Genomic DNA, 56,560 nt, shown 5'->3' on the forward strand with positions numbered 1-56,560 from the left:
GTACGTGTCATGTGGTGTTCCCTTATAAGATAGTTGGATGATCCGAGACAGAAAGGTAGGCCTTTCTAAGGGTATACACGTAAATGTGGACAAGTATTAAATAAAATTAATGTCTCGCAAGACCCAATGCCAGTGCGGGATTGAGTAGAAGAACGGTTGAATTTTACCGGAGTGTTTGATATATGTCAAATGGTTAAATTACTCTCTTTTACGTAGGTGAAGGATGTTCTTCCCGCCGGTTACCGGCATATTGGCTTCTACATAGTTGGAATAGCTGTCGGTGATCTTCCAGATACCGTTTACCTTGTTGAGGGGATCACCAGCTTGGGCAAACTGAGCATCGATGGTTTTGCTCAGCAAATCGCCCTTCCAGGTTCCTGTTTCGGTGGGCTGACCCGTGCGAATGCCTTCCACCTTTCCATCTTCATAAAAACGGAAACTGTAGTCACTGAAGGAGGCAGTAATGTCTGTGTTTTTCTCTTTGAACTGCTCTATGAACCATACACCATCGGTGATGGCAGCCATGAGTTGTCTTTCTTTTTCTTTTTCAATGGCTTTTTTGCAGCCGGAGGTAAAAATGAAGGTTAAAAGGATAAGGGATAATAGTGGTTTCATGCAGATGAAGGGTATTGGTTATTCGTAAATACCACGGTACTTACGTTGCAGGTATTGCAGAAAGTAGCTGATATTCAGCGTTTCTCCCGTTACCTTTTTGCATAACTCTTCACTGGTGTACATCCTGCCATAACGGTGAACCTGATTGCGCAGCCATTGCAATAACGAATCCGGCGTACCTTTTTGTATCTGCTGATCCAAACCGGGGATATTTTTCTCTGCTGTGGCAAATATCTGTGCGGCATAGAAGCTGCCGAGGCTGTACGTAGGGAAGTATCCGAAACTGCCATGGCTCCAGTGAACATCCTGCAGGCAACCCTGGCGATGATCGGGCACTTTTACGTTCATGTATCTGAGGTAGCTTTCATTCCAGAAGTCAGGAATGTCGGCGGTGGTGATCTTGTCTTCCATCAGCGCTTTCTCCAGTTCGTAGCGGATCATCACATGAAAATGATAGGTCAGCTCATCTGCTTCGGTGCGGATGAGCGATGGATTCACCTGATTGATGCCGCGATAAAAATCCATCGAAGTCAGATGCCCCAGCTGCTCAGGAAAATACTGCTGAAACACGGGCAGGTAATGCTGGCACCAGGCCAGACTTCTTCCCACATGGTTTTCCCAAAGTCTCGATTGCGATTCGTGAATGGTGTAAGAAGCGGGCTCTCCCAATGGCAATCCGTATTGCGTTTCGGGAAGTCCCTGTTCGTAGAGCGCATGTCCTGCTTCGTGAATGCAGCTCCATACCATATTGCCGAGATCGTTCTCGTCGATGCGGGTGGTAACGCGCACATCCTTGCAGTTGAAATTGGTGGTGAAAGGATGTTCTGAAATATCCTGTCTTCCTGCTTCGAGGTCGTAGCCCATATCGCGGATCAGCTGCATGCCGAGATCCCATTGTTTGCCTTTGGGGAAATGCTGTTGCAGAAAGCTGTTGTTCACCTGCGGCATCGATTGTATTTCTGTGAGCAGTGCACGAAGTGGCTCGCGGATGGTGTCGAAGACTTTATCGAGCAGTTGAACGCTGGCGCCTTTATCGTGATCGTTCAGCAATGCATCGTAGGGATGATGCCGGTAGCCGAGTATCTGTGCTTCTTCTTTTTTCATTTTCACCAGTTCGGCAAGATCGCCGGCAAAGAGGCTGAAGTCATTGGCTTTGCGGGCCTCGATCCAGCTATGGTAACTTTTGTTGATCACTTCAGTGAGCTTTCGCACGAATGCAGCACTGAATTTTTTGTTGCGCTGATAGTCTTCGGTGGTGAGTGCTATATTCCGCACCTGTTGGTCGGTGAGATTGTTGCTGTAAGAGAGATCATTCAACAACACGCCGAGTCTATCACTGGTGAATTCATTATGGGCGAGCTCAGAGAGGGTGGCCAGTTGCTGGCCGCGGAAGCCGGCACCTTTCGCAGGTAGATAGGTTTCCTGATCCCACTGCAATACAGCTGCAGCATAACGGATATCGGCAATGCGGCGCATGGTGCTCTCATATTGGCTGTACAGCCCGGCGGATGTAGATGTGCTCATAGGCATCAAATATCCAAATTATTCGTCATTGGGTGAACGTTAACAGTTGGGATGCAAAAAAAATCATCGGTTTACGTGATAAACGCAGTAATTTGTCAACCAGAAGTGATACTCATGAAACGATTTACGCTCCCTTTCCTTTCGATTGTTTTTCTGATGGCGGCATCCATTTCTGCCCATGCCCAGAAGGTCGATTCCATGATCAATGTTTATGGCGAACAGTTCCCCCAGGAAAAAGTGCATGTGCATTTTGACAAAGCCGTGTATAATCCGGGTGAAACCATCTGGTTCAAAGCTTATATCCAGGCGGGCTTTATGCCTTCGCAGATCAGCAAGAACTTTTATGCAGAACTGATCGATCCTTCTACCGGCAGAATGCTGCAGAGAAAAGTGATGCCGGTATTTGAGTCGTCAACAGCCGGTCATTTTGATCTGCCCGTGAACCTCAATATTCCTGAAGTGGTGTTCCGTGCGTACACCAACTGGATGATGAACTTCGATACCACCATGCTGTATACGAAAACGCTTCGCATCGTTACCAAAAACGATGCAGGTGCAGCAGTGCAGGCAGCGCCTCCCACACTGAAGTTCTTCCCTGAAGGAGGCGATCTCATTGCAGGCCTGGCAACCAGTGTTGCATTCAAAGCCACCGACAGCCGCGGTTTCCCTGTGAAAGCAAAAGGTATTGTGCGCGACGCGAAAGGCGCTACCGTAGCCAGTTTCAGCAGCGCACATGATGGTATGGGCAAGTTTGAATTTGAGCCCGCCGCAGGCGCCACTTACAATGCAGAATGGAAAGATGAAAAAGGAACCGCTTACAAAGCAGAGTTTCCTGCAGTGAAATCTTCGGGAGCCGTGCTGCAGATTGCAGGTACGGGCCCTCGCCGCAGCTTCATCGTAAAGCGCTCTATGGATGCCGGACCAGAAATGAAAAAAGTATACATTGTTGGTCATATCTATCAGCAGGTAGTGTACAAGGCAACCATCGATCTCAGCGGCAATTTCATGACCAGCGGATTGATACCTACCGATAATCTTCCCAGCGGCATACTTCAGGTTACCCTCTTCGACGCAAACTGGAAAGCTCTGGCAGAACGTATCACCTTTGTAAATAACAACGATTATCTCTTCCTTCCCGATATCGTCGATTTAGGCAAGAACCTCAGCAAGCGCGGAAAAAATATTATCAGCATTGAAGTGCCCGATACGCTTCGTTCCAATCTCTCCATTTCTGTAACGGATCTTGCAGTAAGCGACGATGGTAAAGAAGATATCTTCAGCCGCTTTTTGTTGTCGGACGAACTGAAAGGATTTGTCTATCAACCTGCATACTATTTTTCTTCCACTGCCGATTCGGTGCAGCAGCACCTCGATCTGGTGATGCTTACCAACGGATGGCGCAGATTCAAATGGGAAGATCTTGCGCAGGGAAAACTGCCGCAGATCAAATATCCACTCGAAAATTATCTGGCGCTCAAGGGAGAATTGACAGGCCTGCAACCCAGCCAGATTCCACAGGGCACATTGCTGAATGTGTTCATGGAAACAAAAGATTCCTCCAGACAGCTATTTTTGCTGCCGGTTGATAATAAAGGAAAATTCAAAGAAGAAGGACTCGTATTCTTCGACACCGTAAAACTCTATTACTCTTTCAATAAAAACGAAAAGCTCACTACATCGGCAGTGGTGAATTTCAATAACGGATCGCTGAGATCTCCTTCACTGGTAACATTCAATCCGGGATGGAGAATTTACAATCCGATCGATTCGAATGCGATCAGACGCAGTCAGTTCATAGCTGCGGAAGCAGATCGTCTGAGACCCGAAATTGCAAAACGTGTAAGAACACTTGAAACAGTAACAGTAACTGCCAAACAGAAATCCAAAACGCAGTTGCTCGATCAGAAGTATGCGAGTGGATTATTCTCCGGAGGTGATGCTTATTCGTTCGATATGATGGACGATCCTTTTGCGATGGGTGCAAGAGATATCTTCACCTTCCTGCAGGGGCGTGTACCTGGTCTGATGATCAACGGTGCCGGCGGTCCAGACGGACCAACATTGCAGTGGAGAGGTCAGAAGCCAACCTTGTTTCTGAACGAGATGCAGATAGATGCGAGTGCAATCGCCAATACGCCGGTGGCAGATGTAGCATACGTGAAAGTGTTTCGTCCGCCATTCTTCGGCGCATTCGGAGGCGGCGCAGGCGGGGCAATCGCAGTGTATACGAAGAAGGGAGGAGATATGAGAAATACCTCCAATGTGCCTGGTGGCATGGAAAAGAACAGAATGGTAGGCTATTCTGCTGCAAAGGAGTTCTATTCACCAGATTACTCGAAAGAGAATGCGTTGTATGATGTGCTGGATGTTCGTACAACTTTATACTGGGCTCCTTATCTCTTAACAGACAAGAATAGCCGCAAAGCAACGATAACATTCTACAATAATGATATCTCCAAAAAGCTGAAAGTGATAGTGGAAGGCATGAATGAAGCGGGCATGATGACGAGAGTGGAGAAAGTGCTGGAGTAGTTCTTAGAATAAATATTGGTGATCCCGGTTCAATGCGAACCGGGATTTTTTATTGGCGTTATTTGAATCGGGAGTGTAACGAAGGATCAATAAGAATTCTTCAGAGTTATTGTTTATTCAGGCAGCAGATATGATTGCCTATACATTAAAGGAACAGGAATTCCCCATTGCAGCGAGAAAGAAGCATAATGCTGATAGAATATTCAGAAATATGTTATTGGAGAGTTGTTTCAACTCCTGCAGATCAGGAGCAGATAACATCATACGTCTGTAGGAAATAAAAAACCCCGGTTACAAACCGAGGATTTGGTCCGAACCATCCGAGGCACTACTGCCTCATGAGCCCGGAAGACTACAAAGTAAATAATAAATCTTTTCTAATTCCAAATTTATTTTTCGTCAAACGCTTGCCAGATCAGTGTTTGAGAGCTTTCACTTCTCAATAATCGTTATCACTTTCTCAGCTTTCATCAATGTGCTGTCTGCACTCTTCAACGAATCCGGCAGTTTTGCATTATAGGCAATTGAAAACTTCCTGTACATCTGCATCATCGGGCCGCTGAAATCGAATTTGCCATTCTGACTATTAATGGCTCCATTAATCATAATGCCATCATCTGCTGGTTTCAGTTGCAGGTGCATGCCGAATGGCTGCCCTGTTGCTGGTTTGCTGATCTCTATATCATAAAAATACTGATGGTCGTAATCAATCAGAAAGGTTGCTGAGCTATGTTGCTGATCGAAAGCATTGAGTGCAGAATCGGGATTGATGGATTTAAGCGGCAGAGAGTCCTGCGTAAACCAGGCGCTGTCGCGATAATACAGCTGAGCCGGGTCGTAAGCTGCATAGAGCTGTGTTTTCTTCTTAACCGAGTCTGGGGTATCGCCGAATGAGATGATGTTATCGATCACGGGGTGATCGTTTTTTTGAGCGATAAAGTACATGATGCCGCCAACCAGCAGCATCGATATGATAATGATCCAGGTTGTACGCATGTGGGAGCTGATTGATGTGAAGAATTTACCACATTTATTGCAATTAACGTGCCCTGCATATAACTACAGGTTCAGGTAGCGATCCATCTTTACCGGGATGGGAAAGCAAACGGGGTAGAGGCAAGAAATAATGCAAGCGTAACACTGTGAACGCGAGGCTGCAATACAAAGAATGGTTACAACCGACAGCTATAATTTAGCTTTTTCATGGTTAGGATTTACTCTCCCAATGCGTCAACTTTATGCGGAAATCCTATTTCATTTCTTAAAAAGAATGTTATGAAAAACATGAATCAATTCACTCCATTGACAGAGAAAGAAGCTCTGGAAATTAATGGTGGCGGTCCTCTGGACGGCATCCTCGGTACAATCACAGCAATCGTTAGCGGTTTGCCAATCGTAGGGCCAATCCTGGGCACTGTAATTAATCTGGTGAAAGGGCTGTTGGGTAACCTTCCTCTCCCTATTTAACCGGGTAGGTCAACTGCAGAAACGGGCAAACGCCTGTTTCTGCAACTGACCAGCAAGTCACGGGTTTTGTATGTTACCTGGAAAGTATAGCCATCGAACGTACAGGCAGAGGACCCGTACCATCTACGGGTCTTATTGCCACCCATCTACTCCGTAAATTTTTTACCATGAACAATAACTTTCAACCACTTTCCGAGCAACAATGCAAGGAAATCAATGGCGGTGGAACTATCGGCCTCGGCGGTATAGTTGTAATCACCGGCCTCACCAATCTCGGTGTATTTGTTGGTAATACACTTGTAGCAACTTCCACTACAGTAGCGGCACTGGCCGTAGGCGTTGCCCGTTCTGTAGGCAGTCTGCTTGGTAATATCAGGCTCTATTAAACTGATCCGGTGCTATGGCCGGTCCGGGGCTGAGGAAAGGCCGAAATCCTGCTTCCGGAATAGCACTAACTGCAATAAATAACCGCAATGTCCCCGCATGCGGTTGTGCTTACCTCTGAAAGATTTTGGACGGGGAATACAGTGTCTGGCCATGGTTTTCAGATACTGTAAAAAGGGCTCCAGCATTGATGGAGCCTTTTTCTTTTTACTACAACAATCAGCTATAATTTAAACTATTGATGGTTAGGTAAATCAGCCAATTACAGTCAACTTTAATCAGCTAAATCTTCCTTCACCATTAAAAAAGTAATCATGAAAAGCTTAGAACAATTCAGCGCGCTTTCTACTCAGGAAGCAATGGACATCAATGGCGGTGCCGGCCTCGACAGCCTGATCGCTGCTGGTCTGATCATCCTCAGCCCAATTGCTGCTTCTGCAAGTGCAAGCCTGCTCATTCTGTCTACAGGAGCTTCTACTGCCGTTAACACCGTTGCAGTTGGTTTAGCTGCTTTCCTCTCAAGAGTCACTTTACCAACTGTGTAAGAGATTCAACTAACCGGCCGTGTATGTATCGCATGCACGGCCTTAAAAGACCATCCCGGACATTGGATGGGGTTGTAGTGGGAACACTATAACTGTCAGGCATACGTGTAAAAAAGGGCTGGGATTTGTCCCGGCCCTTTTCTTGTTTGTTTACATAGGTAATCAGTTTGATCTGATGCCTCCATGCTGCTCCCCCGAAAAAAGTATGTTGTTATGGGTATTGATCAATATCTGCTTCGCTGCCACTCGGCCTGCGCAGCTGGTTCTTCATGCTCCAGCAATAAGGCCGGGCTCGTCTGCAGTATCGAACTGATCTGATACAGCCGGTCGATTGTAATAGGCGTTTTACCATTCTCCAGCCTGCTGTAGGCATTCTGCGAAATGTTCAGCAGCAATGCCATATACTCCTGAGAGTACTCCCGGTTCCTGCGTAACGTCCTGATCTTTCCTGCCACACGGGCGGTATGGGATATGGTTTTCTGTAACATATTCAGAGGGTTTCGTACATAGAATTTTGTTTTTATCGGGTTCGGATCGGGATGTATAGAATATTAATCCTGATGCAGCATCGTACCCTGGTGGTGCGACCATAATTCTGCATACGTGCTGTTGTTCTTCAGCAACTGCGCATGAGAGCCCTGTCCCTGCAATTGTCCATTCTTCAGTACTACGATCTTATCTGCATTCATTACCGTGCTGAGCCGGTGTGCTATCACAATGATCGTTTTTCCGTTTCTTCTCAATCGTTGCATTACCAGCTGCACCATCTGGTCTGCAATTGGATCGAGAGAGGAAGTCGCTTCGTCCATGATCAGAATGTCCGGATCACGATAAAGCGCACGCGCAATGGCCAGTCTTTGCCTTTGTCCTCCCGAAAGATTCACGCCATGCTCTCCCAGCCAGGTATTGAACCCGCCGGGAAGCTGCTCCACAAATTCAAGTATGCCCAGCTGCCGGCTGATGTCTATCACGCGTTGCATATCGGGCTCGAACTCCCCCACTGCAATATTTTCAAGCACCGATCCTGCAAAGAGATCGATCTGCTGGGGCACCACACTCACACGTTGACGAAGACTTTCATTATCGAAGTACCGGATGTCTGTATCGCCAATGGTGATATGCCCGCTCTTTAATGGATAGAGATTTTGCAGCAAGGCAATCATGGTTGATTTGCCGCTGCCGCTCTCACCCACTATCGCAGTGATGCTCTGCTGTGGTATTTCGAGATCGAGACTCTTAAAAACATCTACACGTGTTCCGTATCGAAAACTCACCTGATGGAAATTGATATCGCCTGTTTTGCCTGCTTCGAGTTTGATTTTGTTGCCGGTATCTTCCTGTTCCAGATCCATGATCTCGAATAAGCGATCGGCTGCGATCAGCGCATCCTGCATACTTTTGTTGGCGCCGATGATGCTCATTGCAGGACCTGTAAAATATCCCACCAGTGCATAGAAACTCAACAGCTCACCTGCGCTGAGATTGCGGCCAACAACCATATAGGCGCCAGTCCATAAAAGTGCTACAACGAGTACGCCATTTACAAATGATGCTGCATTGCCGAGATGCACATTGAATGTGCCTGTATAAAAAATGCTTTTCAGCAGTTTGATGAATCGTGATTCTGTTTTCAGGTTCGCATGTTCTTCCAGTCCGAATCTTTTAATGGTGGTGATGGTGTTGAGCGATTCTACCAGCTGGCTGCCAAGCTCCGCACTGTCTTCCATCATTTTCCTTTGCCATTTCTTATTGAATTTATTGCTGACGTAGTACATCAGCAGGTAGATGGGTATCACAGCCATTACCAGAAAAGCCAGCTTCCATTGGTAGATGAACATCACCACAAAAGAGAATATCACAATGAATGCATTCACCAGCAGTCCCATGGCTGTATCGTTGATGAAGAGTCGGATCTTCACGGCATCGGTAATGCGGGAGGTGATCTCACCCACGCGCATGGTATCGAAAAATGTCTGCGGCAGTTTCAGCAGGTGTTTGTAATAACCGAGTATCAGGCTGGCGTCGAGGTGCTGACTGGTTTTGAGTGCGAAAATATTTTTAAGGCTGCCGATGAAGAACTGCAGCAGCAGTATCACAATCATAGTAACACCCATGAGATTGAGCAGGCGCGTGTTCCCGCCGATCAATACATGGTCTACGATATTCTGTACGTACAGAGAAGTGGCAAGGCCGAGAATCGTATATACCGCTGCACCAAAGAGTACCTGCAGGCTAACAGCTTTATGTGGTCGAAGCAAATGCCAGAACCTTTGAAGATGGGAGATTTTCTCATTGCCTTCCTTAAATGTTTCTGCAGGCAGTAACAGAACCAGTACGCCCGTCCACATTTTTTTGAAGTCTTCGGCTTTGTAGGTATGTGCCTGTCCGTCGATAGGATCCATTACTGTAACTTCTTCGGCAGTTACTTTGTAGATCACCACATAGTGAACAATGCGCTGCTGAACAATTACGTGTGCAATGGCGGGGACAGGCATGTTGAGCATGGCTTCGTAAGTTCCCTTCACACCCTTGGCTTCGAAACCCAGTTTCTGTGCAGCTTCCACGAGGCCGAGGATATTGGTTCCTTTTGTATCGGTGCCTGCCATCTGCCTGATCTGGGCAATAGGCAATTGAAGATTATAGTGAGCAGCGATAGATTGCAGACATGCTGCGCCGCAGTCTGTAATGTCGTGCTGTTTTACCTTGGTGTTTTTTTTCAGGTGCATAGGAATTGATTCAATGGTGTTATTTCTTCACAGGGGTGGGCGTTTCTTTTGCTTTGGCGTTCGGATTGATCCAGCTATCGCTTCTTTCGTACAGCAGTTGCAGCAATCCTCTTCTGGCAAGTATGAATCTGCACTGAAGCGTCATACCCTTTTTCAGATTTCCCTGTACGCCATTTGGAAGGGTGAGGCTGTTGCTGTTGAGTTTGCATTTCACTTTGAAGAATGGCTGATCGTTCACCATGCTGAAATCGTTGTCTACACTGATAACCGATCCTTCCAGTATCCCCCATGAATTGTAATTGAAGGCATCCACCTGAAACTTCACCGGCATGCCTTCGTGGATATAACCGATGTCGGCGGGGGAGACATATGTTTCGGCGATCAGTCCGGAATCGGGAGAGATGTATCCGAGCAATTCTCCAGGTTGCAGATTGCCGCCCTCATAACGGCCTGTGAACTGCTGGAGGGTTCCGCCGACAGGAGCTTTTATTTCAAGAAGATCCTTTTCGCGTTGCAACTGATCTTTTCCTGAATGATATTGCTGCGCTTCTACACGGGCCTGCTCCAGCTCCTGCTGCCAGCGGGCATTCTGCTCGGCTGCTCTTGCCTGATAGTTGGCGCGCGCCTGTTCGAAGGCGTATTTCTTTTCGATGTATTCTTTCTTCGCAATTACCTTATCGTCGTACAGTTTGGTGTACATGGCGAGGTCCGATTTGAGTTTGTCTACCAGACTCTTCTGTTCGGCCAGGGATGCCTGATGGCTGAGGTACTGCTGACGGTATTGTCCTGATTTTACGCGGCCGCCTGCTCCGCTTGCCAGCAGTTGCAGATCGTGGATGTAAGATTGCCGCTTGTTCAGTTCGTAACTGGCCTGGTTGAGTTTGCTGTTGGTGATATCCTGTTGCATCAGCAATAGAGTTTGTCCCTGCTGAACAGAAGCGCCGTCTTTCACCAGTACTTTGGCAATGGAGCCGGTGGTAAGGCTGCGCAATTCAGTTTTTTCTGTAACCGGGCGGATGATGCCGGGCACATTTACGCTGACGTCTACTTTAATGAATATGGAAGCAATGATAGCTACTACAATGGCGGCAAGCACCGCGGTGTAGATGATCTGGCTTTTCACTCTGATACGGGGCAGCCAGGTATAAGCGGATTGCTCCATTACCTCGGCCGGTAGGATCCTGGACATGGGAATTGGTATTTATTATACAAACAATAAACTGGGCATGGTTTACTAACCGCCAGGCAAAAAATTATTCCGAACGGGGAATTCAGGGGAGAGGAGAGTGCGTTTTCGAAAGGGTAGAATAATCTTATACGCACAAATTACCGGTTCAGATTTAATTTATACACGGAATGGATAATATGACCGGATGAGGGTGTAATTCTGAATGTATACGGGTATGGATGTTCCGGAAATGAAAAATGGCGGTAAAAACCGCCATTCTTTAAACCCTTTAAATAACCCTGTCCCCTAAAACAGGATCAAGGACAACGATCAGATGGTCTTGATAGGTATTGAATACAAGTCTTCAAGGATAATCAGACTGGACTTGTTCAATAGAATAATGGAAAACTTGCCCTTGTTGCCCTGCCTGACCTACGCTATAATTATTTATAGCAGGCTCGGAACAGCTCGGTTTTATACCAGGATAATGGATTTGTTTCTTGTTCGGGTTCAGTTGCCGGGAGGGGACGGTTACTGCCCGTATTGGGTGGATGTTGCTATCTGTGTTCTGATGAATTACAAATCTTGCTTAAAATCAAATTCTTTCAAAGAAAACAGGGAGGACAAAAAGTAGATCAGTGTAAAAAAAAGGGGTTAAGGTGGTCAAAACGTGGACAACGGACGGGGACAGCCCTGAAATAGAAGTGAAAATGAATGTGAATTAACGTGAATGTGTAAGTGCTACATTGAAGGAAGATGGAGATCGTCCACCATCTGGCCCCAGGTTTGTGGGTAAGCGGTCATGTCTTTTAGAAGGGTGTCTGAAAAGCACCTTGCCTGTTTATCCGGATAGGTCGGGCAGTTGGTAGTACAGTAACTATGCCGGCTATACGCAATAGCCTTCAGCAGGCTACGCGGTAGTTGATACACAAACCTTCTTTCAGGAATCCTGCAACTGCTCCAGATAAACCCTCAGGCTTTCTTCCTCCGTCAATCTCAGTTTCTTCTTTAATCGATATCTGGCCTTCTTCACACTCTCAGGCTCAACCGAAAATATCCCGGCGATCTCTTTATTGTTCATGCCAGACAGAATGAAGCAGGTTAGCTTCAATTCGTTGGGAGTTAGATCCGGATGTTTCTTCGTGATCTTATCGATGGTGCCCTGGTGCAGCAAATTGAAGTTGCGGATGAACTCCCCCCAATAATCGTTCTCGCCTATATTGCTTCTGATTTCCTTGGCAAAGCGGCGGCAATCTTCATTATTGCTCGTATGCAGTTTCTCCTGCAACTGTTGCAGGTACTCGGTTTTATTGGCGAGCAGCACGGAGGTGGTGGCGATCTGCGCCTGCAACGATCTTGCTTCTTCTCTTACCTTCTCTACAAGTCCGCGGGCTTCATCCACAGCATCGTGCTTTTCTTTTTCGAGCAGCGCATAGGCTTCGCGGATGGCGATTGCTTTCTCCTGCTCGGCAACCTGCCTTGCTTCTTCGCGCGCCGATTCTTTTTCCTTGCTGATTGTAAGTTTCATTTTTCTGTACCTCAGCCAGATCACAGCACTGATGCCTGCGAAAGCCGCCAGCAGCAAAGGTATCAGCCGGTTCGACCAGCTGGCGGTATTGCTCACACTGCTCTTTCTAAATGGAAGCACCGCCGGATAACTTACGTCTTTGAAACCGGCCATGGCCGCTTTTGCTCTCGCCACTACACTGTCTTTCAGCATTTTCGACTGTCGTTCGTAAGATTGGCTTAGAACCGGATCGTTCAGCTGGCGGTAGCAAGCAGCCAATCCATCGAGAATACCGGGTTTGAGATAGTGATAAGCCCCGGCATTGTTGATGCCATTGAGCGCACGACGGAGATACTCTACGGCCCGAACGGTGCTGTCCATTCCAAGATAGATCTCGGCCCGGTCGCGGTAACTCAGTATCGAATAGTGATGATCGTTATGGTGGCTGAATATTTCTCTTGCTGTTTCGTTCAGTTCGAGTGCTTTCTGGTTCTCACCCAGATGATGATAGAAACCTTGCAGCTCGAACAGGTAAAATGCTGTCAGCGGCTCATTGTTTGTTTTTCTGGCAGAACCGGTCAGCGAGTCGATCATCGCCAATCCTTTCTCCTGCTGCCCGGATTTGTAATAACAGATTGCCTGAAACATGGCAGCTTTCGGTACCAGCTGGTTTTGCTTTGAAGTGGAAAGTGATGCGTGCTGCAGATAGGTGAGTGCTTCGGGAAATCTTTCGAGCCGGCATAATACAACACCGATCTCATAATTGAGCTGAGGCAGAATATCATTGACGTCGTTCTCGATGGCAGTTTTGTGTGCTTCCTGATAAAACAGATGGGCCTGCATGTAGTTGCGCTGCATATCATAGAGTGCAGCCAGCTTTCTGTAACTGTCTACCAGATTGGCCGTTCCTCCGGATCGCATGCCTATATCGATGGCAGCCATCACATATCGTTCAGCCTCGGAAATATTTTCGTAGCAACTATTATTGTATAACTGATGAAGTAAGGCGATCTGCTGATCTGGCTTCTTTGTATCGATAAGCCTGTTGAGAAGGGAATCACCCGTATGGGCACAAACATCCCGGAACGGCATGAATAGCAGCAGCATGGTGGTTGGTAACACCGCGATAATCCCGGGTTTCAGGTTAAGCATTTTTTTTCTTAGGATTGAAGATAAAGGGATCGGGTAAGCGGTTCTTCAGAGAATGGAGAGCGAAATAAAGAAAAAGCTGATTAAAACAGCCTTAAAAAGATTATAATTTAATTAAAAGACCGCTCATTGTCTACCTTCGCTTCTATGAAGATGTATGATGTTATACGCCATCTCGAATCAATTGCACCTCCTGCTTTACAGGAAGGATACGACAATGCCGGCCTCATTACAGGTGATTCCGGCTGGACCTGCACCGGTGTACTCTGCACACTCGATGCCACCGAAGAAGTAATTCTCGAAGCAATCAATACCGGTTGTAATCTTGTAGTGGCACATCATCCCATCGTATTCGGCGGACTCAAAAAGATCAATGGAAAGAATTATGTGGAGAAGACCGTGATCACTGCCATCAAAAATGATATCGCCATCTATGCCATACATACCAATCTCGATCATGTGTTAGATGGAGTGAACGGCCGGATGTCCGACAGGCTCGGACTTGAACGCCGCCGCATTCTTTCTCCCAAAGAAGGCACACTCAAAAAACTCTTCACTTTCGTTCCCGTAGCGCAGGCGGAGCAGGTACGCAATGCCATTTTCAAAGCCGGGGCCGGACAAATAGGCCGGTACAGCGAATGCAGTTTCGGCGTTGAAGGCACGGGAACATTCAAAGGCGAAGCAGGAACCAATCCCTTTGTGGGGCAACCCGGCACCCGCCACGAAGAAAAAGAGCTGAAACTCGAAATAGTTTTCCCGGCCTGGTTACAATCGGCCGTAGTACAGGCACTTGTTACCGCACACCCGTACGAAGAAGTGGCCTACGATGTGGTAAGTCTGGCCAATGCCCATCCGGGGCAGGGGGCGGGAATGATCGGGGAACTGCCCGAACCAATGGGGGAAATGGAGTTTTTAGGATTTCTGAAAGAGCAGTTCGACCTGAAAGTGATCCGCCATACCGCCCTGAACGGCAGACCTGTAAAAAAGATAGCCCTTTGCGGAGGTGCTGGTAGTTTTCTGGTTTCCAAGGCTTTACAGGCCGGAGCAGATATTTACATTACCGGAGACATGAAATACCACGAGTTCTTTGACGCTAACGGAGAGATGATCATCGCAGATATTGGTCATTTTGAGAGTGAGCAGTATACGACAGACTTGCTGGTTGATGTTTTGCGGGAAAAATTCACTACCTTTGCCGTCCTTAAATCGGGCGTTCCAACGAACCCGGTCAATTATTATATTTGATCAGGCTAACCCGAAAAAACTATAATCACTATCAAACTATATGGCGAACGTAAAAGAATATTCTGTTGAGGAAAAATTATCCTCACTGGTTTCTCTGCAAAAAGTTGAATCTAAGATCGACGAGATCCAGATCCTGAAAGGAGAACTGCCGATGGAGGTGAGTGATCTGGAAGATGAGATCCAGGGACTGAATGCCCGCCAGACACGTATTGAGGAAGAGATCAACGGAATTCAGGAGTTCATCAATTCCAAGAAAAATCTGATCAAAGACGCAGAAGCTTTGATTAAGAAATACGAAAAACAAAGCGAGAACGTTAAGAACAGCCGTGAGTTCGAAGCGATCAATAAAGAGATCGAAATGCAGCAGCTGGAAATGAAACTCGCTGAGAAGCATATCCGCGATGCAAACGAAGAGATCGCAGATAAGGTAGTGATTCTCGAAAAAGCAAAGAAGAACATCGCTAATAAAGATGGCGTTCTGGGCACCAAAAAAGGTGAACTCGAAAAGATCATCGCAGGAACAGAGAAAGAAGAAAAACATTTCGGTAAGCTCGCTTCCGATGCACGTGAGAAAGTAGAAGAGCGTCTGCTCGTTTCTTTCGACCGCATCCGCAAGAACTACCGTAACGGTCTGGCTGTTGTTCCCGTAGAGCGTGATGCCTGCGGTGGTTGCTTCAACGCCATCCCGCCTCAGCGTCAAAGTGAGATCCGTCAGCGCAAAAAGATTATCGTGTGTGAGAACTGCGGACGTATCCTGGTTGACAGAGACCTGTTCGATTCTGTAGAAGTAAAGTAAAAGAGCAGTAAGGAAAAGACGAACAGCCCAATTTCGTGTTTTTGTACCTTAGTAATATTTTGGCAGTAAACTCCTCCCATATGGGGGGAGTTTTTTTATGTATTATATTGCATAGATATGACGAATGTGCTGCTCCTCGCCTCTCATCGCCATCGCATCTGCATTGTTGCAGTATGTCTGCTTGCCTGTCTCCTCTCTTTTTCTGCCAGCGCACAAAAAGTGTTCGACTTCAACAGTAGTTGCCGTGAAGCATACAAAGAGATCATGCAACTGAAACTCGATGCCGGCCAGCAGAAGATCAATGAAGAAAAACTGAAACATCCCGATAACCTCATTCCATACCTGCTGGAGAACTACATCGATTTCTTTATTCTCTTCTTCAATGAAGATCCCGCAGAGTACACCAAAAGATTTCCCAATCGTGATGTGCGGCTCGCGCTTTTTGATGAAGGTCCCGAATCATCCCCCTTTCTTCTTTACTCCAAATCGGTGCTGCATTTTCAGTGGGCTGCCATTCGTGTAAAGTTCGGTGCACGCTGGGATGCAGGATGGGAGTTCCGCCGCTCCTTTCTGCAGATCAAGGAGAATATGAACAGCTTTCCCAGCTTCTCGCCCAACTACCTTTATAATGGAGCCATGCAAATGGCCATCAGCACTATCCCGGACGGATACAAATGGCTAAGCAATCTGCTCGGTGTAAAAGGCAGTCTGAAAACAGGGCAGCAACGCGTTGAACAATTCATGAAAGGGAATGATGAATGGGAGCGCCTCTTTTACGAAGAATCTATTTTCTATTACTGCTACCTGCAATTCTACATCCTCAACAATAAAGATGGTATTGCAAAGTTCATTCAGAACGAGAAACTCGATCTGGTGAACAATCATCTCTTTGCTTATCTCGCCACCAATCTCAGTCTCAACAATCAGCAGGCCGAGCGCGCAGAACAAATTCTCGAAGCGAAAAGCAAGGCTCCCGGATATATGCCAACGCCTGTGTGGGATCTTCAAATGGGCTATGCAAAACTGCATAAGCTCGAACCCGGCGCTGCGCAGTATCTCGAACGCTTTGTGAAAAATTTCAAAGGAAAATTCTATCTGAAAGATGCCCTGCAGAAACTCAGCTGGCACTATTATCTGGCAGGTGATCAGAATAAAGCAAACTGGTATCGCAATGAAGTGCAGAAACGCGGCAGTGCCGATTCTGATGCAGACAAGCAGGCCAATCAGGAAGCGAAATCAGGCCGGTGGGCCAACAAAATATTATTGCAGGCAAGATTGCTGAACGATGGCGGTTACTTCAAAGAAGCGCTTCGTTTGCTTCATGGAAAAAGCGTGAACGATTTTGCCGATATAGCCGATCAGCTTGAGTTCGCCTATCGAGTAGGAAGATTGTATGATGATCTGAATGCTGATAACGAAGCCATCGTTTTCTATAAAGACGCTATCAGACTGGGTGAAACGCGAAAAGAATATTTCGCATCAAGGGCTGCCCTTCAGCTGGGAATGCTCTGGGAAAAGCGTGGCGATAAAACCAATGCCATCTATTGGTACGAACGCTGCATGCAAATGCCTGAGCACGATTACAAGAATTCTCTCGATCAGCGTGCCAAGGCAGGAGTGCTCCGGTGCAAGGGGAGCTGATCCCGATTTTTCAGTGTCATAATTTCAAATTAATTTGCCTCCACCTATGCTTAAACGTCTTCATATCCAGAATTACGCCATCATCGACGAGCTGGAAATTGCATTCAATGCAAAACTGAATATCATCACAGGTGAAACCGGCGCTGGTAAATCGATACTCATGGGTGCGCTGAGCCTCATACTGGGCGATCGTGCAGACCCGTCTGTATTGCTCAATAAAGAAAAGAAATGCGTGGTCGAAGGCGTGTTTGCAACCGAAGGAAGAAAAGTGATCAAACAATTCATCAAAGAGCACGATCTCGATGCAGAAGATGAACTGGTGATCCGCCGCGAGATTGCAGCCAACGGAAAAAGCCGTGCATTTGTAAACGATACTCCTGTTAACCTCGAACAATTGCGTCAGCTCAGTAATGTGCTGGTAGATCTGCATCGTCAGTTCGATACACTCGAACTCGGCGAATCTGTGTTCCAGCGCGATGTGCTCGATGCAATGGCTGGCAATGCCGAGCTGCTGCAGCAATACAGAGCTATCTTTCAGCAATGGCAGCATACCCGTCACGAACTGGCAGAGCTGCAGCAACAGAAAGATCAGTTCACCAAAGAGTTCGACTACAATAAATTTCTCTTCGACGAATTGCAGGAAGCAGGTTTCCGCGAAAATGAACTCGAAGAATCTGAGGCCACACTGAAATTGCTCAGCAATTCGGAAGGCATCAAGAATACGCTCAATAAAGTGAGCTTCGAACTCAGCGAAGGAGATCAGCCGATGGTGCAGCAACTGAAGCAGCTTTGCAATCAGTTGAATGCCTTTGCCGACATACATGCAGACATTCCTTCTTTACTGCAAAGACTTCAGTCTGCGCAGATAGAATTGCAGGATATCGCCGACGAGATCGAAACCCTCAACGATCGTGTGAACTTCGATCCGCAGCAACTGGAACAGCTCAACGAGCGCATCTCCATCGGGTACAAGCTGCTGAAGAAACACGGCGTAAAAACCACTGCCGATCTGATTCAGATCAGAGACAACCTCGATAATAAATTACAGGCCGTTCTCAATATCGATGATGCTATCGCCGGAAAAGAGCGGGCCGCGCTGAAGTTGCAGGAAGATGCCACAGCACTCGCTTCAAAATTGTCTGCACAAAGGCAGAAACAGGTGAAACCATTGCAGGATACCGTGAACAAACTGCTGGGGCAGGTGGGTATGCCCAATGCCAGGCTGCAGGCGGATATTCAGCCATATGCACAGTTGCAGGAGCATGGCGCCGACAATATCGAATTCCTCTTCGATGCCAATAAAAGCAATCGCTTTGAGCCCATCCGCAAAGTGGCGAGCGGCGGTGAGCTGAGCAGGCTGATGCTCTGCATCAAGTCGCTGGTAGCGCAATCCCTCGATCTGGCAACGCTGATCTTCGACGAAATAGATACAGGCATCTCCGGCGAAGCTGCCAAACAGGTGGGCATCATCATGAAGGATCTTGCCAAAAAACGCCAGGTGATCAGCATCACGCACCAGCCGCAGATCGCCGGAAAAGCCGATGCACATTACTTTGTTTATAAAGAGATCAGAGGCGAACAGATCAAAACAAATATCAGGGAGCTTTCGAAAGAAGAACGGATCACTGCCATCGCACAGATGCTCAGCGGCGAAAAACCCACTGCAGCTGCATTGGAGAATGCCCGCGAAATGGTGATGAACTGAAAAATGTTATACATTTACCCCCCGTTAACGAAAAACCATTAAAAGAACATAAACAACCATTATGTCGTACAACTTACTCAAAGGAAAGAAAGGGATCATTTTTGGTGCGTTGGATGATAAGTCTATTGCATGGAGAACCGCGCTTCGTTGCGCTGAAGAAGGTGCACAACTGGTATTGACCAATGCTCCTGTAGCTATGCGTATGGGCGAGATCAACAAGCTGGCTGAAACAGTGAATGCCCCCGTAATTCCTGCTGATGTAACCAATATGGACGATCTGAAGAAACTGATGGAAGGAGCGATGGCTCATTTCGGTGGAAAGATCGATTTTATTCTGCACTCTGTTGCCATGGGCATGAACGTGCGCAAAGGCAAACACTATACCGATCTGGATTATGGCTTCAGCCAAAAAACGCTGGACATCTCTTCGCTCAGTCTGCACCGCGTACTCCGCACTGCATGGGATATGGATGCCCTCAGTGATTGGGGTAGCGTAGTGGCGCTTTCGTATATCGCTGCTCAGCGTGTGTTCCCCGACTATAGCGAAATGGCAGACGCAAAAGCGCTCCTCGAAAGTGTTGCCCGCAGCTTCGGATACCATTATGGTGTTCGCAATAAAGTGCGCATCAACACCGTTTCCCAAAGCCCGGTACGCACTACAGCCGGCAGCGGCGTGAAAGGTTTTGACGGATTTATCACTTACGCAGAAAAAATGAGCCCGCTGGGTAATGCTTCGGCAGACAGCTGCGCTGAGTATGTAGTTTCATTGTTCAGTGATCTTACCAGAATGGTTACCATGCAGAATCTCTATCACGATGGCGGATTCTCATCCACTGGTGTAACACAGGCAGTGATCGATCAAATGGAAAAATAAACGCTGTTATTGATAGTTGAAGGTTTTACAATAGTCCCGGTTACTTCGTAGCCGGGGCTTTTTTTGTTTTAGGCTTTACCCGCGCAGCCTTCGCCCATTCTTCGGGAAGCTGGTACACTTTCCGGTAATCGTATTTTTTGTAGCGGTTGATGAGTTTTTTCTGTTTGGATAAAAGCAGCAGTTCGTTTTTGATATGCACTTTGAGCCAGAGCTCCGGAGGAGTATGGAAAAAGGCACCGAACTTCATGGCAAGGTCTGTGTTGAACTTGCGTTCGCCGGAGAGGTATTTTTTGAGATTGCCATCGGTAGAGTCGATGGAAGAAGCAAACTTTTTGAAAGTGAGGTGGAGGGTCTTGAGGTAGCGGTCAAGAAATTTCTCAAGTGTACAGTGCCTGTTCTCTTCAAATGGTAGATTATCCTGAATGAACAATTCCATATTAGCCTGAATGGCTGCTAGCTGAAGCCGCAGCTGCTCTTCAGGTGATCTTTGTGCTGCGGCTTTCTTCGCAATTGCTTTGATTGCCGCAAATTTTTCGTTATTCCAATCTACTCCTTCGGGCAGACCTGCCGACACGTCGGGGTCTTCCTGTAAAGATGCTTTACGGGTAGTCATTATTACTGGTTTTCTGATGAAAGTATGATCTGCTGTTGCAGTATGCTAATTGTTCAGATACTCGTTGATGAGAGCCGCAGCCGCTTCCGGCAGAATGATCATTGTGTGGTTGTCTACCGCATTGGCATGATACTTTTCTGTGTAGAGCTTCATCAGTTTCTGCTGATCCTCCTCCAGTCTTTCCATTACATCGAATACCAGAGCGCCGATATAATCTCCTTTGGCTTCTTTCAAACTGATCTTGCAGGCGTGAGCAATCAGGCAGCCTGCAACATGATCATGTTTCTTATTGGCGCCTTTGTTGTGCGGAGCCACTTCAAGAAAAGCCATGTAAGGAATGGTCTTATCTTTCATTTGAAAAATCATGCACCCTTCGATGAGCTCCGGCGTGTCTTCGCAGACCAGCACATAAGCTCTCGCGTAGGATAACTTTCGGGCATGTTTGTCAAAATTGAATCTCCAGCCTGTATGAATAGAAGGTAGTTCCTCCAGGTCCCCCTTCCTGATTATTGCTTCAACCAACTCATTGATCGAAACACGCAGAATCTTAATTTTCATGGGTCGAATAAGGTTTTGCGGATCGGGTAGAGGTTACCCAAATATACAAAATTCGATTATACAAATTGTATAATCGGTCCACTAATTATACAATTTGTATAATTTATTCTAACCTATACAGACACAAAAAAAGCTGTTCTTTCGAACAGCCTTAGCTTTACAATAAGTTTAGTAGGATCCAATCTGCCTAGTACTCATCTTCATTAAAGAAGAAATCATCCTGGCTCGGATAGTCGGGCCAAATGTCCTCAATACCCTCATAGATCTCTCCCTCATCTTCCAACTCCTGAAGGTTCTCTACTACCTCAATCGGTGCACCGCTGCGGATAGCATAGTCAATCAGCTCGTCTTTGGTTGCAGGCCAGGGAGCATCTTCCAGGTAGGAGGCTAATTCAAGTGTCCAAAACATTGTGTGCCTGTTTTAATTGTTATATCTGGGAATTAGAGAATTTTAAAAATTAAATGCCTCGAAAAAAGGCTCAATTTTTTCGCAAAAGTAACCCTAATGACGAAAAAACCAAATCTATCTTTAAGAACTCATGGGAACATTTTCTTAAATTTTCCCTCATAGCAGAATCACTGGTACCCAACCCGCTATATTGTAGTATCTTGACGCCCTATTTCCTAATTTACTACGTATGTTATCTGCTACGGGAATTCAGAAAAGTTACGGTCAGTTATGGGTGTTGAAAGGTGTGGATATTACCATCAGACAAGGTGAAATAGCCAGCATCGTCGGGCCTTCCGGTTCCGGGAAAAGCACCCTCCTGCATATTCTCGGCACCCTCGATACGCCCGATGAGGGCATCATCAACATCGATGGTTCAAAGATCAATTCGCTGAACGACAAGCAGGTTGCGGCTTTCCGCAATAAACATATCGGCTTCGTTTTCCAGTTCCATCACCTTCTTCCCGAATTCTCCGCCGTGGAGAATGTTTGCATTCCCGGATGGATTGCCGGAAGAAAAAAGAAAGAAGTGCACGACCGCGCCATTCACCTGCTCAATACCCTCGGTCTCAGTGAGCGTATAAACAATAAACCCAATGAGCTTTCCGGCGGCGAACAGCAAAGGGTAGCGGTTGCACGTGCCCTCATCAACAGCCCCAAGGTTGTTTTTGCGGATGAGCCTACCGGTAACCTCGATTCAGCCAATGCCCGTGAGCTGCATCAGCTCTTCTTCGATCTTCGCAAAGAACTCAATCAAACCTTCCTCATTGTTACCCACAACGAAGAGCTCGCCCAGATGAGCGACCGCATTCTGCATATGAAAGACGGAAAGATAATCGATCAGAACAGCTAACCTCTCGGCTTCCACGCAATTTCAGCCACACCGGTGAGGTGATGCTCATAGCGCGCCAGCACAAACAGGTAATCGCTTAGTCTGTTGAGGTATTGAAGAATTATTGGTTCCACTTCGTGGTTCTCCAGTTCCAGCCTCACGCAGCAGCGTTCTGCCCTGCGGCACACGCATCTTGCGATATGCAGTTGTGATATGGTGGGATGCCCTCCGGGAAGAATGAAATTCTTCATCGGGGGAATAGCCTCGTTCATTTTGTCGATGGATAGCTCCAGCGCATTCACATCCTCCTCCTTCAGATCGGGGATCTTCATCTTCGGCTCTTTTTCGGGGTCGCAGGCCAGCGCTGCGCCCACCACAAACAGGCGGTCCTGTACGGTTTGCAGCAGCTCGCGGGCAGGTGCATCCGTAATCAGGTCGCGGCAAAGCCCTACGTATGAGTTGAGCTCATCCACTGTGCCATATGCTTCGATGCGGAGATGTGATTTAGGAACCTTGGTACCGCCGATGAGAGAGGTATTGCCCTTGTCGCCGGTTTTTGTATAGATTTTGAGAGACATGATATTGGAATTGAGTGTTGCAGCGGTTACGCATGATGCATAATGCCAGCCTGCGTTTTATCGCTTTCAATGAGGCCGTCACGCAGACGCACGATGCGCTTTGCATGATTGGCGATATCTTCTTCGTGCGTTACCAGCACCACGGTATTGCCCGATGCCTGTATCTGCCCGAATATGTCCATGATCTCGATGGAGGTTTTGGTATCGAGGTTACCCGTTGGCTCATCCGCCAGAATTATCGAAGGGTCGTTCACCAGCGCCCGTGCAATGGCCACACGCTGACACTGACCACCGGACAATTCGTTCGGTTTGTGGTGGCTCCTGCTTTCGAGTCCCACTTTCTGAATTACGTTCATCGCCATTTCTGTACGCTGCTTGCGGGAAATGCCGGCATACACCAGCGGCAATGCTACATTCTCCAGTGCACTGAGACGGGGCAGGAGGTTGAACTGCTGAAATACAAACCCGATCTCTTTGTTGCGCACATCGGCCAGCGCATCGTCGGACATCTTACTCACATCATGGCCATTCAATACATATTTTCCACCTGTGGGAGAATCGAGGCAACCCAGGATATTCATCAGGGTACTCTTTCCCGAACCCGAAGGTCCCATCAGCGCTACATATTCATTCTTGAAAATATCCAGGTCGATACCTTTCAGTACCTGTATTTCCTGTTTTCCCATGAAATAGCTCTTTCTGATGCTTTGGAGATGGATGATTGATTGCATTTGGATCGGTTTAGCCTTCTTTTCTGATTACTTTAGGCACTTTGAAGAAAACACCATCGGTGTCGGGGGCATTCTTCAGGCCTTCTTCTCTGGAGATGGAACCCTTCTGTTCATCCTCCCTCAACACATTGTAATTGTCCGTCATGTGAAGAAGTGGAGATACGCCTGTGGTATCCAGCTCATTCAGTTTGTCGACGAATGCGATCATTCGTTGCAGATCTTTCGAAATAATTTCTTTCTCTGCTTCACTGAAACGGAGCCGGGCCAGGTTGGCGAGGTTCTCTACCATTGCGTCGTTAACTTCCATACCTAACAAAAATAACTGGTTTTGCCAGACTTTCGCCGGGAATTACGCAAAAGGTTTGTTTAAATGCCAGGCGTACAATCCGCGCAATTCCGGTTAAAAATCCATGAATTCATGCGCCGGAACCTGCATTGCTGCTTCCCATTAACAGTACACTTTCTTATCTTCGCACCCTTATGGAAAAAGGAGCAGCTAAAAAGATAGTAATGAGTGGCATCAGGCCCACGGGATTTCTTCACCTGGGCAATTATTTTGGTGCATTGGCGAATTATGTGAAGATGCAGAACGAATACGATTGCTTCTTCATGGTGGCAGATCTGCATGCCCTCACCACGCTTCCTGATACCAAAGAACTTAAAACCAACGTGGCCCGCGTACTGGCTGAGAATATCGCCAGCGGCCTCGATCCCGATAAAGCTGCGCTTTATTGCCAGAGCCATGTTCCCGAAACCAGCGATCTCTATCTGCTGCTGAACATGATGGCATACAAAGGTGAACTCGAAAAAACCGTTACTTTCAAAGAGAAGGTGAAACTGCAGCCGAATAACGTGAATGCAGGTTTGCTCACGTATCCTGTACTGATGGCGGCAGACATTCTGCTGCATCGTGCAGAGCTGGTACCTGTTGGTAAAGATCAGGAGCAGCACCTCGAAATGACCCGCACATTCGGCAATCGTTTCAATCACCGTTACGGTCATGTATTTCCTGAGGCGCAGGCTTTCAACTTCGGCGAGGAACTGCTGAAAGTTCCCAGCCTCGATGGCGCAGGGAAGATGAGCAAGAGCGAGAACCAGTTTGCTACCATTTATCTTTCTGATGATGACGAACTGATCCGCAAAAAAGTGATGAAGGCCAAAACCGAATCTGGTGGATCAGAAGCCGGCGCGCCAATGGCAGAGAGCGTTGCTAATCTCATCAATCTGATGAAACTGGTAGGCACGCCTTCAGATGCCATTGCCAGCTACGAAAAAGCATACTTCGACGGAAGCATTCGTTACGGTGATATGAAGAAGCAACTCGCAGAAGACATGGTGAAATTCATCAGTCCTATCCGCGAGAAAGCCGAAGCGATCCGCAACGACGAAAAATACCTCAAAGAGATCATGGAGAAAGGAGCAGCCAAAGCGCGTAAAAGTGCACAGGCAACCATGCTGCAGGTGAAAGACGCGATGGGCCTCAATTATTAAAAAAGGCCGGGCGCTAAAGTCCAAATTCCAAAAAGAATCGATACCTTAATTACTCATTGCACCGCAGTGGCGCTATGATGCTGCTGTGCTTCCATGAGGCATTCTCATATTCCAGAATTGTAACAACAGATGGCAAAAAGTAAGAAACCTAAGCATATCGCAATCGCGGGAAATATCGGCGCAGGGAAAACAACCCTCACCGAATTGCTCAGCAAGCACTACCGTTGGATTCCTCAGTTTGAAGATGTGGACCATAATCCTTACCTGCTGGATTTCTATGAAGATATGCCACGCTGGAGCTTCAACCTCCAGATTTACTTCCTCAACAGCCGTCTCAATCAGCTGCTCGATATTCATCGTGGTACCGAAACCGTTATACAGGACCGTACCATTTACGAAGATGCCTATATCTTCGCGCCCAACCTGCACGAAATGGGTCTCATGAGCAAACGCGATTTCGATAACTACTTCCTTTTCTTCGAAACGCTGAAGACCATGGTGCAGCCTCCCGATCTCATGATCTATCTCCGTGCATCCGTTCCTACACTCGTAGCACAGATCCAGAAGCGCGGCCGCGAATACGAAGAGAATATCCGCCTCGATTATCTCAAGCGCCTCAACGATTTCTACAACAAATGGATCGATGGATACAAAGAAGGTCCGTTACTCGTAATCGATATCGACAAGAATAAATTCCCGGAGAACGAAGAGCATCTGGGCGAGATCATCAGCAAGATCGATTCTCAGCTCTACGGATTGTTCTAATCGCCGGAATATTTTGATAAACTGATCAGCCATACTGCCGGATGTAGCAGTGTGGCTTTTTTTTGTCCATTAATTTCTGGGGAAGGAAGTTATTTCTTCAGGGCAGACTTTTGCGAAATCACCTGCGTAGTGGCATATCCTGCATGTGCTTCCAGTGATTTGATATCGGCTGCGATCTTCGCCAGCCATTCCGCCTGTTTGGGTTTGTTGCGGCTGAAATCTGTTTCCTGATCGTACTGATGCTGCACCTGCTGATACACGGCCATGATCTTGTCGTAGATCACATTCACATCGTTCTTGATGGTGGCCGCGTTGAAGCTGAGCGCCTTCATTTCTTTATTCAGTTTTCTTGCATAGATTTCTGCAATATCAAAATGCCCCTGCTCATGCTGAAGAACCGGAGCGGTTCTAACCTTTACCCATGAACGATTTTTGTCGAAGCGGCAACTGATGGTGTAATCGAGGCTGGTATCGTCGATGTTGAATTCGATATTGATCACGCTGTTGGTCATGGCGGCATTGCCCGAAACAGGGTCCGGCTTCGCCAGAAAATCGGTCCACGTAAGTTTGCGGCTCTCATTCCACGGAATGGACGAAACCTGCTGTGGTACGGGATGCAGACTCAGCAAAACGATCAAAAAGAATGTGTGCATAGCTGCTGCAAAGTTATGGAATAAAAAAACTCCATCCGGTGGATGGAGTTCGCAGGCAAAAATCGTTTGAGGTCGGACTATTAGGGCCATCCAATGTCATCAAAAAATCCGACATCCGGATGGTTTAGACCCCATTAAATTTTGGGCGCTGCTGCCAGGATCTCCTCCTGAACACCGGCGGCATATTTTTCAAAGTTCTTCACGAACTGACCAGCCAGGTTTTTGGCGGCAGCATCGTAAGCGGCTTTATCTGACCATGTATTGCGTGGATCGAGCAGCTCGGAAGGAACATTGGGGCAGGTGGTTGGCATGGCCATTCCGAAAACGGGATGGGTGCTGAATTCCACGTTATCCAGTTTGCCTTCGAGGGCCGCTGTGATCATAGCACGTGTATAGCTGAGCTTCATGCGGTTTCCGGTTCCGTATGCGCCGCCGGTCCAGCCGGTATTGATCAGCCATACGCGAACATTGTGCTTTCTCATCTTCTCACCCAGCATCGCTGCGTATTTACCGGGATGCAGTGGCAGGAAGGGCGCACCGAAACAAGCGCTGAACGTACTCTTCGGCTCTGTAACGCCGGCTTCTGTACCCGCTACCTTTGCAGTGTAACCGCTGATGAACTGGTACATGGCCTGTGCAGGAGTGAGGCTCGCAATCGGAGGCAGCACACCTGATGCATCACAGGTAAGGAAGAAAATATTGTGAGGGATCTCGCCTACTGATGGTTCCATCGCATTGCTAATGAAGTTCAGCGGGTAAGATACGCGGGTGTTCTCGGTAATTTGTTTGCTGGCGAAATCGATGGTGTTTGTTCCGGGAAGGAAAGTAGTGTTCTCTACCAATGCACCCGGACGGATAGCATGGAAGATCTCCGGTTCTTTCTCTTCGCTCAGATCGATGGTCTTCGCATAACAGCCACCTTCGAAGTTGAAGATGTTGTCGTTGGTCCAGCCATGCTCGTCATCACCGATCAGTTTGCGGTTAGGATCCGCACTCAGCGTGGTTTTGCCGGTTCCGCTCAATCCGAAGAACAATGCTGTATCTCCATTCTCACCCATATTGGCAGAGCAGTGCATGCTCAGTACTCCTTTATCGTGAGGGAGGATGTAATTCAGTACAGAGAAAATTCCTTTCTTGGTTTCACCGGTGTAGCCAGTACCTGCGATGAGGATCATCTTGTGCTTGAAGCTTACCACTGCAGCGTTGTGCTGACGGGTTCCGCATTCTTTGGGATCGAGTTTCAGATCGGGCGCAGAGAGGATGGTCCACTCAGGCTGGAAATTTTCCAGCTCTTCTTCCGTTGGACGAAGGAACATATTGTAAGCAAAAAGGCTTGTGTAAGCCTTTACACTCACCACACGGATGTTCAAACGGTAGCGTGGATCAGCGCAGGCATATGCATCGCGCACATACAGTTCTTTCTGCTCATTCTGATGGGCAATGATCTTCTCGCGAATGATGTGAAAGTATTTTTCTTCGATAGGCAGGTTGAAATCGTTCCAGTTTACGGTGTTTTCTGTGATTTCGTCCTTTACAGTGAATTTGTCTTTGGGAGAGCGGCCAGTGAACTCGCCGGTCATGATCACCAGGGCTCCCGTGTCGTTGAGAACCCCCTCGCCGGTGCGGATGGCATCCTGCACCAGTTCTTCAGGTGTCAGCTGGTAGTGGAGTGTAGCAGTCTCTTTAAGCCCCAGCCTGGTTAATTCTTGAATGGGAATGTTAACAGTTGGTACTGACATAAAACAAGCATTGTTTAGATTAGACGACAAAGGTAGAATTTAAAAATTTTCAAAACAAAGCCCCAAACTTCTTCAAAATTGAATATCATTCAATTATAGGTGGCCTTCATTGGAAATTCTTCGGCTAACATTTGTTCGTACTTACAAATTACGAAAGGTTATGCAAATGGTTGAATAAATACTAAATACTCATTTTATTACATTTACATCTTCAACATGCATAAATAATGAAGTATCTCCCTCTTAATCAGGACATTTTCGTGCAGAACAGGAAGCGGTTTACAGCCCGGATGGAGCCCAATTCGATCGCCATTTTTAACAGTAATGATGAATTGCCCACCAACGGAGACGCTACTCATACCTTTAAACAGAACAACGACCTTTTCTGGCTCTGTGGCATCAATCAGGAAGATACCATGGTGGTGCTGTTTCCGGATAACCCCGATCCGAAATTCCGCGAAGTGCTGGTACTGGTCCGACCCAACGAAATGAAAGAGAAATGGGATGGCAAGAGGCTGAGAGCAGAAGAAGCACGCACCATCTCCGGCATCAAAACCATCGTGTGGCTCGATACCTTCGACGGATTGCTGCAACCATGGATACATCTCGCAGACAATATTTATCTCAACACCAACGAGAACGACCGCAAAGCCAATCTCGTTCCGGTGCGCGATTATCGTTATGCAGAAGAACTGAAAGCGCGCTACCCGCTGCATAACTACAAACGCAGTGCGAAACTCATGAAAGAGCTTCGTGCCATCAAAACAAAAGAAGAGATCGATGTGATGCAGGTAGCCATGGACATCACACACGAAACCTTCCTCGATCTGCTGAAATTCATCCGCCCCGGCGTGATGGAATATGAGATCGAAGCGAAGATCTGGCATGGATTCTTATCGCGCCGCGCAACCCGCCCCGGATACGGTTCTATCGTGGCCAGCGGAGACCGCGCACGCATCCTGCATTATGTATTCAATAATCAGGAGTGCAAAGACGGTGAACTGATTTTGCTCGATTTCGGAGCTGAGTACGGCAACTACAATGCCGACCTCACACGCACTGTTCCTGTAAATGGCAAATTCAGCAAACGTCAGCGCGAAGTATACAACGGATGCCTGCAGATCCACAACTACTGCAAAACAATCCTGAAGCCCGGCATCTCCATTCTCGACTACACAGACAAAGCAGGAGAGGAAGCCACCAAAGTGATGCTGAAACTCGGTCTGATCTCCAAAGCAGATGTAAAGAACGAAGACAAAGACAATCGTGCATACAGAAAATACCTGTATCATGGAATCAGCCATCACCTCGGACTCGATGTGCATGATCTCGGAACAAGAACAGAACCCATCAAAGCGGGTATGGTATTCACTATCGAGCCGGGCATCTACATTGAAGAAGAGCAAATGGGCATTAGAATCGAAAATAATTTCTGGGTAACCAAAACAGGCAACAAAGACCTGATGGCCAAGATCCCCATCACAGCAGATGAGATCGAAGCAGCGATGAAGAAAAAATAACCTTCCAACCAACTATGAAGCAGATCCCCAATATGTTTACTCTCCTGAACCTGGTATTCGGGAGCATGGCCATTATCCTGATTTTGCAAACGGGCGAATCCCTTGTTACCACTAATGAAGATGGAACATGGGTGGCACAACTGCCGGAGAAGATCTGGTGGGGCTCTATCTGCATTGCCATTGCAGCCGTTGTAGATTTCCTCGACGGATTTGTAGCAAGATTATTCAAAGCAAGTTCCGAGCTTGGTGCTCAACTCGATTCACTGGCTGATGTAGTGAGCTTCGGTGTTGCTCCCGGCATGATCTTCTATCAACTGCTCCGCATCACATTCATCGGAACCGAAAGCGGACTCGATGTTTCTGTGTGGGCGCTTGCTCCGGCATTGATCTTCCCCTGTGCGGGAGCATACAGGCTTGCACGTTTCAATGTAGACAAAACGCAGGCCTATGGCTTCAAAGGAGTGCCTATTCCTGCAGCCGGACTGGTGGTGGCATCGCTTCCGCTGATTCTGCTCTACAATTATTTTGATCTCAACAATATCCTGCTGAACAAATGGACGTTGTATGCAATGATCATTGTGCTCAGCTGGCTGATGGTGAGTACACTTCCATTGATGGCGCTCAAATTCAAAAGTTTTTCACTGAAGGATAATTTCTCCAAATTCCTGCTGCTCATCATTGCAGTGGTGGCGGGCATCTTCCTGAAGTGGCTGGCAGTGCCGGTGGTATTCATTGTGTATGTGATCATCTCTTTGTTCGTAGCGAAGAAAGAAGCTGCTGCACACGCGTAAACATTCCATCATCAGAAATACAGCGACAGCGTCAATCGATTGGTTGACGCTGTCGCTTTTTTATTTCAACCGGTAACTGTTCCAGGTCTGCAACTCATCGGAGCCAGTTGCAATTCATCGATCAGCATCCTTCCGGGCATCAATAGCATCGTACCTCTGCACATCATACATACATCTATGAAAAAGACAATGCTACTGTGCTTTGCGGCCATTCTGATGCTGAGCGCCTGTCAGGGAAAAGATAAAATAAATGAAGATGGAGGAATTGAAGACACCGGAAAAGTGATCCCTGAAATTCCCTTCTCACAGTTAACTGCAACCGAAGCCCGCTTTACGGTGAACGGTACCACCAATTATGTGAATGTGATGGAAAACAATCGTAAGGCGATGCCTGAATTTCCTGCACTGAAAAAGAAAGCGCACAAGGCGATCGGATATGTGAAAGACAGCTATGGCCGTCCATTGAAAAATGCCAGCATCGGCATCAGTTCTTCCGTAGTGGGAGGCGCATCAACACCCGCTTTTGGCAGAACCAATGAGAAAGGATATTACGAAATTGAAATACCCTTCGGCGTTGCGCGATTCTACAATACCGGGTACACCATCGATTATGAAGGAAGCAGAATCGCAATGGGACTCTATCCTGCGGATGGGGAACTCAGCAACAGCTGGGCATCGTCAGACGGAATGGTGGAACATTTTGTATTGATCCCATTCGGAAAGGGCGAGCCCGATCAGGTGGCTTCCGATCCACATCAACCCAATAATTATTTTGGAGGATGCATTACGCTCTCCTGGACGCTCAACGATAACGAGCCACTGCCGATTCCCGGATCTCTCCCGGTTGGCTCCGTGTTCGAAGTGAAACTCACGCCGCTCGATCTGATACATGGCGCAGACAAGAAAACTTTCATCATCCGCAAAACAGTAGAGTACAGCATGCTCCGCATTCTGAATGTTCCCGTAGGACGTTACAAACTCGAAGTGAAAACGGCAGGTGGACAGCCGCTGAAGATCAAAGAAACGGGCGTTAATCCCCGTCCGGAATTTGGTCTCAATCCCAAATCTGCCACCGGAAGCACGAATGTAACCCTCATCGCCACCTCGGCCGATGCTACCCGTCCGGTTCCATTCAGAGGTGCGTGGGAGGAAGTTTCAGTGACCATCGAAAAATAGCGACTGACATAAATAATCGAGGCTCCCTGCGGATTTTCTGCGGGGAGCTTGCTTTTTGAGCGGTCATTTCGGGCAGTTTACTTTCATAAAATCATCAATTTGACGTAGGTTTGCGCCTTAAAATCTCACACATGACCTATACAGTTCAGGTTACCGTAATGCCGCTGAAAGAATTACTCGACCCACAGGGAAAAGCCGTGATTGGGGGATTACAGAACCTGGGAATCAAAGCCATCCAGGATGTGCGCATCGGAAAGAACATTACACTGCAGATTGAAGCAGACTCTGCCGACAAGGCAAAACAAATCGCAGAAGATGCCACAAAGAAACTGCTGGCCAACCCTGTGATGGAATATTTCGAAATCCACGTAGCGCAATAGTGTTATACATTGTACCAACGCCTATCGGCAATCTTCAGGATATCACTTTGCGTGCCCTTGAAGTATTGAAGACGGTGGATCTGATACTGGCTGAAGACACCCGTACATCGGCGAAACTGCTCAACCATTATCAGATCCAGCGACCGATAACTCCTTACCACCAGCACAACGAACATCAGGTGCTTCAGCATCTGGTGAATCAGATGCAGGGCGGCAAAAAAATTGCCATGGTATCGGATGCAGGTACACCGGGCATTTCAGATGCAGCCTTTCTGTTGGTACGCGAATGCGCCAGAGCAGGCGTAAAAGTGGAAAGCCTCCCCGGCGCCACTGCCTTTGTTCCCGCACTCGTTAACAGCGGTCTTCCTACCAATCGTTTCACTTTCGAAGGCTTCCTTCCACTCAAGAAAGGCCGCCAGACCATGATGAAAAAACTGGCCGTGGAAGAACGCACCATGATCTTCTACGAATCTCCCCATCGTCTGGTAAAGACCCTCGAAGACTTCATCACTTATTTCGGCGCCGACCGTCAATGCAGCGTAAGCCGCGAACTCACTAAAATGTTTGAAGAAAATGCACGCGGTACCCTTACCGAAGTAGCTGCCCATTTCAAACAGAAAGAAGTGAAAGGCGAAATAGTGATCGTAGTGGCCGGAACGGAATAACTTTCCCTTAGCTTTTTTGTATCGTTTACGGTTTGATATTTGCATACATCATCTAAAAAAGCACCCACTATGAAGAAGAGTATCGCATTGTTTCTGACCGCCGCCCTTTTGATTGTGGCACAAAATACCCTGTTTGCACAGCTGCGTAAAGTGCCGGCCGCTGTTACCGAAGCTTTCAAGAAAAAATACCCCAAAGCAGAAAATGTAGAATGGAAAGATAAAGTAACCGTTTTCGTTGCTGAGTTTCAGGAAGGCAAAACGGAGTACGAAGCAAGATTCACCAACAAAGGAGAATGGAAGAGCACTGAAAATGAGATTGGTGTAAATGATATCCCTTCTACCGTGAAAGATGGTCTCAGAAAAAGCAAGTATGCCGAATGGGAAGTGGAAAGCGCACATAAGATCATACTGCCGGAAGATAAGATTCAATATCGTGTGAGGATCAAGAAAAGTGATCTGCAGGTGAAGAATCTCTCCTTCAATGAAGATGGACAATTACTGAAAGACAATATCACATTATAGATACCACAGTCTGCTGTATGCGAAAAGCTGCATCCGAAACGGTGCAGCTTTTTTTATTGGATTACCAGGCGACTGAAATGCAGACGTCTGAAATAATCGCTTGCAATTGCCTTCAAACAATTCACCCGCACGATTGTTGGGGGTAAACATGAAACCAATCTACATCATCGGAACGGGTGCTATCGGCAAGACCCTGGCAGTCGCACTCCGGCTGCAAAACAGAAATGTTATGTTGTTGAGAGGATCTGTGCAACAAGCTGAACCTGTAACGCAGCGCATTCAGGTTGCATACAAAGAAGAACAGCTGCTCGAAGCTGATATCGACATTAAAACACTTCAGTCTGTTGACCAACTGGATGGCATTGTGGTGCTCACCAATAAATCGTATGGCAATCAGCAACTGAGCGAAACGCTCAAAAGTAAAATCGGCAATAGTCCGGTTGTATTGTTGCAGAATGGACTGGGTGTTGAACGTGCATTCATCGAACGCGGATACACGCAGGTTTACCGCTGCGTATTGTTTGTTACCTGTCAGCAAACAGGTGATCATTCCGTGAAATACAAACCTGTTGCCGTTTCACCAATAGGCATAGAAAAAGGGGATGATGCACAGCTTACCGAAATAGTGCAACACCTGAACTCCAATTATTTTGAATTCAAAGTTGAAAAAGAAATACAGTCAGTTATCTGGAAAAAAGCAATTGCGAACAGTGTTTTCAATTCTATATGTCCCTTGCTGGAAACCGATAACGGCATCTTCCATCGTAATGATGCCGTGATGGCGATGGCGAGCCGCATCATAGCCGAATGTCTCGAAATTGCTCACGCCAAAGGCATTCAGCTAACGCAGCAGGAAGTAGAATCGAGCATATTGCAGATCAGCAAATTCTCTGACGGGCAACTCATTTCTACTTTGCAGGACATACGGGCCGGGCGCGAAACAGAAATCGAAACACTCAATTTTGAGATTGCCCGCATTGCCGAGGAGCTGGGAAAAGCAGCGCTGGTAAAAGAAACAAAACTGCTGGGAGAACTCACCCTGCAGAAATCGAAACTCAGTACCACACAGCCACGTCGTTCAGTGGTTTCCGCGTGAGATCGGGTACCCAGCATTCAGTAGCAGGATAACCAACTGGCACCAGCAGAAAAGGTTTCTCATTCTCCGGCCTGTTCAGCACTTTGGTGAGAAAGTTCATGGGAGAAGGTGTGTGCGTAAGTGCCGCCAGTCCTGCATTGTGGATGGCAGTCAACAGAAAACCGCAGGCGAGTCCGCAACTTTCAACGGCATAGTAAACGCTGTGTTTGTTGTTTTCGGCATCCAGCTCATAGCTCTTCTTGAATACAATAATGAGGTACGGCGCTATTTCGAGAAACTCTTTGTGCCAGTCTGTTTGAAGAGGGCGGAGATCTTTCAGCCATTCTTCGCTCATGCGGTTATTGTAGCTTTCGAATTCTTCTTTTTCAGCGGCTTCGCGGATGGCCTTTTTCACAGCAGGGTCCTGCACCACGCAGAAAGTCCAGGGTTGTTTATGCGCGCCACTTGGAGCTGTGCTGGCAGCACGTAAGATATTCTCTATCACATCCCGTGGAACGGGTTTGTCGGAGAAATCGCGCACGGTGCGTCGCTTATCCATCCATTCATGAAATTCTTTACTCCGGGTCTGCATTTCGCCGGCATCATAGATCTCTTTTGAATAAGTTACGAAGGGATACCCATCGATCATTTTGCTTTTTTGCATACCTTACCTCGCTTTTAGGGAAATTTACAACATATAAACTGAGGAAACAATGCGGAAACACATTCTTTTATTTGTCATGGGATGCAGCATGGTGGCCGGTTTGCAGGCACAGGCTGACAGATGGCAACAACGTGTTAAGTATTCCATGGACATCAACATGGATGTTACTACCAACAGATTTACAGGTAGCCAGAAACTGGAATACGTTAACAACTCCCCTGATACGCTGAAGCGTGTTTTTTATCACATGTACTGGAATGCATTTCAACCCGGTAGCATGATGGATGTTCGCAGCCGCGAACTGGGTAAAGGATTGTACACCAGAAATCAACCCGACTGGGATGGTCGTGTACGCGACAGAATTCTGAACCTCAAACCCGATGAGATCGGTTATCAGAAAGTGAACTCACTCACCATGAACGGTGTAAAGCAGGAATATATCATGCACGAAACCATTCTCGAAGTGGTGCTCAGCAAACCTATCCTGCCCAAATCCAAAGTGGTATTCGATATGAATTTCGAAGCGCAGGTGCCATTGCAGATCCGCCGCTCCGGAAGAGATAATCCCAGCACCGGTGTACGCTACTCCATGAGTCAGTGGTATCCGAAAATAGCTGAATACGATTATGAAGGATGGCATGCGGACCCTTACATTGCCCGCGAATTCTACGGCGTGTGGGGCGACTTCGATGTGAATATCACCATCGATAAAAGCTATACACTCGGCGGAACCGGTTATCTGTCCAATGCACAGCAGATCGGTCACGGATACGAAGCGCCGGGAACAAAAACAACACCGGCAGGAGGAGACAAACTCACCTGGAAATTCACTGCACCCAATGTGCACGATTTCATGTGGGCAGCTGATCCTGACTACAAACATATTTCACGTCAGATCGTAAACGGCCCAACCATTCATGTGCTCTACAAGAAAAATGACGAGCATCTGAAAGGCCTGTATGCTGCACTCAGCGCAACTGTACAGAACAATAACTTCGGAGGGAAATTCGAAAACTTCGTGAAAGACTATGAAGCAAAATGGGCTGAAGTAGCTGATGCTGCTGTAACAGTACTGCCATTCATCGAATCGAAGTTCGGAGCATATCCTTACAAGCAATATTCGTTTATCCATGGTGGTGATGGTGGCATGGAATATCCCATGGCTACGCTGATCTATTCATCCAGCCTTGGCACTGCTTTTCACGAGTGGATGCACAGCTGGTACCAGATGCTGCTCGGCACCAACGAACTCGAATACTGCTGGATGGACGAGGGTTTCACTTCTTATGCAGAATCGCTGGTGAGCGAATACTACAGAGGTGTTACCAAAAAATCTGTAGAGCAAAGCACTACAGGAACCGGTCCACGCAAGAAATCAATCGATCAGAATTATAAGAAGGCCGACATTTTCGCAGGCGATGCCAATCCGCATGAAGATGCGTATCAGAGCTATTTCGCACTTGCGAAATCAGGTCTCGAAGAGCCGCTCACTACGCATGCCGATCATTACGAAACGAACAGAGCTTATGGCGCTGCTGCTTATTCAAAAGGAGAAGTATTCATGGAGCAACTTGGTTACATTGTGGGTGCACCGGTGAGAGATCAGATTCTGCACGAGTATTACAACACATGGCGTTTCAAGCATCCCAATGTAAACGATCTGCTGCGTGTTGCTGAAAAAGAAAGCAATATGCAGCTGGGTTGGTATCGCGAATATTTTGTGAATACCACCAAAACCATCAACTACGGAATAGACAGCATCTGGAGTGAAGGCAACAAAACAAAAGTGAGACTGAAACGTCTCGGTAAATTCCCGATGCCGATAGATCTGATGGTGGTGTACAAAGATGGAAGCAAACACCTGCAATACATTCCTGTATCATTCATGTATGGTGCAAAAGCAAATGAGTATGCAAATACGGAGTTTGTAAAACATGCAGCATGGCCATGGACAAACCCTACATACGAAGTGCTGATCGATAAACCGATGACGGAGCTGAAGAGTTTGGAGATCGATCCATCGCAGCGATTAGCAGATGTAGACAAAAGCAACAATCGCCTGGAGTTCAAATGGTAAAACATCGAACGGCTTACAATACCAGCGGGTGCATCCTTTTACGGAGCACCCGCTTTTGTTATAATGGTTCCAAACTGCCGAAATAAAAAGAGGTTGTATCTCAGATACAACCTCCCGGTTAAAGATAAGGTAAGGTTAATGATCTGTTGTTGAGGTTCCTTGCACAGATAAAAACGATGAGCCGGCAATACCGGTCAGTATCTTAAATAGTGTGTGACGAGTTTGTGTAGTTAACAAAGGTATACGGATGAGAGTCGCGTAACAATACCACTTTATGGTAGTTTATCGGCCGAAGAATTTGTTGATGGCCTCCACTCTGTTGTTCACGTGCAGTTTCTCATAGATGTGATACACGTGTTTCCTAACTGTTTCCTGACTGATGAAAAGGCTTGCAGCAATCTCTTTGTATAACATGCCTTTTGCCAGCAGTTCAAGAATTTCTTTTTCTCTGTTGGAGAGTACACTGAGTGTAGATGCTTCCGGTGTTTCGGGAGCTGCTGCCGGTTTTTGCAGAAATGCTGCCACTACTTTTCTTGCGATCTGGCTGCTCATCGGAGCTCCGCCTTCCTGCAATTCGCGGATAGCTTCCAGCAATTTATGCGGCGCTGTCTTTTTCAATATATAACCACTTGCACCTGCGCTCAATGCTTCAAATATCTTCTCATCGTCTTCATACACGGTACACATCATAAAGAGTATGTCTTTGTATTCAGACTTCAGCTGTCGTACACAATCTATGCCATTTTCTCCCTCACCCAGGTTAATATCCATCAGCACAATATCGGGCATAAGCCTTGGTATCGCTTCCATGGCTTCAGCTGCGGAGCCCACACTTCCGATCAAACGATACCCTTCAGACATCAGAATGATCTGTTCAAGGGCGGATCGGATATCCTTATTATCGTCTACGATACATATTGTAATGTCCATGAAGCAAATTTCAAGTTTTTAAATACAACCTGAATACCACTTTGTGGTAGTTTTTCGAAGAGCAGGAGGTGCATTTGCGGGTACTACTGGCGCACGTAGAGCAGGTATTTTTCTTTGAAATATTCCTCGTTGAAGAGTTCCTTCACTTCCATTATGCGTGGTTTACAACCACTTTCAGCGATTTCTGCGGTGAGGTCGCCTCCCTTGAGGCAGATGAGTCCGGGTTTAATGCCCTCGCCCGGAGGATTTTTCTTCAGCAATGGTTTACTCCAATGCCAGAGGTCTTTCAATGGTGCAACAGCTCTTGAAACTACAAAATCGAACTTGCGGTTCTTTATGTCTTCAACGCGGGTATGCTGCGCTGTTACGTTTTTGAGACCAAGCCCTTCTGCTACGGCTTCCACCACTTTTATTTTCTTTCCGATACTGTCTACCAGATGAAACTTCACTTCAGGGAAGAAGATCGCCAGCGGAATGCCGGGAAATCCGCCACCAGTGCCGAGATCCACAATCTGTTGACCCGGCTGAAATTCAAATGCAGCAGCTATGCTGAGCGAATGGAGCACGTGCTTCTCATAGAGACTCTCCATGTCTTTGCGGGAGATCACATTGATCTGGCTGTTCCATTCGTTGTACAATCCTTCCAATGCAGCGAATTGCTGCAGCTGTGCAGGCGAGAAATCACCAAAGTATTTTGTGATCAGGCCCAGTTTTTTTTCGGCTTCTTCCATAATGCAGGAGCAAAGATGCAATAATAAATGAACATCCAGATATCCATCAGCCACCACCAGGCAAAGAGATCTTTTTCGTTGAGCTTAACCATGGCTTTGTACCAGATGATTGCCTGGATGATGCAACGCAGTGCATAGATACCCAGGCTGATCTGCCAGCTGAACATGATAGCGCTCACCACCAGCAGAGGATAGAACAGAAAATGAGAGAATGAATACAATCCCAGTAAGAACTTATGTGCGGGCTTGTAAAATTTCGCTGTCGTAAAATGACGGTTCTTCTGGCGAAGCCAGTTGCCGAATGTTTTCTTGGGTTCGCTCAGCGTATGCGCTTCGTGATCGAGCACAATGGCTGTATTATGTTTGGTAGCTACCTTATTGATGAAGAGATCATCGTCGCCGCCGGGTACATGATTGAGTGCGGAAAATCCTTTGTTGGCAAAGAACAATCCTTTTTTGTAACTCAGGTTACGGCCTACTCCCATATACGGCATACCTGCCAGTGCAAAAGAAAAATACTGGAGGGCGGAATGAAAGGTCTCGAAGCGGATCAGTTTATTCAGTAAACCCGGACGTTTGTTGTAAGCGCCATAACCGAGAATGATCTCGATGCCTTCGCCATAAGCTTCCTGCATTTTTTGTACCCAGAATTCAGAAGCTGGCACGCAATCTGCATCAGTGAGCAGGATAACTTCATGCTTCGCTTCCTTGATACCGATGGAGAGAGGATATTTTTTACCCGGAATGCCTTTGGCTTCCTGTGAAAGATTCACGATGTGGAGGCTCTTGAAAGTTTTTCTGAACTCTTCCAGCAGAAACCTCGTTTCGTCCTGGCTGTTATGATTCACCACTATCACTTCATGTGTTGAAGTGTAGGTCTGAACCAGCACTCCGGGAAGATTGCGGGTAAGTGCGTTGGCTTCATCACGTGCGCAGATAATAATGCTCACGGGATGTGTCTGTGTCTTCTCACGGGCAGGAGGCTGATAGTAGGCCACTCTGCGGAAAAGCAACAGGTAGTACAATATTTGAACTAAAGCAACGAAGCAAAAGGCACAGAAAAGTATCATCCACCAGTCTATGCTCTTCAAGAAATATTCCATGAAGGTTGCAATTTAGGGTCCAATAGCAAAGGAAAATAATGCGCGAAAATAAGACGCTATAAGCTGATTGCAATACACATATGCGTCAATAACTGTTGAAAAATAAAGATTTTTCAAATGTGTGATTTCTGATGCGATTCACCATAGCCACTTCTCCATTGCATGCAAACTATCGCTTATTCGTATCTTGCAGCCCGATTTATCATTACTTATGGCAGCATTACAATTTCAGTTACAGGCTACAGACGGGCATTCTGCAGCAAGGGCAGGCAAGGTTACAACCGATCATGGTGAGATTCTTACCCCCATCTTTATGCCCGTTGGTACCGTGGGCAGTGTGAAAGCAGTGAGTCAGCAACAGCTGAAGAATGATGTGAAAGCCCAGATCATTTTGGGAAATACCTATCATCTCTATCTGCGGCCGGGATTAGATACACTGGAAAAGGCAGGAGGTCTCCATAAATTCAACGGTTGGGACAGACCGATACTCACCGACAGTGGCGGTTATCAGGTATTCTCACTCGCTTCCAGCCGCAAGATCACAGAAGAAGGTGTAGTGTTCCAAAGCCATATCGATGGATCGAAACATTTGTTCACGCCGGAGAATGTAATGGATATTCAGCGTACCATCGGGGGCGATATCATTATGGCATTCGACGAATGTCCTCCATATCCCAGCGAATACAAGTATGCAGAAAAATCGATGCATCTCACCCATCGCTGGCTCGACAGATGCTTCGAACGATTCAACAATACACCTGACAAGTACGGCTATACGCAGAACCTGTTCCCGATAGTTCAGGGAAGCACGTATGAAGATCTGCGCAAGGCCAGCTGCGAATTCATAGCCAGCAAAAATGCTGTAGGCAACGCCATTGGAGGACTCAGCGTAGGCGAGCCCGATAATATGATGTACGATTTCACGCAGCTATGCTGCGAAAATCTTCCATCAGACAAGCCCCGCTACTTAATGGGAGTGGGTACTCCCTGGAACATCCTCGAATGCATCGCCCTCGGCGTGGATATGTTCGATTGCGTAATGCCTACCCGAAATGGCCGCAATGCCATGCTCTTCACTTCAAAAGGAGTGATCAATATCGACAACAAGAAATGGGAGCACGATTACTCTCCGCTCGACGACGGTATCGACAGCGATGTGAGCAACTACTACAGCAAGGCTTATCTCCGCCACCTGATGAAGGCCAAGGAAATTCTCGGCCTCACCATTGCCAGTGTACACAATCTGGCATTTTACCTCTGGTTGGTTGGAGAAGCCAGAAAACATATTCTGGCGGGCGATTTCATCAGCTGGAAGAATCAGCAGGTGGAGATTTTGAAACAACGCCTCTAAAGAACTTCGTTTGGCGCAATAAATTGATATAGTTTTAGGAGTCGGGGCTCTGAGGATCACAGTTTTTCAGTTACTTTTGCCGGGCCGCCGACCCATAAGGCATCGTATGAAAATACTCGACTGGTACATTATCCGGAAATATCTCACCACCACCATTTTCATGGTATTGATCTTTAGCGTAATTGCTGTAGTGATCGATGCCTCCGAGAAAACGGATGATTTTGTAAAAAGCGGTCTGAGCTCCTGGCAGATCGTTACCAATTATTATATCGGGTTTGTTCCGTTCATCATCTCCATGATCTATCCGCTGATGGTGTTCATCGCGGTGATTTTCTTCTCCAGCAAAATGGCTGCGCGCTCAGAGATAGTGGCCATGCTTGCAAGCGGCATCCGCTACAACCGTGTACTGGCGCCGTTTATGGGAGGTGCGATTATCATGGGTGGACTCTTCTGGGTGGCTGCACAATTCTGGATTCCCAAAGCAGCCGCTATCCGCGGCGATTTCCAGAGCACTTATATCGACGCGCACAGCAATTACGAAAGGGGAGAGGAGATGAAAAGAAGCCCCAACTATTATCTCAAGGTCGACTCCAATACATTCGCAGGTTTCAGAGAATATAATCCTATCAGCTACCAAACGGAACGTGGGTTTTTCATGGACCGGCTTCAGGGCACACAACTGGTGTACAACCTGCGTGCAGACCAGGTTCGCTGGGATACCATAAAGAATACCTGGATCGCCTACAAAGCAGTGGAACGTACACTCGATGGCATCAAAGAAACCATCAGGATCACGGATACACTGCCGCTGAAAATGAACATCAAACATACGGCCATCAGGCCCGACAAATACCTGAAAGACCGGTTGACCACCTCTCAGTTGAAGGCATACATAGAAACGGAAAGCTCCAGAGGTACCGAAGGGTTGAACGATTTTAAAGTGGAGCGATACCGCAGAGATGCTACACCATTCTCGGTTCTTATTCTCACCCTGATCGGATTTTCGGTGGCATCGCGCAAAACCCGTGGCGGAAGCGGACTGAACCTGGCAGTAGGGATCATTCTCGCAGCCATTTTTGTAGTGATGGATAAGTTCTCACTCACCTTTTCTACCAAGGGGAACCTGCCGCCGATGATCGCCGCATGGATGCCCAATATTATCTTCTCCATCATTGCACTGTATCTCCATAAAAAAGCGCCCAAGTAAACCCGGATGGGGCTTGCAGGGTTATTAAATCGGTATTAATATTGTGCTGCAGCTTAACCTGGTGCAACAATTTTTGTTCTATTGGGTGGTATTGTTATAACTTTAGCCATCGATTCTACACATATTTATTATTGCTTGTTTATATAATTTTACTACATCATGGGTATTCTTAAGGAAAGGTTCAAGGCAAAGGCAGATGAATCAGCCGTTGAGATTAAGGAGTTGCTGAAAGAGCATGGAAATAAAACGATCGGAGAGGTTCAGTTGTCTCAGGTTTATCAGGGAATGCGCGGTATAACAGGGCTGGTGAGCGAAACATCATTGCTCGATGCGCAGGAAGGGATCCGTTTTCGTGGTTATTCAATTCCGGAGCTGCAGCAAAAACTGCCGAAAGCAAAAGGCGGCAGCGAACCTTTACCCGAAGGATTGTTCTATCTGATGCTGATCGGAGAACTGCCCACTGAAGATGATGTACATCATATTTCATCTGTATGGCAGCGCCGTTCGCACGTTCCCAATCACGTGTTTGCTGCTATCGATGCACTGCCGATCACTGCCCACCCCATGACGATGTTCGTGTCTGGCATCATGGCCCTGCAGACTGAAAGCAATTTCGCAAAACGCTATTCAGAAGGCATCAACAAAAAAGATTACTGGGAGCCTATCTTCGACGATGCAATGGATCTCATTGCACGCCTTCCACGTATCGCCGCATACATTTACAGAAGAAAGTATAGGAACAATCAGCATATCCAACCGAATGGCTTGCTCGACTGGGCAGGTAACCTGGCGCATATGCTCGGTTTCGAGAACGAAAGTTTCAAAGAACTGATGCGTCTGTACATGACCATCCACGCAGATCATGAAGGTGGTAACGTATCTGCTCACGCCACTCACCTCGTGGGTTCTGCGCTGAGCGATCCTTACCTGAGCTTTGCTGCAGGTATGAACGGTCTCGCTGGTCCTCTCCACGGTCTGGCCAATCAGGAAGTGGTGAAATGGATCTTCGAAATGCGCGAAGCGCTGAACACAGAAACTCCTTCTAAAACACAGATCGAAGAGTATGTGAAGAAAACGCTCAGCGAAGGAAAAGTTGTACCGGGATATGGCCATGCCGTATTGCGCAAGACCGATCCACGTTTCACCGCACAAATGGAATTCGGAAAGAAACACCTGCCCGAAGATCCTTTAGTGCAAACAGTTTGGAACGTGTACGATGCAGTTCCTCCGATTCTGCAATCACTCGGCAAGATCAAAAATCCATGGCCGAATGTAGATGCACACAGCGGTGCCCTGCTGGTTCATTACGGATTGGTTGAGTACGAATTCTACACTGTATTGTTCGGCATCAGCCGCGCACTGGGTGTAATGAGCAGCCTTATCTGGGACAGAGCGCTGGCGCTGCCTATCGAAAGGCCGAAGTCGGTAACCACCGATCTGGTAAAACAATGGTTGAAAGGAGAAGCTGAGATCTGGGGCGACTAGTCGTTGCATCCGCTCACTTCATCAAACATATTCCAATAGCTCTGGTCCCTTAGGGTCAGAGCTTTTTTTGTCACTTGTCTTATAGATGGAGTTTAAACACTAAATTCGAAATCTAAAATCGATTGTATGGCAACATGGACTATAGATGGCGCCCACTCTCAGGTGAGCTTCAAAGTAAAACATCTGGTGATCTCTACAGTAACCGGAAAATTCAAAACATTTGAAGGAACAGTAGAATCGGAGAAAGACGATTTCACCGATGCATCGATTCAGTTCAGTGCAGATGTGAACAGCGTAGATACAAACAATGAGGGCCGCGACGGGCATCTGAAATCACCGGAATTTTTCGATGCGGCGAAATACCCTTTGCTGAGTTTCGTATCGTCCTCCATGGAAAAGAAGAGTGGTGATGAGTATGTGCTGAAAGGAAATCTTACCATTAAAGGAACCACAAAACCAATTGTGCTCGATGTTGAGTTCGGAGGTGTTCAGAAGAATATGTATGGCAATACCGTAGCGGGTTTCGAGCTCTCCGGAAAGATCAATCGTCAGGATTTCGGACTCACCTGGAGCGCAGTAACAGAGACCGGAGGATTAGTGGTAAGTGATGAAGTAAAGCTGCATATCAATGTAGAACTGATAAAGAAATAGGAGGGAATATTTATTTGGATCAGATGTAGCAGGCTGGTATATTTGCACTCCTGAATCAAAAGGGGGATTAGCTCAGCTGGCTAGAGCGCTTGCATGGCATGCAAGAGGTCGTCGGTTCGACTCCGATATCCTCCACTAAAGAGAAAAGCGTCTATGAATTTCATAGACGCTTTTTTTATTACCTCAGCAGTCTTTATTTCAATCAAATGAACATCAAACAGGAAGAGCTTAAAAACAACCAGATCAGATCTTATTCTTTTCTGGAAGAGATGTATGCAGATCCTTATTTCCCTGATTTTCTCGTAGACAAAGGCAAGGCCATCTTAATAGAATTATGCGCTCAGATTGAACAGCAGCAGCCGAAGGATCTGGATGCGTTGTATGAACTATCACATGCAGCTACGGATAAATTCAATGAGCTGCAAGAGGAGTTCGATGAAAATGACAGTGAAATTGAAACTGCAGCCAGAGATTGTATCGGAATGGATTTTGATTTTATTGCCAGATCATATGGCTTCGATGCAGATATGGAAGAACTTATCGGAACAAGAGACTGGTAGAGCAATCTGTTTTACTGCCTTGTAACGCGCCATACGATTGCGTTACAAGGCAGTTCAGTAACTCATCAATATTGCTGCAATCTGAATATTGAAAGCTGAATCTCCTCTTCCTTACCAACGATAACTGCGCAGTGTTTCATAGATGCAATGAGGCAAAACAGGAAATGTTGTAACCCGCAGGATTACAGAAAGATAAGCAAATCTCACTCCGGCATTACATTGGAGTAATCCACATTCCTTCTCCGGTCAGAAATCTTTTGCAACCTTTCTCAATACCATTAAACTATTCTGTATGCCAGTTCTTAACCTTATCCGCCATAAATTGAATGACTGTATTGCAGTACTCACTGCATTTGCTCTCCTCTCTGTCTCCTGCAAAAAAGAAGGTCCTCCCGGTGCTGATGGTAATGCAAATGTTCGTTCAGCAACTGTTACTCCTGCCAATGCTGAATGGAAGTGGAGTTCAACCTGGACGTTGACTATAAGTACCGGCTCCACTCTCTACTACAATACAAGGTTTCTGGATATTAATACCGATCTGATTACGCAGGATATTGTTGATAAAGGATCAGTTCAGGTTTTTTTCAAACCCAATAATGATGGTTGGGCGCCTCTGCCATATGTTATACCGGGTTTCTACCAGAATTACAATTTTGTATATGAATACAAAAAAGGACTTCTGCGATTGCATTATTTCTGGTCTGCTGTTCCGGGCGGAGGAGCTGTGCCTGCAGGTCTTGGTACTTTTGTGTTGCCGACCTACACATTCAAATATGTGATCACCGCTGCAAAGTGATGCTGTGTTGCAAGGCAATTGCAGCAATGCTTTTATGCTTCTGCAATTGCGGCTGTAGTGAACGATTTTTCTGATGCCTGTTCTTTCACAACTTCTTCACTGCTAGCTTTCGGTGGCTCGCCTGTAATCCATTTTGTTTTTACGATCAGCACCAGCACTATCACTGTTAGAATGCTGTAACTCAACCCCAGCAATGCCTGCGAGCTGATATGGATTGTATTCGCCAATGTAGAGCTTAGTATGGATGTTACTATTGCAAATCCTCCGCCAACCAATCCACTTGCCTTTCCGGCATATTGCGGAAAGCGCGTCATGCAATAAGACATAAAGTTGTTGAATACAAATCCGGCAAGGCCATGTATCAATACTACATAGAGCATCAGCGTGTACAAACTCTGCACCTTTAATGTAACAAAAGTGATCAGTATTGCCAATGCAAGCTGAAGCAGCGTAGCAACCGTCAGCTTTTTCACAAAAGGTTTTTTGATCAGTATTCTCGATACCGAACTTCCGACAAATAATGCAATTCCAGACAGCAATGAAATATACCCGGTTACTTCAGGTGTAAGATGCAAACGACCCTCAATCAAAAACGGACCACTCATGCCGTAAACCAGCAGCATCGCATATCCCAGCCCAAGCAGTATGATGCCTGATGTGAAATCTTTTGCCTTCAGCATTTGTGCGTAACTGCCGAGAATGGCCTTTGCTTTGAATGACTGCTTTTCTTTGATCGATTCTCCGCCAATCAGCAGTTCGATAATGAAGAATGCAAATCCAAAATAAGTAAGGAACATAAAGTTGGATGTCCAGCCCCATTTGATCTGAAAAAAGCCCCCCAGAAAAGGGGCAACAATGGGAGCAATCGACCAGATGAGGGAGAACATGCTCGTATATTTTTTCAGCTCTTCTCCTGCAAACATATCTATGAAAAAGGCGCGTTTGCTGATGGCAATCACTGCCACCGTAATGCCCTGCAGTATCCTCATGGCATAGATCATTTCCAAACTGGAAGTGGTGGCAATAATAAAGCTGGCGATACTGAACAGGAATATCGAAATAAGATTCGGCCAGTATCTTCCAAAACTGTCTATCAGTCCGCCTACAAGCAGCTGAGCAATGCCATAGCTAACTATGAATAAAGTGAGTGTAAGTTGAATGGCAGCTGGTGTAGTCTGCAATTGCAGCGCCATATCCGGCAGTGAGGGAATGTAAATATCCATTGCAAATCCGGAAAGTGGAATCAACGCAAATGCAAAGACCGTATTCCATCCTTTTCCTGATCCATTTATTCTTCGCATGGTCTGTAAATTTTAGACCATAAAATTAGCAGGTGCTTTGTTCTCCATGCTAATACCATTCAAATGGATGTTTATACAATTCAAAGGATGCGATGACGGGCGTTTTCGCATGCCCTGAATTCCATCGGAGCCATGCTGGCCAGTTGCTTGAAGTATTTATTGAAATGAGACGGATATTCAAAGCCCAGTGAATAAGCTATTTCTGCAATATTCCAGTTGGTGTTTCTCAGTAATGCCTTCGCTTCGGCAAATACCCGCTCCTGAATGATGCTGCGTGTTGTTTTGCCGGTCTGTTTCTTAACCATTGCGTTGAGATGGTTCACATGCACATGCAGCAGATCGGCAAAATGAGCAGGTGTCAGCAACTTCAGGTCGTTCTCCGATGAGTCCACAGGAAACTGCTGATTGAGCAGCGTAAGAAAACCAGATACCAGCCTGTCTCTTGCAATGGAAGTAGGTACGAATTGCTTTTGCTGAAGCCTTATGCCCTCATGAATCACCACCTGCAGTATGTTCCGGATCATATCCCATCTGTAAGGATAATCCGATTCCTTCAACGTCTGCATTTCTTTGAAATACAGGCGTATCCTGTCTCTTTCTTCAATGGTGAGTTTCACTACAGGATGTAGATCCGGATTGAACATCGCACTCCCGAACTGAACATCGGGAGGGATCAATCCCTCAATAAAACGGCTGTTGAAGAAACATTGAAATCTGCTGACAGGCGCTGCCGAGATCTCAACTGAAAGTGGTATGGAAGGATGGCCGAAAAGAAGACATGGCTGATTCAGGTCTATTTCTTCGTCGTTGTAGAAAAGCGTGCCACTGTTCTTTCCGATATTGGTTGTTAAACAGATCTTGAAATAATCCCGTCTGTTGAATGGTGTTTTGCGGGTTGCGCCTACAGTTTCTCTCACATTGAAATGTCCGATTGTACCGCCGCTCAACAGATAATCAGCCGGCACTTCAACTCCCCAGCGCTGATATAACTCCATCAGGCTTTCCGTATGAATGCCTGTGTCGGTGCTTGTTTTTGGTGATGCTATTGCCACGATAGAATGTTATATAATTCAAAGGTAGTTGTTTTGGGTGAACCCGCACCTTTGATTACACCGGTTGTTTATTCATTCAGAATCAATTCCCTGATATACTTTTCAAGTGTGGTGACTCCCTTTTCATATTGAGTCGGTTCCTGTTTGCTTAACAATGTTGCCCTCGTCATGTTTGCCATGGATTGTGCTGCGGCTTCCGAAAAACCTGTCTCCATCAGAAAGTTCATCCAATTGCTTTCTTCAATCACCTTCACCTTCACTTCTTTTTGCAAGGCATTTTCAAATGCAGCAGCTACATCTGAGGGAGAGTATCTGCGTGGCCCTTCAATATAGACCAATGGATTATCCTGTTCCGGTGCCTGCAACAGTTTTGCTGCCAGTTGTGCAATATCAGCAGGAGCTACCATGGGTAAGGTGAAATTCTCAGGATACAAAGAATAGATCTCTCCCTTTTCTATAGCTGCATTCAGCATACCATCCCAGTTACTGAAGTAATATGCGCCTCGTATAACAGAAGTGTTGGCATTGATGGCTTTTACTTTCTGTTCCATATTGTAAAGCACATCGAGATCTCCGAGCATTTTTCCTGGCTGCGCCCCGTAAGTAGATTCTGCAACAATTTTTTCAAATGAGGCCTTGCTGATGGCCTGTACAATTGAATCGACAGTTGTTTCTTCTTCCTTATGTGTATCGGTGCCGATAGGGGCGGGTGGATTGAGCAGATACAAACGTCGCCCTTGTTGAAATACGTCGGCCAGTTGTTCTGCATCATGCACATTGGCTACAGCTGCTTTGGCTCCTGCTTCTTCAATTTTGTGCTGATTTTTGGTTTGACTCGTTACTCCTGTTACTGAGACGCCGTCTTCAACCAATTGTTTTACAAGTGCCGATCCGATATGACCGGTAGCTCCAAGAATGATGTACATAAAGTTTTTCCGGAACTGACTTCAAATCACGGGCCATGGGAGCGCTCAGCGCTTCCCGAAGCGTTGCTGAACAAAATCCCAGTTCACTGCATTCCACCAGGCTGTGATATAATCTGGTCGTTTGTTCTGATACTTGAGATAATAGGCATGCTCCCAAACATCGAGGCCAAGCACGGGAAACCCTTTCAGATCTGCGAGATCCATCAGTGGATTATCCTGATTGGGTGTTGAGCTGATCACCAGTTTCTTGTCGTTGGTCTGAACCAGCCAGGCCCATCCACTGCCAAACCTGCTTTTGGCGGCTTCTGCGAATTGTGTTTTGAACGCCTCAAACGAATTGAAGTCTTTGATTATTTGTTCGGCAAGTTTTCCTGATGGAGCATTGCCCTCTTTGGGACTGCGCAGGCTTTTCCAGAAAAGCTCATGGTTGTAATGCCCGCCTGCATTGTTTCTCATCTTGGCGCTGTATTTTGAAATGCCGGCCAATAACTGTGCTACCGATGTTCCGGAAGTGTTTACGTTTTCGGCTTTCACCGCTTCTGCAAGATTCTTTGCATAGGTGGCCGCATGTTTGGTGTAATGGATCTCCATCGTCATGGCATCGATGGCGGGCTCGATAGCATTGTATCCGTATTGCAGCGGCTGCTGCTGGTAATTGATTTCGTCGTCTCCCTGTGCATTGCCTGCAATGCGGGGTGAAGATGCAAGCGCACTGAACGCCGGAATGGCCAGCGATGTAGAAAGGGCAGCTTTGCCAACGTTGAGGATAAAATTTCTGCGATCTGAACTGTATGGTTTCATAATGGTAACTTTTATGGTGAAATCCGGTTGTGCAACACAAAACTGATTCCAACTGTTCATCCCCAACCTGGGGAATTTTTCTTCTGGCTTCAGGGCAACTGGAAAATAGGCATTACTTTAGTGTGTGCCTACATCAAACGATAAGCGGATGAAACAGGATCTGGCCGTTAAACTCGGCCTGGAAACCAGAAGGCTCGAAGAGCTGCTGGCAGTGTCCTCAATCGAAAAATATTCCAAAAACCAATTGCTGCTGGAAAGCGGCACTACCTGCAATCGACTGGGGTACATCATCGAAGGATCACTACGAACCTATTGCATCAATTCGCTGGGGGAAGAGATCAGTTTTCTCCTTCAGGTAAATGGCGATTTCTTTGGTGATTATGAAAGTTACCTCACCGGAAAGAAAAGCAACTTCATCATCAAAACCACCCTTGAGTCTGAAGTTATCTGGTTCGGGAAAACCGAGCTGGAGCAACTGATGCAAACAGATCAGTTCTGGTTTCTCTTCAGCAAGAAAATCTCCGATATCTGTTTCCTCGAAGCCAAACGAAGAATCGAAGACCTGTTATTCTATTCTCCCGAAGAACGATATTTAAACCTGCTGAACAAGTCTCCGGAGATCATCCAAAAGATTCCGCAGAAATTCATCTCCAGTTACCTCGGCATCACTTCCCAGTCTCTCAGCCGCATCAGAAAACGACTAACTGAATAATTAACTTAAGTGAACGTTTTTGCCGGCGGTCCACAGGAGCTTTGCAGCATAATATTTAAGTATGGAAGTTGCAATCATCGGAGCCGGCATTGGTGGATTAACCACGGCGCTGGCATTTAAGCAGGCCGGCATCCCATTCAAAATTTATGAGAGTGCCCCGGAACTCAAGCCGGTTGGGGCTGGCATCATCATCGCCAATAATGCGATGCAGGTTTTTCGTTATTTCGGATTGGCCGAAAAGATTGCTGCCGGCGGCAACAGAATTTCGGTAATGAATATCACCAAACCCGGACTTCAACCCTTGTCTTCGGGCAGTCTGGAATATTTTGAAAAGAAATATCATCTCAGCAACGTTGCTATTCATAGAGCGCGTCTGCATCATATTCTAACAGAAGCTGTAGGTGAAGAACATATCGTCCTGAACAAAAGACTGAAACAGATTACCCGCGACAATAAAAATTTTCAGTTGACCTTCATCGATGGGAGTACTCATGTTCATGAATATATCGTTGGTGCGGATGGCATCAACTCTAAAGTAAGAAAGGAGTTGTTTAAGGAAGATGAACTTCGCAATGCCGGCCAGCTCTGCTGGAGAGGCGTAACGCAATTTCAGTTGCCTCAGGAGCATCATCATGCAGTTAACGAAGCATGGGGAAAAGGCAAACGTTTCGGCTTTCTCAGAATAGACGAACGTACTGTTTACTGGTACTTCCTCATCAATAACAAATATGCAGAAAGTGATACGGACATTCTGCCTTTACTTCACGACTTTCATCCGCTGGCTTCGCAAATAGTAAGATCAACTTCGAAGGAAAACCTGATCGTAAATACTATTTCGGATCTGAAACCAATAAGCAGATGGAGTATGCAGAACGCATGTCTGATAGGTGATGCAGCGCATGCAACTACGCCCAATCTTGGGCAGGGCGCTTGTCAGGCTATCGAAGATGCCTATGTAATTGCACAGCTTCTGCAAAAACATTCAATTGGAGATACCTTCAACAGGTATCCGGAATTGCGAATGGAGAAAGCCCGTTACATTGTTAATGCCAGTTGGAAAATCGGAAACCTGGCCCATCTCGAATCCGGCATTGGGATAAGCCTCAGGAATTTATTGCTGAAAGCGGTGCCCGACAGGGTGAACAAAAAGCAACTGGAAAAGATCTTTGCGCTGAGTGCAGTGCAGTGAGGAAAAAGAAAACAGGTCATTATTGTATGCTACAATGATGACCTGTGCTAAGTATAGATCGGAAACTTAGTTGTTACAGCAATCTTCTGTCCGACTCCTGTATTGCAAGATCATTGATGCTTGCGAATCTCTTCTTCATCAAACCTTCTTCGTTGAATTCCCAGTTTTCGTTTCCGTAACTGCGGAACCATTGTCCGGTTGCATCCTGCCACTCATACTCAAAACGAACGGCAATGCGGTTTTCAGTGAAGGCCCATAATTCTTTCTTCAATTTGTAGTTCTTTTCTTTTTCCCACTTGCGTGTAAGAAATGCCTTGATTTCTTCGCGTCCATTCACGAATTCATTTCTGTTGCGCCATTCAGAATCGATGGTGTAAGCCAGTGAAACTTTTTCAGGATTCTTCGTATTCCAGGCATCTTCTGCGAGCTGAACTTTCTGTGCCGCGGTCTCTGCTGTAAACGGTGGTTTTATCATATAAATCTTTTGATTGTGATTGATTGTTGGGTTAGGCTTCAGCTCTGTTGAAGCCTACAGTTTCTCTATACAATTGAGGGGATGCATCTGTATGGGTTTTGAAGAAGCGACTGAAATAGTATTCGTCTTCATAACCGAGCTCCCATGCAATTTCTTTTACAGGTTTATTGGTGAGATATAATTCTCTTTTTGCTTCGATGATGATGCGTTCGGAGATTAGATCGGAGAGTGTTTTGTTGAAACGGTTCTTTACGATCCTTGCCAGCGCATTGGGGGTAATATTGAGCAGTGCTGCGTATTCGCCGGCGGTATGTTTTGTTCTGTAATTGGCTTCTATGGCGGATTTGAGGTCCTGCAACACTACGAGTTGTTTCTTGTCGGCCTCAGCCACTTCCACTTCCGGATGTTGCTGCAGTTTAAGCCGCGTAGCATTGATGAGCATTATTTTCAGATACGAAGCAATTACTTCATCATGGTCTTTCCCTCCATTCTTCATTTCCATGATCATCTGATCTATCAGCATCAGTATGGTGGCCTGACTGCTTTCGTTGAGTATCACCACAGGTGGCTGATAAACATTGTTGAAAAGAATGGTATGGCAGCCAATCTCTTTATGATGCCGGTGGATACAGAAGAAGTCGTGGTGAAACTGAATCACCCATCCTTCCATTTGTTCCGAAGAGATCATGAAAGGCTGATACGGATAGAAAGAAAGCAGAGTGCCCGAACCGAAATTGTTTTCGGAGAAATCAGATTTTACTTTCCCTGTTCCTTTGGTGATCAGTATCAGGTTGAAATAATTGTTTCGCTGAATATGATCGAAGTGGCTGTTATTCTCCACTTTGAAAACTTTGAAAGCCAGGTGGCCGTTCTGTTGATTGATCAGTGTATAAGCTGAATTGCTACTCATGTTTTGGTTGTTTACAGCAATTGCAGAAGATTGTTTGTTCCGATGTATCTGTTAACTGTGAACCCTTCGGCATATTGCACATCGATTGCCCTCCCAAAGATACTGTTCGTTGCTTCTATTTGTTTCAACAATGCTTTTGATCCGTTATATGCAGCATCATTATTATGCAGGAATTGCGATCCGTATGCCTGTATTGCCTGCATTTTTTTATCGAAGGCTGCTGAGATGTCCATCACTATGTCGGGTTCTGTCAGCAGATCCTGAATATAATGATACACTGCTGTTGGCCTGTGTGGTTGCTGTGTTACGTTTTCGTAAACTGTTTCAATTTTCCGGAGGCCTGCCAGATAAGCTGCACTGCTAACGAGTTCTGCCGCCTGTTTGTGATCGGGGTGCCGGTCGTGCAGCGCGTTTGCCAGCACTATCGTTGGGCGATACTTTCTGATCATCCGGATAACAGCCAGCTGGTTCTCTTTGTTGTTGGCAATAAATCCATCGGGCAATCCGAGGTTTTCCCGGAAGGAAACATGCAGAAGCTCCTGAGCTTTCAGTGCCTCTGCGTTCCTTATCTCCGGTGATCCAAAGCTTCCAAGTTCTCCTCTGGTGAGATCCACGATGGCCGTTTGGTAACCCTGCCTCGTCTCAGCAGCGAGGGTTCCCCCGGCTGCGCACTCTACATCATCGGGATGTGCACCAAAAGCTAAAATGTCTACTCTGTAATCGATCATCGCCTTAACTTTTTGTGTTTGCTAAAAATGAAAGGATCCGGGACGCTGCATCTTCATAATACTCTTCGAGTACGAAGTGACCGGTAGGGTATAGGTGGAATTCAAGATTTTTGAAATCGCGTTTGAATGCTTCCGCTCCTTCTTTGATGAACACTTCATCGTTGGCTCCCCAGATCACTAACACCCGTGGTTGCAGCCTGCGCAGGGTTTCCTGCCATTTCGGATATTCTGCCAGATTGGTTTTGTAGTTCCTGCGAAGCAGGTACTGGATCTCTTTGTTGCCGGGCCTTGCCATCAGCAGCGCATCGAGATTATAGCCATCCGGTGAAATCTTTGATGGGTCTGAAACGCCGTTGGTGTACTTCCATTTCATGAAGGGCAGTTCAAACAATTTGTATACTTCTTTCTTGTCTTCTTCTTTGTCCGATGCTGCCTGCTGACCGGATTTTTTCAGCAGCTCCCCGATTCCGTCCATGTAAATATTCCCGTTCTGACTGATGAGTGAGAGCAGCATCTCAGGCCTGCGTTGTATCAGCCGCATGCCTACGGGTGCACCGTAGTCAAATATGTAGAGGTGGAATTTTTCAATTTTTTTGATGGCCAGAAATTTCTCCAGCAACACTGAAAAGTTTTCATAGGTGTATTCAAATTTTTCAGGTGATGGCGCATCGGAAAAACCAAAACCGGGATAATCCGGCGCTATCACATGATAGTGGTTTTTCAGCAACGGAATAAGATTCCGGAACATGAAGGAGGAAGAAGGAAAGCCATGCAGTAATAGCAATGTGGGTTTGGATGGATCTCCGGCTTCGCGATAGAAGAGCTGTACGCTGTCTACCTGCTGGGTCTTGTGCAGTACAGGGTTGGGGTTGGTCGATTGTGCGTTCATGGTGTAAAAAGTTAAAAGGGTAAGCAGTAAAAATAATGCCGGTTTCGCTGCACGCAAGTTCTTGAACATATTGATTGCTTTAAAGGGATGAAGTGAACACCGTCCACGTTCTGCAACGCGGAGCGGTGTTTTTTTCAGAACAATTATTTTTTGAGGAACTGCCTGATTTTTTCTGTGATCTCTGCTCCGAAACTTTCGAGTGCGAAGTGGCCGGTATCGTAGAGATTGAAGTCGATATTTTTCAGGTCTTTTTTGTAGGCTTCTGCTCCTGACGCAGGGAAGATGTAATCATTCTTACCAAATACGATCAGTGTTTTAGGCTGATGCGTTCTGAAGTATTGCTGCCATTCGGGATAGAGCGTAACATTGGTTTGATAGTCGTAGAACAGGGCGAGCTGAATCTCGTTGTTCTCCGGTCTTTGCAGGTGTCTGAGGTCGAGTTCCCAGTTGTCGGGCGAAATAGCTGCTGCATCCGGTACGCCGTGTGTGTACTGCCATTTCAGTCCGTCGGGGCTGTGAAAGCCTTCGAGCGCTTTTCCATTCTCTGCTGTTTTGTCTTTCCAGTATGCTTTGATAGGATCCCAGAAAGTTTCGAGTCCTTCTTCATACGCACATCCGTTCTGGATAATGAGTGAGTTGATCTTTTCCGGATTGCGGCTGGCAATTCTGAATCCTACCGGCGCTCCATAGTCCATCAGATAGAGACTGAATTTTTCGATGCCCAGTTGTGCGAGCAGTTGCTCTATAATGCGTGAATAATTTTCGAATGTATAAGAGAAGTCTGCAATAGCTGGCTGTGCACTTCTTCCAAACCCAGGATAGTCGGGTGCAATCAGGTGGTACTCGTTTCCGAGATCACGCAACAGATTGCGGTACATATGGGAAGATGTGGGATATCCATGTAACAAAACCAAAACGGGGTTGCCTTTTTTTCCTGCCTCGCGATAAAATATGTCGGTTCCATTTACCTGTGTTGTTGTGTGTTTTACGTTGCTCATGTTTTTGGTGTTTTATTGTAGAGCAAAGATCACAAGCAACGCACAGGTGGAAAATGGAGGGATCAAGCAGTTTGATGGACAATTTTTGCAAGGTCGTTTTCTTTCAGTCTGAACAGCCACCAGGCGGTTAATCCATATAACAAAACCACCAATGGCAGATACAGATCATTGTATAAAGAGCCCTGCAGCCATTTAATGCCGAGGAAATCTGCTCCTATTCTCCATAACGAACGAAGCACATTGAGACCCATTACAATTTTGATGATCATGAAAACTTTCGGCTTTGAAGGGAAGAGAAAGAAAAGTGTAACGTAGGCGATAGTGGTGGAGAATATCAGGGGAAAATACATCGCGTGCTGAATGCTGTAGAATGTGCTGAACTTTTCTGTGATCCCCTGCAACGCAGTGGCATCGGCCTTCAGCGCTTCTGCAGGCAATTGCAGCTGCACATAAAAAAGTTCCACGGATCTGAGGGCTATTTCCAGCATAAAGAAAGCGAAGTATCCAACGAATGCTACCCATGCCCAAAAACGGCTGATGTTGGATGCAACATAACAAATGGCAATGTTCAGTATCATCATGGCAAAGATGGCAATCAGCATCAGCCAC

At 46.6% G+C, this 56,560-nt stretch carries 58 protein-coding genes and 1 tRNA gene (2 of these 59 running past the window's edge); 29 read left to right on the forward strand and 30 right to left on the reverse strand.

Going from position 1 to position 56,560, the window contains the following annotated elements:
- From HHL16_RS07175 to HHL16_RS07185, 3 genes are all read right to left on the reverse strand, one after another.
- Positions 1 to 11: the 5' end (the start) of a PKD domain-containing protein gene (locus tag HHL16_RS07175; protein ID WP_169424448.1), read on the reverse strand. Its footprint begins 4,792 nt before the window's first position; the window shows 11 of its 4,803 coding nt (coding positions 1-11); its start codon is at positions 9 to 11; its stop codon lies off the left edge, out of view.
- Positions 12 to 198: 187 nt separating this feature from the next.
- Entirely contained in the window at positions 199 to 615 is a 417-nt protein-coding gene (locus HHL16_RS07180; RefSeq protein ID WP_169424449.1) for a hypothetical protein, read from the reverse strand.
- An 18-nt stretch (positions 616 to 633) separates the two neighbouring features.
- Positions 634 to 2,139, reverse strand: a complete 1,506-nt coding sequence (locus HHL16_RS07185) for a carboxypeptidase M32 (protein WP_169424450.1) — start codon at positions 2,137 to 2,139, stop codon at positions 634 to 636.
- A gap of 114 nt (positions 2,140 to 2,253) precedes the next feature.
- Here HHL16_RS07185 and HHL16_RS07190 point away from each other — a divergent pair, with 114 nt between their 5' ends.
- Positions 2,254 to 4,671 carry a hypothetical protein gene (locus HHL16_RS07190; protein WP_169424451.1) on the forward strand — a complete coding sequence of 806 codons (2,418 nt, stop codon included), beginning with the start codon at positions 2,254 to 2,256 and terminating at the stop codon, positions 4,669 to 4,671.
- 432 nt (positions 4,672 to 5,103) lie between these two features.
- Here the strand turns inward: HHL16_RS07190 and HHL16_RS07195 are convergent, their stop codons facing one another.
- Positions 5,104 to 5,667, reverse strand: a complete 564-nt coding sequence (locus HHL16_RS07195; protein ID WP_169424452.1) for a hypothetical protein — start codon at positions 5,665 to 5,667, stop codon at positions 5,104 to 5,106.
- 279 nt (positions 5,668 to 5,946) lie between these two features.
- Between HHL16_RS07195 and HHL16_RS07200 the strand changes: the two genes are divergently transcribed.
- The 3 genes from HHL16_RS07200 to HHL16_RS07210 all read left to right on the forward strand — a co-directional run bounded on the left by HHL16_RS07200 (position 5,947) and on the right by HHL16_RS07210 (position 7,067).
- The gene (locus tag HHL16_RS07200) at positions 5,947 to 6,138 is read left to right on the forward strand and encodes a hypothetical protein (protein WP_169424453.1); all 192 of its coding nucleotides are present in this window, start codon (positions 5,947 to 5,949) and stop codon (positions 6,136 to 6,138) included.
- 167 nt (positions 6,139 to 6,305) lie between these two features.
- Positions 6,306 to 6,524 carry a hypothetical protein gene (locus HHL16_RS07205; protein WP_169424454.1) on the forward strand — a complete coding sequence of 73 codons (219 nt, stop codon included), beginning with the start codon at positions 6,306 to 6,308 and terminating at the stop codon, positions 6,522 to 6,524.
- Positions 6,525 to 6,836: 312 nt separating this feature from the next.
- Positions 6,837 to 7,067: a hypothetical protein gene (locus HHL16_RS07210; RefSeq protein ID WP_169424455.1), complete on the forward strand. Its 231-nt coding sequence runs from the start codon at positions 6,837 to 6,839 to the stop codon at positions 7,065 to 7,067.
- Between the two features lie 224 nt (positions 7,068 to 7,291).
- On the opposite strand, the gene HHL16_RS07215 is transcribed toward HHL16_RS07210, so the two are convergent.
- The 4 genes from HHL16_RS07215 to HHL16_RS07230 all read right to left on the reverse strand — a co-directional run bounded on the left by HHL16_RS07215 (position 7,292) and on the right by HHL16_RS07230 (position 13,575).
- The gene (locus HHL16_RS07215; protein WP_169424456.1) at positions 7,292 to 7,555 is read right to left on the reverse strand and encodes a helix-turn-helix transcriptional regulator; all 264 of its coding nucleotides are present in this window, start codon (positions 7,553 to 7,555) and stop codon (positions 7,292 to 7,294) included.
- 63 nt (positions 7,556 to 7,618) lie between these two features.
- Complete coding sequence (locus HHL16_RS07220; RefSeq protein WP_169424457.1) at positions 7,619 to 9,793, reverse strand: peptidase domain-containing ABC transporter; 2,175 nt, start codon at positions 9,791 to 9,793, stop codon at positions 7,619 to 7,621.
- 19 nt (positions 9,794 to 9,812) lie between these two features.
- Positions 9,813 to 10,982: an HlyD family efflux transporter periplasmic adaptor subunit gene (locus tag HHL16_RS07225; protein ID WP_169424458.1), complete on the reverse strand. Its 1,170-nt coding sequence runs from the start codon at positions 10,980 to 10,982 to the stop codon at positions 9,813 to 9,815.
- Between the two features lie 919 nt (positions 10,983 to 11,901).
- Positions 11,902 to 13,575: a hypothetical protein gene (locus tag HHL16_RS07230; RefSeq protein WP_169424459.1), complete on the reverse strand. Its 1,674-nt coding sequence runs from the start codon at positions 13,573 to 13,575 to the stop codon at positions 11,902 to 11,904.
- Between the two features lie 171 nt (positions 13,576 to 13,746).
- On the opposite strand from HHL16_RS07230, the gene HHL16_RS07235 reads away from it, so the two are divergent.
- The 5 genes from HHL16_RS07235 (at position 13,747) to HHL16_RS07255 (ending at position 19,878) form a co-directional block, all read left to right on the forward strand.
- The gene (locus HHL16_RS07235) at positions 13,747 to 14,862 is read left to right on the forward strand and encodes a Nif3-like dinuclear metal center hexameric protein (protein WP_240965890.1); all 1,116 of its coding nucleotides are present in this window, start codon (positions 13,747 to 13,749) and stop codon (positions 14,860 to 14,862) included.
- A 40-nt stretch (positions 14,863 to 14,902) separates the two neighbouring features.
- A complete protein-coding gene (locus HHL16_RS07240; protein ID WP_169424460.1) occupies positions 14,903 to 15,658 on the forward strand; it encodes a C4-type zinc ribbon domain-containing protein in 756 nt (251 codons plus the stop codon).
- 117 nt (positions 15,659 to 15,775) lie between these two features.
- A complete protein-coding gene (locus HHL16_RS07245; protein ID WP_240965910.1) occupies positions 15,776 to 17,299 on the forward strand; it encodes a hypothetical protein in 1,524 nt (507 codons plus the stop codon).
- 46 nt (positions 17,300 to 17,345) lie between these two features.
- A complete protein-coding gene (gene recN / locus HHL16_RS07250) occupies positions 17,346 to 19,004 on the forward strand; it encodes a DNA repair protein RecN (RefSeq protein ID WP_169424461.1) in 1,659 nt (552 codons plus the stop codon).
- 61 nt (positions 19,005 to 19,065) lie between these two features.
- Positions 19,066 to 19,878: an SDR family oxidoreductase gene (locus HHL16_RS07255; protein ID WP_169424462.1), complete on the forward strand. Its 813-nt coding sequence runs from the start codon at positions 19,066 to 19,068 to the stop codon at positions 19,876 to 19,878.
- Positions 19,879 to 19,918: 40 nt separating this feature from the next.
- Here HHL16_RS07255 and HHL16_RS07260 read toward each other — a convergent pair whose 3' ends face one another.
- From HHL16_RS07260 to HHL16_RS07270, 3 genes are all read right to left on the reverse strand, one after another.
- The gene (locus tag HHL16_RS07260) at positions 19,919 to 20,491 is read right to left on the reverse strand and encodes a transcriptional regulator (RefSeq protein WP_169424463.1); all 573 of its coding nucleotides are present in this window, start codon (positions 20,489 to 20,491) and stop codon (positions 19,919 to 19,921) included.
- Between the two features lie 45 nt (positions 20,492 to 20,536).
- Positions 20,537 to 21,049, reverse strand: coding sequence for a hypothetical protein (locus HHL16_RS07265; RefSeq protein WP_169424464.1), 513 nt, complete (start codon positions 21,047 to 21,049; stop codon positions 20,537 to 20,539).
- A gap of 187 nt (positions 21,050 to 21,236) precedes the next feature.
- A complete protein-coding gene (locus HHL16_RS07270) occupies positions 21,237 to 21,458 on the reverse strand; it encodes a DUF2795 domain-containing protein (protein WP_014221625.1) in 222 nt (73 codons plus the stop codon).
- A gap of 229 nt (positions 21,459 to 21,687) precedes the next feature.
- On the opposite strand from HHL16_RS07270, the gene HHL16_RS07275 reads away from it, so the two are divergent.
- Complete coding sequence (locus tag HHL16_RS07275) at positions 21,688 to 22,350, forward strand: ABC transporter ATP-binding protein (protein ID WP_169424465.1); 663 nt, start codon at positions 21,688 to 21,690, stop codon at positions 22,348 to 22,350.
- On the opposite strand, the gene HHL16_RS07280 is transcribed toward HHL16_RS07275, so the two are convergent.
- Genes HHL16_RS07280 through gatC form a run of 3 tightly spaced genes read right to left on the reverse strand, consistent with a single transcriptional unit; the run spans position 22,347 to position 23,945 of the window.
- Positions 22,347 to 22,907: a cob(I)yrinic acid a,c-diamide adenosyltransferase gene (locus HHL16_RS07280; RefSeq protein ID WP_169424466.1), complete on the reverse strand. Its 561-nt coding sequence runs from the start codon at positions 22,905 to 22,907 to the stop codon at positions 22,347 to 22,349. The genes HHL16_RS07275 and HHL16_RS07280 overlap by 4 nt on opposite strands.
- A gap of 26 nt (positions 22,908 to 22,933) precedes the next feature.
- Positions 22,934 to 23,638 carry an ABC transporter ATP-binding protein gene (locus HHL16_RS07285; RefSeq protein WP_206022276.1) on the reverse strand — a complete coding sequence of 235 codons (705 nt, stop codon included), beginning with the start codon at positions 23,636 to 23,638 and terminating at the stop codon, positions 22,934 to 22,936.
- 10 nt (positions 23,639 to 23,648) lie between these two features.
- Positions 23,649 to 23,945, reverse strand: a complete 297-nt coding sequence (gatC, locus tag HHL16_RS07290) for an Asp-tRNA(Asn)/Glu-tRNA(Gln) amidotransferase subunit GatC (protein ID WP_169424467.1) — start codon at positions 23,943 to 23,945, stop codon at positions 23,649 to 23,651.
- A 173-nt stretch (positions 23,946 to 24,118) separates the two neighbouring features.
- On the opposite strand from gatC, the gene trpS reads away from it, so the two are divergent.
- Together trpS and HHL16_RS07300 are read left to right on the forward strand one after the other, a co-directional pair.
- Complete coding sequence (trpS, locus tag HHL16_RS07295; RefSeq protein ID WP_240965913.1) at positions 24,119 to 25,129, forward strand: tryptophan--tRNA ligase; 1,011 nt, start codon at positions 24,119 to 24,121, stop codon at positions 25,127 to 25,129.
- A 129-nt stretch (positions 25,130 to 25,258) separates the two neighbouring features.
- Complete coding sequence (locus HHL16_RS07300) at positions 25,259 to 25,894, forward strand: deoxynucleoside kinase (RefSeq protein ID WP_169424468.1); 636 nt, start codon at positions 25,259 to 25,261, stop codon at positions 25,892 to 25,894.
- Positions 25,895 to 25,983: 89 nt separating this feature from the next.
- On the opposite strand, the gene HHL16_RS07305 is transcribed toward HHL16_RS07300, so the two are convergent.
- Together HHL16_RS07305 and pckA are read right to left on the reverse strand one after the other, a co-directional pair.
- On the reverse strand, positions 25,984 to 26,547 hold the full coding sequence (locus HHL16_RS07305) for a DUF922 domain-containing protein (RefSeq protein ID WP_169424469.1): 564 nt from the start codon (positions 26,545 to 26,547) through the stop codon (positions 25,984 to 25,986).
- Positions 26,548 to 26,681: 134 nt separating this feature from the next.
- On the reverse strand, positions 26,682 to 28,286 hold the full coding sequence (pckA, locus tag HHL16_RS07310; RefSeq protein ID WP_169424470.1) for a phosphoenolpyruvate carboxykinase (ATP): 1,605 nt from the start codon (positions 28,284 to 28,286) through the stop codon (positions 26,682 to 26,684).
- 227 nt (positions 28,287 to 28,513) lie between these two features.
- Between pckA and HHL16_RS07315 the strand changes: the two genes are divergently transcribed.
- From HHL16_RS07315 to HHL16_RS07345, 7 genes are all read left to right on the forward strand, one after another.
- Positions 28,514 to 29,806: an aminopeptidase P family protein gene (locus HHL16_RS07315; protein WP_169424471.1), complete on the forward strand. Its 1,293-nt coding sequence runs from the start codon at positions 28,514 to 28,516 to the stop codon at positions 29,804 to 29,806.
- 14 nt (positions 29,807 to 29,820) lie between these two features.
- Entirely contained in the window at positions 29,821 to 30,597 is a 777-nt protein-coding gene (locus tag HHL16_RS07320; RefSeq protein WP_169424472.1) for a CDP-alcohol phosphatidyltransferase family protein, read from the forward strand.
- 177 nt (positions 30,598 to 30,774) lie between these two features.
- Positions 30,775 to 31,773 (forward strand): Ig-like domain-containing protein, encoded by a 999-nt coding sequence (locus HHL16_RS07325; RefSeq protein WP_169424473.1) that lies wholly within the window; start codon positions 30,775 to 30,777, stop codon positions 31,771 to 31,773.
- Between the two features lie 131 nt (positions 31,774 to 31,904).
- Complete coding sequence (gene purS / locus HHL16_RS07330) at positions 31,905 to 32,153, forward strand: phosphoribosylformylglycinamidine synthase subunit PurS (protein WP_169424474.1); 249 nt, start codon at positions 31,905 to 31,907, stop codon at positions 32,151 to 32,153.
- Positions 32,153 to 32,818, forward strand: a complete 666-nt coding sequence (gene rsmI / locus HHL16_RS07335) for a 16S rRNA (cytidine(1402)-2'-O)-methyltransferase (protein WP_169424475.1) — start codon at positions 32,153 to 32,155, stop codon at positions 32,816 to 32,818. The genes purS and rsmI overlap by 1 nt, the downstream gene beginning before the upstream one ends.
- A gap of 69 nt (positions 32,819 to 32,887) precedes the next feature.
- Complete coding sequence (locus HHL16_RS07340) at positions 32,888 to 33,340, forward strand: PepSY-like domain-containing protein (protein WP_169424476.1); 453 nt, start codon at positions 32,888 to 32,890, stop codon at positions 33,338 to 33,340.
- Between the two features lie 148 nt (positions 33,341 to 33,488).
- Positions 33,489 to 34,436 (forward strand): 2-dehydropantoate 2-reductase, encoded by a 948-nt coding sequence (locus HHL16_RS07345; RefSeq protein ID WP_169424477.1) that lies wholly within the window; start codon positions 33,489 to 33,491, stop codon positions 34,434 to 34,436.
- Here HHL16_RS07345 and HHL16_RS07350 read toward each other — a convergent pair.
- Complete coding sequence (locus HHL16_RS07350; protein WP_169424478.1) at positions 34,396 to 35,079, reverse strand: nitroreductase family protein; 684 nt, start codon at positions 35,077 to 35,079, stop codon at positions 34,396 to 34,398. The two genes, HHL16_RS07345 and HHL16_RS07350, sit on opposite strands and share 41 nt — an antisense overlap.
- 49 nt (positions 35,080 to 35,128) lie before the next feature.
- On the opposite strand from HHL16_RS07350, the gene HHL16_RS07355 reads away from it, so the two are divergent.
- The gene (locus HHL16_RS07355) at positions 35,129 to 37,156 is read left to right on the forward strand and encodes a M1 family metallopeptidase (protein WP_206022278.1); all 2,028 of its coding nucleotides are present in this window, start codon (positions 35,129 to 35,131) and stop codon (positions 37,154 to 37,156) included.
- A gap of 282 nt (positions 37,157 to 37,438) precedes the next feature.
- Here the strand turns inward: HHL16_RS07355 and HHL16_RS07360 are convergent, their stop codons facing one another.
- From HHL16_RS07360 to HHL16_RS07370, 3 genes are all read right to left on the reverse strand, one after another.
- On the reverse strand, positions 37,439 to 38,086 hold the full coding sequence (locus HHL16_RS07360) for a response regulator transcription factor (protein ID WP_169424479.1): 648 nt from the start codon (positions 38,084 to 38,086) through the stop codon (positions 37,439 to 37,441).
- Between the two features lie 83 nt (positions 38,087 to 38,169).
- Positions 38,170 to 38,817 carry a 16S rRNA (guanine(527)-N(7))-methyltransferase RsmG gene (rsmG, locus tag HHL16_RS07365; protein ID WP_169424480.1) on the reverse strand — a complete coding sequence of 216 codons (648 nt, stop codon included), beginning with the start codon at positions 38,815 to 38,817 and terminating at the stop codon, positions 38,170 to 38,172.
- Positions 38,787 to 39,920 (reverse strand): glycosyltransferase, encoded by a 1,134-nt coding sequence (locus HHL16_RS07370; protein ID WP_169424481.1) that lies wholly within the window; start codon positions 39,918 to 39,920, stop codon positions 38,787 to 38,789. The genes rsmG and HHL16_RS07370 overlap by 31 nt, the downstream gene beginning before the upstream one ends.
- A 211-nt stretch (positions 39,921 to 40,131) precedes the next feature.
- Here HHL16_RS07370 and tgt point away from each other — a divergent pair, with 211 nt between their 5' ends.
- From tgt to HHL16_RS07405, 7 genes are all read left to right on the forward strand, one after another.
- A complete protein-coding gene (tgt, locus tag HHL16_RS07375; RefSeq protein WP_169424482.1) occupies positions 40,132 to 41,271 on the forward strand; it encodes a tRNA guanosine(34) transglycosylase Tgt in 1,140 nt (379 codons plus the stop codon).
- 106 nt (positions 41,272 to 41,377) lie between these two features.
- The gene (locus HHL16_RS07380; protein WP_169424483.1) at positions 41,378 to 42,478 is read left to right on the forward strand and encodes an LptF/LptG family permease; all 1,101 of its coding nucleotides are present in this window, start codon (positions 41,378 to 41,380) and stop codon (positions 42,476 to 42,478) included.
- 159 nt (positions 42,479 to 42,637) lie between these two features.
- Positions 42,638 to 43,963, forward strand: a complete 1,326-nt coding sequence (locus HHL16_RS07385; protein ID WP_169424484.1) for a citrate (Si)-synthase, eukaryotic — start codon at positions 42,638 to 42,640, stop codon at positions 43,961 to 43,963.
- 126 nt (positions 43,964 to 44,089) lie between these two features.
- Positions 44,090 to 44,614 carry a YceI family protein gene (locus HHL16_RS07390; RefSeq protein WP_169424485.1) on the forward strand — a complete coding sequence of 175 codons (525 nt, stop codon included), beginning with the start codon at positions 44,090 to 44,092 and terminating at the stop codon, positions 44,612 to 44,614.
- Positions 44,615 to 44,675: 61 nt separating this feature from the next.
- A tRNA-Ala gene (locus HHL16_RS07395) sits at positions 44,676 to 44,749 on the forward strand.
- Between the two features lie 71 nt (positions 44,750 to 44,820).
- On the forward strand, positions 44,821 to 45,174 hold the full coding sequence (locus tag HHL16_RS07400) for a DUF5713 family protein (protein WP_169424486.1): 354 nt from the start codon (positions 44,821 to 44,823) through the stop codon (positions 45,172 to 45,174).
- Between the two features lie 292 nt (positions 45,175 to 45,466).
- On the forward strand, positions 45,467 to 45,970 hold the full coding sequence (locus HHL16_RS07405) for a hypothetical protein (RefSeq protein WP_169424487.1): 504 nt from the start codon (positions 45,467 to 45,469) through the stop codon (positions 45,968 to 45,970).
- Positions 45,971 to 46,002: 32 nt separating this feature from the next.
- On the opposite strand, the gene HHL16_RS07410 is transcribed toward HHL16_RS07405, so the two are convergent.
- The 4 genes from HHL16_RS07410 to HHL16_RS07425 all read right to left on the reverse strand — a co-directional run bounded on the left by HHL16_RS07410 (position 46,003) and on the right by HHL16_RS07425 (position 50,050).
- Positions 46,003 to 47,271, reverse strand: a complete 1,269-nt coding sequence (locus HHL16_RS07410) for an MFS transporter (RefSeq protein WP_169424488.1) — start codon at positions 47,269 to 47,271, stop codon at positions 46,003 to 46,005.
- 80 nt (positions 47,272 to 47,351) lie between these two features.
- On the reverse strand, positions 47,352 to 48,323 hold the full coding sequence (locus tag HHL16_RS25305) for a response regulator transcription factor (protein ID WP_169424489.1): 972 nt from the start codon (positions 48,321 to 48,323) through the stop codon (positions 47,352 to 47,354).
- Between the two features lie 68 nt (positions 48,324 to 48,391).
- The gene (locus tag HHL16_RS07420) at positions 48,392 to 49,249 is read right to left on the reverse strand and encodes an NAD(P)H-binding protein (protein WP_169424490.1); all 858 of its coding nucleotides are present in this window, start codon (positions 49,247 to 49,249) and stop codon (positions 48,392 to 48,394) included.
- 45 nt (positions 49,250 to 49,294) lie between these two features.
- Positions 49,295 to 50,050 carry a superoxide dismutase gene (locus HHL16_RS07425; RefSeq protein WP_169424491.1) on the reverse strand — a complete coding sequence of 252 codons (756 nt, stop codon included), beginning with the start codon at positions 50,048 to 50,050 and terminating at the stop codon, positions 49,295 to 49,297.
- 148 nt (positions 50,051 to 50,198) lie between these two features.
- Here HHL16_RS07425 and HHL16_RS07430 point away from each other — a divergent pair, with 148 nt between their 5' ends.
- Together HHL16_RS07430 and HHL16_RS07435 are read left to right on the forward strand one after the other, a co-directional pair.
- Entirely contained in the window at positions 50,199 to 50,762 is a 564-nt protein-coding gene (locus HHL16_RS07430; RefSeq protein WP_169424492.1) for a Crp/Fnr family transcriptional regulator, read from the forward strand.
- Between the two features lie 61 nt (positions 50,763 to 50,823).
- Positions 50,824 to 51,951, forward strand: coding sequence for an FAD-dependent monooxygenase (locus tag HHL16_RS07435; RefSeq protein WP_169424493.1), 1,128 nt, complete (start codon positions 50,824 to 50,826; stop codon positions 51,949 to 51,951).
- 73 nt (positions 51,952 to 52,024) lie between these two features.
- Here HHL16_RS07435 and HHL16_RS07440 read toward each other — a convergent pair whose 3' ends face one another.
- The 6 genes from HHL16_RS07440 to HHL16_RS07465 all read right to left on the reverse strand — a co-directional run.
- Positions 52,025 to 52,426 carry a nuclear transport factor 2 family protein gene (locus HHL16_RS07440; RefSeq protein ID WP_169424494.1) on the reverse strand — a complete coding sequence of 134 codons (402 nt, stop codon included), beginning with the start codon at positions 52,424 to 52,426 and terminating at the stop codon, positions 52,025 to 52,027.
- A 31-nt stretch (positions 52,427 to 52,457) separates the two neighbouring features.
- A complete protein-coding gene (locus HHL16_RS07445) occupies positions 52,458 to 53,336 on the reverse strand; it encodes an AraC family transcriptional regulator (protein WP_169424495.1) in 879 nt (292 codons plus the stop codon).
- An 11-nt stretch (positions 53,337 to 53,347) separates the two neighbouring features.
- Positions 53,348 to 54,064 (reverse strand): bacillithiol biosynthesis deacetylase BshB1, encoded by a 717-nt coding sequence (gene bshB1, locus HHL16_RS07450; RefSeq protein WP_169424496.1) that lies wholly within the window; start codon positions 54,062 to 54,064, stop codon positions 53,348 to 53,350.
- 4 nt (positions 54,065 to 54,068) lie between these two features.
- Positions 54,069 to 54,953, reverse strand: coding sequence for an alpha/beta hydrolase (locus tag HHL16_RS07455; RefSeq protein WP_169424497.1), 885 nt, complete (start codon positions 54,951 to 54,953; stop codon positions 54,069 to 54,071).
- A 143-nt stretch (positions 54,954 to 55,096) separates the two neighbouring features.
- A complete protein-coding gene (locus tag HHL16_RS07460; protein WP_169424498.1) occupies positions 55,097 to 55,951 on the reverse strand; it encodes an alpha/beta hydrolase in 855 nt (284 codons plus the stop codon).
- Positions 55,952 to 56,013: 62 nt separating this feature from the next.
- Positions 56,014 to 56,560, reverse strand: partial view of a hypothetical protein gene (locus HHL16_RS07465; RefSeq protein WP_169424499.1) — the 3' portion only. The gene runs 158 nt beyond the window's last position; the window shows 547 of its 705 coding nt (coding positions 159-705); its start codon lies off the right edge, out of view; the stop codon is at positions 56,014 to 56,016.

This window comes from Pseudoflavitalea sp. G-6-1-2 (assembly GCF_012927185.1).
Lineage (GTDB): Bacteria > Bacteroidota > Bacteroidia > Chitinophagales > Chitinophagaceae > Pseudobacter.

Bases quoted from the DNA above. Each gene is read 5' to 3' on its own strand.
- HHL16_RS07180 (WP_169424449.1), bottom strand. From the start codon at position 615: ATGAAACCACTATTATCCCTTATCCTTTTAACCTTCATTTTTACCTCC.
- HHL16_RS07185 (WP_169424450.1), bottom strand. From the start codon at position 2,139: ATGAGCACATCTACATCCGCCGGGCTGTACAGCCAATATGAGAGCACC.
- HHL16_RS07190 (WP_169424451.1), top strand. From the start codon at position 2,254: ATGAAACGATTTACGCTCCCTTTCCTTTCGATTGTTTTTCTGATGGCG.
- HHL16_RS07195 (WP_169424452.1), bottom strand. From the start codon at position 5,667: ATGCGTACAACCTGGATCATTATCATATCGATGCTGCTGGTTGGCGGC.
- HHL16_RS07200 (WP_169424453.1), top strand. From the start codon at position 5,947: ATGAAAAACATGAATCAATTCACTCCATTGACAGAGAAAGAAGCTCTG.
- HHL16_RS07205 (WP_169424454.1), top strand. From the start codon at position 6,306: ATGAACAATAACTTTCAACCACTTTCCGAGCAACAATGCAAGGAAATC.
- HHL16_RS07210 (WP_169424455.1), top strand. From the start codon at position 6,837: ATGAAAAGCTTAGAACAATTCAGCGCGCTTTCTACTCAGGAAGCAATG.
- HHL16_RS07215 (WP_169424456.1), bottom strand. From the start codon at position 7,555: ATGTTACAGAAAACCATATCCCATACCGCCCGTGTGGCAGGAAAGATC.
- HHL16_RS07220 (WP_169424457.1), bottom strand. From the start codon at position 9,793: ATGCACCTGAAAAAAAACACCAAGGTAAAACAGCACGACATTACAGAC.
- HHL16_RS07225 (WP_169424458.1), bottom strand. From the start codon at position 10,982: ATGTCCAGGATCCTACCGGCCGAGGTAATGGAGCAATCCGCTTATACC.
- HHL16_RS07230 (WP_169424459.1), bottom strand. From the start codon at position 13,575: ATGCTGCTGCTATTCATGCCGTTCCGGGATGTTTGTGCCCATACGGGT.
- HHL16_RS07240 (WP_169424460.1), top strand. From the start codon at position 14,903: ATGGCGAACGTAAAAGAATATTCTGTTGAGGAAAAATTATCCTCACTG.
- HHL16_RS07245 (WP_240965910.1), top strand. From the start codon at position 15,776: ATGACGAATGTGCTGCTCCTCGCCTCTCATCGCCATCGCATCTGCATT.
- recN (WP_169424461.1), top strand. From the start codon at position 17,346: ATGCTTAAACGTCTTCATATCCAGAATTACGCCATCATCGACGAGCTG.
- HHL16_RS07255 (WP_169424462.1), top strand. From the start codon at position 19,066: ATGTCGTACAACTTACTCAAAGGAAAGAAAGGGATCATTTTTGGTGCG.
- HHL16_RS07260 (WP_169424463.1), bottom strand. From the start codon at position 20,491: ATGACTACCCGTAAAGCATCTTTACAGGAAGACCCCGACGTGTCGGCA.
- HHL16_RS07265 (WP_169424464.1), bottom strand. From the start codon at position 21,049: ATGAAAATTAAGATTCTGCGTGTTTCGATCAATGAGTTGGTTGAAGCA.
- HHL16_RS07270 (WP_014221625.1), bottom strand. From the start codon at position 21,458: ATGTTTTGGACACTTGAATTAGCCTCCTACCTGGAAGATGCTCCCTGG.
- HHL16_RS07275 (WP_169424465.1), top strand. From the start codon at position 21,688: ATGTTATCTGCTACGGGAATTCAGAAAAGTTACGGTCAGTTATGGGTG.
- HHL16_RS07280 (WP_169424466.1), bottom strand. From the start codon at position 22,907: ATGTCTCTCAAAATCTATACAAAAACCGGCGACAAGGGCAATACCTCT.
- HHL16_RS07285 (WP_206022276.1), bottom strand. From the start codon at position 23,638: ATGCAATCAATCATCCATCTCCAAAGCATCAGAAAGAGCTATTTCATG.
- gatC (WP_169424467.1), bottom strand. From the start codon at position 23,945: ATGGAAGTTAACGACGCAATGGTAGAGAACCTCGCCAACCTGGCCCGG.
- trpS (WP_240965913.1), top strand. From the start codon at position 24,119: ATGGAAAAAGGAGCAGCTAAAAAGATAGTAATGAGTGGCATCAGGCCC.
- HHL16_RS07300 (WP_169424468.1), top strand. From the start codon at position 25,259: ATGGCAAAAAGTAAGAAACCTAAGCATATCGCAATCGCGGGAAATATC.
- HHL16_RS07305 (WP_169424469.1), bottom strand. From the start codon at position 26,547: ATGCACACATTCTTTTTGATCGTTTTGCTGAGTCTGCATCCCGTACCA.
- pckA (WP_169424470.1), bottom strand. From the start codon at position 28,286: ATGTCAGTACCAACTGTTAACATTCCCATTCAAGAATTAACCAGGCTG.
- HHL16_RS07315 (WP_169424471.1), top strand. From the start codon at position 28,514: ATGAAGTATCTCCCTCTTAATCAGGACATTTTCGTGCAGAACAGGAAG.
- HHL16_RS07320 (WP_169424472.1), top strand. From the start codon at position 29,821: ATGAAGCAGATCCCCAATATGTTTACTCTCCTGAACCTGGTATTCGGG.
- HHL16_RS07325 (WP_169424473.1), top strand. From the start codon at position 30,775: ATGAAAAAGACAATGCTACTGTGCTTTGCGGCCATTCTGATGCTGAGC.
- purS (WP_169424474.1), top strand. From the start codon at position 31,905: ATGACCTATACAGTTCAGGTTACCGTAATGCCGCTGAAAGAATTACTC.
- HHL16_RS07340 (WP_169424476.1), top strand. From the start codon at position 32,888: ATGAAGAAGAGTATCGCATTGTTTCTGACCGCCGCCCTTTTGATTGTG.
- HHL16_RS07345 (WP_169424477.1), top strand. From the start codon at position 33,489: ATGAAACCAATCTACATCATCGGAACGGGTGCTATCGGCAAGACCCTG.
- HHL16_RS07350 (WP_169424478.1), bottom strand. From the start codon at position 35,079: ATGCAAAAAAGCAAAATGATCGATGGGTATCCCTTCGTAACTTATTCA.
- HHL16_RS07355 (WP_206022278.1), top strand. From the start codon at position 35,129: ATGCGGAAACACATTCTTTTATTTGTCATGGGATGCAGCATGGTGGCC.
- HHL16_RS07360 (WP_169424479.1), bottom strand. From the start codon at position 38,086: ATGGACATTACAATATGTATCGTAGACGATAATAAGGATATCCGATCC.
- rsmG (WP_169424480.1), bottom strand. From the start codon at position 38,817: ATGGAAGAAGCCGAAAAAAAACTGGGCCTGATCACAAAATACTTTGGT.
- HHL16_RS07370 (WP_169424481.1), bottom strand. From the start codon at position 39,920: ATGGAATATTTCTTGAAGAGCATAGACTGGTGGATGATACTTTTCTGT.
- tgt (WP_169424482.1), top strand. From the start codon at position 40,132: ATGGCAGCATTACAATTTCAGTTACAGGCTACAGACGGGCATTCTGCA.
- HHL16_RS07380 (WP_169424483.1), top strand. From the start codon at position 41,378: ATGAAAATACTCGACTGGTACATTATCCGGAAATATCTCACCACCACC.
- HHL16_RS07385 (WP_169424484.1), top strand. From the start codon at position 42,638: ATGGGTATTCTTAAGGAAAGGTTCAAGGCAAAGGCAGATGAATCAGCC.
- HHL16_RS07390 (WP_169424485.1), top strand. From the start codon at position 44,090: ATGGCAACATGGACTATAGATGGCGCCCACTCTCAGGTGAGCTTCAAA.
- HHL16_RS07400 (WP_169424486.1), top strand. From the start codon at position 44,821: ATGAACATCAAACAGGAAGAGCTTAAAAACAACCAGATCAGATCTTAT.
- HHL16_RS07405 (WP_169424487.1), top strand. From the start codon at position 45,467: ATGCCAGTTCTTAACCTTATCCGCCATAAATTGAATGACTGTATTGCA.
- HHL16_RS07410 (WP_169424488.1), bottom strand. From the start codon at position 47,271: ATGCGAAGAATAAATGGATCAGGAAAAGGATGGAATACGGTCTTTGCA.
- HHL16_RS07420 (WP_169424490.1), bottom strand. From the start codon at position 49,249: ATGTACATCATTCTTGGAGCTACCGGTCATATCGGATCGGCACTTGTA.
- HHL16_RS07425 (WP_169424491.1), bottom strand. From the start codon at position 50,050: ATGAAACCATACAGTTCAGATCGCAGAAATTTTATCCTCAACGTTGGC.
- HHL16_RS07430 (WP_169424492.1), top strand. From the start codon at position 50,199: ATGAAACAGGATCTGGCCGTTAAACTCGGCCTGGAAACCAGAAGGCTC.
- HHL16_RS07435 (WP_169424493.1), top strand. From the start codon at position 50,824: ATGGAAGTTGCAATCATCGGAGCCGGCATTGGTGGATTAACCACGGCG.
- HHL16_RS07440 (WP_169424494.1), bottom strand. From the start codon at position 52,426: ATGATAAAACCACCGTTTACAGCAGAGACCGCGGCACAGAAAGTTCAG.
- HHL16_RS07445 (WP_169424495.1), bottom strand. From the start codon at position 53,336: ATGAGTAGCAATTCAGCTTATACACTGATCAATCAACAGAACGGCCAC.
- bshB1 (WP_169424496.1), bottom strand. From the start codon at position 54,064: ATGATCGATTACAGAGTAGACATTTTAGCTTTTGGTGCACATCCCGAT.
- HHL16_RS07455 (WP_169424497.1), bottom strand. From the start codon at position 54,953: ATGAACGCACAATCGACCAACCCCAACCCTGTACTGCACAAGACCCAG.
- HHL16_RS07460 (WP_169424498.1), bottom strand. From the start codon at position 55,951: ATGAGCAACGTAAAACACACAACAACACAGGTAAATGGAACCGACATA.